Genomic DNA, 56,092 nt, shown 5'->3' on the forward strand with positions numbered 1-56,092 from the left:
ACCGCGGCCGCTGACGCACCTATATTCCGAACACGCATAAAAACGCTCCTCTCCACAACCGGCCAAACCCCACCACAACCAGCTACCCCACCCCAGCGAAATGCCACGGGAGGGCGGTGAAGGCTCTCCTCTTGCGCGCGGTCGGGGAAGCGGGCGCAAGAGCTGAGGCCGAGGCCGAGGCCGGAGACCTTCTTGAGGGCGGCGTCCCAGCTGACCGTCAGTTGGCAGTCGTCCCTACCGGCGATCACAAAGAAGCTGCGCTTGTCGATGGATTCGCTCAAGCCGACTTCCCAACGGTGTCGTCAGGGGGCCCTGATCCAGATCGAGTTGAAGTCCCGAACGCCAAGGGCGGGCCGGACACCACCCGTCGTAGGTGGTGCCCTTGAACCGGACCGCGCCTCGCTGAACCGGTAGTCCGGCCGGAAAAGATCCCCGTGGTAGCCGGCTATGAGGACAGGGACTTTGGCATGGACGTCGAAGCGGGCTGTGGTACCGCCATGCCAACAATCGGAGGCGCCGAAGGGGCGGTATGCCCCTTCGACTACACCGACGGTGTGGGGTTCCACATCAACGCGGTCCACCGTGGACGGTGCCAGTTTGGCCGCCATGGCCGTGCCGTGCGGATGGCCGGCGCTGACGCGCACGGAAGCACTCAGGCCGCATTCTTCGGACAGGTCTTGGATAAGCGAGACGGCTTCGCTCTCCCAGCGGTCGCGGCCGGTTCCGCTTTCGTCGAGGATGAACTCTTGCAGGGCGAGGATGTCAGGAGCTGTCAGCGACGCCTGAATTGTGGAGCATCGACGAGGGTCAGGCGCTGGGAAGTTGCGGGGCTCCGCCGGGGGTGGCGCCGTTGCCTGATCCCGGTGGCAGTGCGGGCAGCTGGTCGGGCGGCGGGAGTTGCGCGGGCGGCAGCGGATCGAGACCCTTCTCTGCCCGCAGGTACTCGGCTTCGGCCCGCTTCATCTCGGCCTGGGCCCGGAGGACTGCGGCCTCTCCTTCCTTTTGGGCGCGGATGACGTCAGCCTCCCCGGAGGAGGCTGCTCCCTTGCCCTGCCCCGTGTCTCTTGCCCTGGCTCCCCATGCCCGGAGGATCCGCGGGACTGCTGCGAGTCCCAGGGCGATCAGTGTCGGTGCGCTGACCGCTACGGCCGCGATCGCAGGGGCGTCCCCGGGGCCAAGGCCAACGCCGCTGTCGTAGGTCCAGAGCAGATGGTAGAGCCCGAAGCTCAGGAACCCGAAGAGGGTGAGAACCAGATAGGCCTCGCGATCGCGATGCCTCGGCGCGGGCGGCCGGTACGGAGGCTCTTCGTCGGGCTCCTCTTCTCCGGTCCTGCCTGTGTGCCTGGCAGGGAGAACGAGGTGCACGAACTCGCGCTCCAGGACGAAGCTGGCACCGACGGCGAGCCATGTGATGATCAACGATTTCCACGTGCTTACCCCGGAGAAATAGAAGGTAGCCAGACCCTGAACCGTCAGGAAAGAGATCGCGAACATCCGGATGACACTGAGCGTCCGGATGATGCGGGACGCCCGGTACTCGTACTCGATATCGCGCAGCGCGTGCATGGCACCCAGGGTGGCGGAGAAAGATTGTGTCCGGCAGGCATGTGGCAGAACTGGCCCCGCCCGTTCGCCGGGTAGGGCCATGAAAGACAGCGGGCTCCAGGCCGTGCACCCCTGCGCCGCACTCCCTGCGGGCGCAACAGCGGACTTGCGCGACCGACGCGGCATGTGCGGTTGGTTCTCTGGCAGGCCCACAGGGCAGCCCGAACCACGGCTCCAGCCGACCTCAGGACGCCGCTGCCGCGGTCCCAACCATCTCCTGCTCTTCCTTGCAGGGCTTGCTGACCATGTCCCATGCCCCGGGATTCTCGTGAAAGCCCGCTACCAGACGTCGGAACAGCTTCGCATCGAACCACGCGGTGCTCTGCGGGAACCACCTGGCCTCCTTACTCCTGCTGGTCATACTCCCGGCCACGCTGGTCGTCCTGCTTGCCCGCGGGATGAAACTCGAGGAAGCCCTCGCCGACCTGCGCCAGCGTCTGCTCTGACCCCACTCCCTGCCGGGGCCCGTCTCAGCGACGGGTCCCGGCCCCGTTCCAGGCTCGACAAGGAAAGGGACGCCAGCGCGGCAAGGGAGATCCGATGGCGCGAGCGGCCATGCATCCGGACGAGGGGTGTGCGGCCACGGGGCGCCCAGGTTCGCGAGCGGTGCGGCGTCATCGAGATGGCGGCTTCGTCTTCGAAGACGATCCATGCCCCGAGCGCCGCCGCGGTGGCTTTGCCGCGGGCCACGTGTCCTTCACCCATCCGGCCACGGCCGCCTGGTCCTGCTCGGCTGCCCGCCGGGCCGGCTGCTGACACGATCAGCCATGACGACGCAGCAATTCCCACACTCCGCGCACTGACAGGGTTCTCTCCAGCCGGTCCTCGATCAGCAGCCCCACCCTGGACAGCGTCCACCGCTCATCCGGCCAGCCATGGTGCACCGTGCCCTTCAGCAACTCCACCTCGAGCACCGCGAATTCCTCCGCCGAAGCCTTGGGACGCTTGGCCCGACCGGAAGTGCAACGCATCCAAGCCCTGCTTGCGCCAGGCTCGCCGCCAGCGCTCCACCGAACGGAGACTGACACGCAACTCCCTGGCGATATCCGCGTTCTTCTCACCCCGGGCAAACCCCGCTCCCGCGAGCATTCCTATCCGCTCCCGGGCTGCCTGCTGGCTTGGCCCAAGCCCACCACCCTGCGCATACCGCATCACTACGACATACCGCAGGGATCAAACACCGTCACCCTCCACGACAACCCACCGGAAAGTTCAGTAGTCCCCTGCACAGCCCTGCCCCACAGCCGGCGCTCACGGACCAAAGCCTGGTACCTCACCCAAGAAGGCGCCCGCATCACCCAGGGTCTGCCCGTACTGCGCGGACGTCCGCCCTACCCCATCACCTCCACCACCGCCGCGTCACGGAAAGTCCCCCCACACCCTGTCTGCCGTCCGCGCCCACCTGGCCTTCGCGGCAGATGCCCGCCAACGCGGCGACGAACACGGCCCGCACGACGGGACCCCCGAGGTCGCCCATCACCTCGGCGAGGGCGAACTCCTCATCGCCGCCGCCCTCATGCACTACGCCCCGACCCGCCCCGACGGCGGCTGCACCAAGCTGCGGGCCTTCATCGAAATCGACCACACGACCATGAGCAGCGAACGGATGGCCAGCAAACTCATCGCCTACGTCAGCGTGCACTCAACCCTGCCGGGGCGGGCCGAAGCGTGGCTCGGGGCGGTCGTCCGGCGTCATGGGCAGGTCGCGCAGCACCACTGGGCCGGGATAGTACACGCCACCATGCGGCCCCGTTACGTTCTCACCAACCAGCCAGCGGTAGAGCCACTCGGCGACTCCCATCTCGTACTCGAAGAACTCCCCCTCTCCGGGCTCGACGAAAAGCGAGCCCCTTCCCCCTGCCGCCTTGGGCCCGTAAAAGACCATTTCCGAGCGGTCTGTGCCAAAGAGCGGAATGAGACCGTCTGACGTGCCGAATACGAGCTCGCTCACCCCCAGAGAGGCGCACGGGTCCCCCTCGGGCTCATCCTCATCGAACTCAATCTGCGACCAGGCCTCAGCGGTGTCCCGCATCCACTTGCCCAGGTTCCACGGTTCTGTCGCGGGGTGGTGCAGATACAGATGTCCGTTGATGTGGAGCGGGCCGTAGCCGTCGACGATCTCCTTGTAGTCCACCGGGAGGCTGGTGCCGATGTCCTCCTCAATGGCCTGCCAGGCTCCCTTGCGCTGGTGTGTACGCGGCGGTTCGCCGAGCATTGCCATGACCTTCCGCAGGTACATGTCCTGTGTCACGCCTGTCACCTCGTTGGGCACGTCGCGCTGCCTGTGGTGACGCCACCGGACGGTGTCTGTCGGATCACGCAGTGCTTCCTGGTTCGATCTTCGAGGACAGAGTAGTCGTACTCGATTTTCGTCGGGATTCCGCTTCCGCTGTTCCCATAATGCGGAACGATGGACACAGCCACGTGTTTGCCCGATGTGACGGCCTTTCTGATGTCCTTCTCCACGCCATAGCTGAGGTAGGGGTGGTTCGTCTTCTGGTACTGCGCCACCAGGTTCCTCAGGTCGATGCCCGACCCCGAGGTCGCCGCGGGAATCAGATGGCCATTGGCCGCGGTTTCCCTCTGACTGTCGATCTCCCGCATGCCCGGGGGCTGAGTCGACACGTTGGTGTTCGTCCCTGCCCCGGCGCGGCCCTTGTTGTAGTCGCTCCCGTCAAGCAGCCCGTACGCACCGGTGGCCCGGCACTCGGAGCGATTCTCGAACGTGTCGAAGTAGCGTTCGCGCGGCAGATAGACGGCATGACCCGTCGCGCTCACACCCGGGCCGACGTCGCACTTCTTATCGTTGCGGGTGCGCCCGTTGTTCTTGCCGCCCGGATTGTCGGCGGGGGCAGGGTGCACCTGGTCGCCCGGCACGACGGACGGCGTGAAAAGCGCTACAGCCGCGAGATTGACCATGGCCTGCGCCGTGACGGTGGCACTTACGCCCTGCCCCGTCGTCCACGTTGCCGCCGTCCAGACGGCCTTGGCCGGCGGGCGGGTGGGCGCGGGCCTAGCGTGCGGGCCGTTGTTGGGGTTCTGGTCGATCGGGGGCTTCGGGGGCTTTGTTGGACGAATGTATGTGCCGTTGCCGGCATAACGTGCCCCGCCGCCCGTGAAGTAGTAGCCACCGCCATAGCTATAGCCGTAGCCACCGCCAGGGCCGGTGTACTGGAGGGACGACCTGCCGCCGGCGTAGTGGAGCTGATTTTGCATCCACTGCCGGGTGCCGGATATCGAATCTCGCAGACCGCTGTTGAGCTGGAACCATTGGCTGCAGTCCACGCCATATCTGCTGGTGCAGTCGCTGGATCCTATGCTGTCGTGCCCCATGGTCCATGTGTTCCAGAAGACCCCGCCCGCGCTCCTACTGGCGACCGAGATTCCCCATCCGACTACGTCCCAGGCATCGTGCCCTGTGGGGTCGATCCCGTTGAGCGGGCTGGCGTGGCCGTAGGTGTACCGGTTGCCCCTGACCGATGGCTGCGCTTCGAGTAGCCAGGTGTCCCGTGCTTCGAAGGAGCCGGTGCCCGGCTGGTACCAGCGTGAAGCCATGTTGACGTCGCCGGTGTCCGGATCGGTCCAGCCGGACTGGTAGCCGACGGCTGGGGTGGTGCCGTCTGTCACGGTTTCCGTGCCGAAGGGGTCGTAGGCAGTGGAGCTGCTGACCTGCTTTCCGTCGGGGGTAAGACCCGCGACCAGGTCGGTGTGCTGGTCGGTCAGCGCCCACTGCTTGGTCGTACCCGTTGAGGAGGACAGCAAGGTCCCGTCGGGAGTGCGGCTGTAGGCGCTGGTGCCGTCGGTGGCCAGGTTGTTGGAGCCTCCGTCGTAGGTGAAGGCAGTCTGACCGCGCGTCTGGACGCGGTCGAGGGCGTCGTAGGTGTATGTCGCGCCACCATCTGTGATCTTGCGCTCGAAGGCATCGAAGTCGAGCTTGCGCGGAGTTCCGCTGCCGTCGTTCACGGAGGCGAGGGTGCCGCGTGGGGTGTAGGTGAAGGCAGAGGTGTCCTCCGTCAGTTGACGGTTGCGGGCGTCGAAGTCCGCAGAGATCGCTCCGGCCTTGGTCCGGTTGCCGGCTGCGTCCCATACGTAGTCCGTGGTGCTGCCGTCGTGAGTCCACGAGGTCATGCGTCCGGCGTCGTCATAGGCGTAGCTGTTGTCTCCGGCACCTGCGGTGCCGGTGGTGTTCTTGAGTGTCAGACGGTTGTTGACGTCGTAGTCGTAGGTGTTCGACGTGATCGTGCCGGTGCCGTCCGGCAGGGTGACCTTGTCGCTCTTCAAGCGGCCGAGGCCGTCGTACTTGTAGGTGCGACGGGCCGATTCGGCCCGGGATGCCGAGCCCTCGGGCTTGGTGGTGTACCGCTCCAGCTCGGGTCGTCCGGCAGCGTCGAAGTCGTACCAGATGTCGTTGCCGGTGAGCTCGTCCCAGGCCCAGTCGAGCCGGCCTGCGCTGTCGTAGCCGTAGTCGGAGTCGCCGGCCGCGGTGGTGCGGTGCGTCATGTTTCCGTCGGCGTCATAGGTGTAGCTCGCGGCTCCGCTCGGACCCTTCGCGGTCAGGAGCTGGCCCCGGTCGTTGTAGGTGTAGGTGTTCTGGTCGAGCACGCCGCCGGTACCGGTGAGGCGCCCGGCCAGGTCGTACGTCAGGATGCGGTCCGCCGTCGCGACCTCGGCTCCTGAGCCGGTCTCGTGGGTCAATCGGTCCAAGCCGTCATAGGCGCGCTCCCGCTTGGCCCCGCCGGGAAGCGTCTGGGTGACATCCAGTCCCACCTTGTTGTACGACGTCGTCCAGGTGCGGTCGGCCGCGTCCGGGTGAGCGTCGGTGGCAGGCTCGACGGTCGACTCGGGCAGTCCCCAGGCGTTGAACGTGTATGTCGTGGAGTTGTGTCGGCCGTCCGTCAGACGGGTGCGGTTGCCCGCGGCGTCGTAGCCGAACGCCGTGGTGATCGTCTTGGTGGCGGAGACGGGCTCGACCTGTTCGGTCATGCGGCCCAAGGCGTCGTAGGCGTAAGTGGTGCGGGCCTTCGTCGCTGTCGTGGCCGACGTCTGGTTGCCGTCGGCGTCGAACTCGGCCGACGTGGAACGCAGCGCGGTTGTCGTGGTGCCGTAGTCGGCAGTGCCGGTGACATTGCCCAGGGCGTCATACGACACCGTGCTCCTGCGTTGGGTCGCGTCGGTGGTCTCGGTCCGGCGGCCCAGGCCGTCGTAGCCGAACTTCGTGGTGCCTGCCGGGTCCGCGACGGATATGACGTCTCCGGCCGGGTTGTGGTCAGTCGTGGTGGTGCGTCCCACCGGTGTGGTCGAGGACGTCTGTCGGCTCGCGTCGTCCCAGCCGAGGCGGGTGGTCAGGTTCTGCACGGTCGGGTGACGCTCGACGGTGGTGGCCGTCAGCTGGCGGCCGAGTTCGTCGTAGGTGGCCTCGGTCCTGGCTCCGGTCGGGTCGGTGGTCGAGAGCTGGAGGCCGGTGGGCGTCCAGCCGTAACGCGTCACGCCGCCACCGTCGACGCCGGAGGCCGGCCCCAGCAACAGCTGCGGGGTGGCGTCCTTTTGGGCGGCGGCCGTGGCTGCGTCCGGCACGGGGTCGGTCTTGCTGGTCTGTTGCCCGAGCTGGTCGTAGCCATAGCGGGTGGTGCGACCGAGCGGATCGACGGTTGTCTGCGGAAGGCCGAGCGGGGTGTACGTGGTCCGGGTGGTCGCGGTGATCTTCGCGCCACCACTGGGCGGGGTGTAGTCGGGCAGTGTCACCGCGGCCGTGCGGCCAAGCCGGTCGACCTCGGTGCGGGTGACGTGCCCGCGCGGGTCCTTGGTCTCGGTGGCCTCACCAAAGGCGTTGTAGCCGGTGCGGGCGACCGGGCGCGCCGCGGTGGCAGCCGCGCCCTTCTCCTCGGTCCGCACCTCGGGCGAGGTGTGCTGGACCAGGCGTCCCAGTGCGTCGTACCGGTAGCTGGTGGTGTGGGCCTGGGGGACTGCGCCGGTGTCGTTGCCGCGCGGGCTCACGGAGGTCAGCAGCAGGCCACGCTTGTCGTAGGTGTGGGTGGTGGTGTGCGTGCTCGAGCCGTCGGTAATGGTCTGCTTCTTGGGGTTGCCTGCGGGGTCGTACTCCGAGGTCGAGGTCAGCTTCCGGTCGCCGCTGATGCTCTGAGTCTGCTTGTTGACGCGGTCATCGCCGTCATACTCGACGGTGGTGGCACGGTCGAGGCCGCCCGGGTCGAGAACGCTGTGCGTGGTGCGGCCCAGGGGGTCCACGGCGAAGGTCTGTGTGGTCGCGCCGCCTCCGGTGACCTGGCGGGTCAGATTGCCCGCAGCATCGTAGGTGTTGCTCTCCAGCTCGATGTCGTGCTTGGCACCGGCGCTCTGTGTGACTTGCTTGGCCGTGGTGGTGGCCGCCAGGCCGTCGTCGAAGTAGGTGTACGCGGTGGTCGCGCCCATCGCATCCGTGGTGGATGCCAGCCGTCCGGCCGGATCGTAGGCATTGGACACCATGACCAGGTCCCGCGGGGAGCCGGAGGGATGGCCCGTCCAGTCGTTCAGGATGGTCGAGGAGTGCTGGCCGCGTGCCGTGTAGGTGTACGTGAAGTGCGCTCCGGCCGCGTCGGTCTTGCCGCTGACACGGCCCAGCTCGTCGTGTTCGAGGCGCGTGGTGTTCTGCTCGGCGTCGGTGATGCTGTCGTTCAAGCCGTCTTGGTTGTAGTGGTAGACGGTGCTGCGTTCGGTGTCGCCGCCGGTGGTGTCCTTGGTCGACTCGGTCAGCAGTCTGCCGTCCTCGTCAAAGGTGCGTGTGATCTTGGCGGTGTGGGTGGTCTTGGTGATCTCGTTCTCCACCCCCGCGCCCGTTTCGGTGACGACGTGGGAGGCGGTGTCGTAGCCGTAGGTGGTGCTCACCCCGGCCGGGAAGGTGTCGGAGACCTGGGTCTCGGAGGCTTTGCGGCCCAGACCGTCGTAGGAGTACTTCGTGAGAAGTCCGGAGGGGGATGTCACCTCAGCCAGGTCGCCGTTGGCGAAGTAGCGATTCTTGGTGACGGCGCCGCCGGGTGTGGTCTGTGAGGCAACCAGGCCGGCGGGTGTAAGGCCCGAGCCCACCGCGCTCTCCTCGCCCGTGGTGTAGGTGGTTGCTGCGGTGCTGTTGTCGGGGCGAACTGTGCTGGTGAGCAGGCCCTGCGCGTTGTAGGAGTGCTCGGTGCGGTAGCGGGCGTCCTTGTAGTCCGACGAGCGCTGGTCGCGGTAGGTCAGCGGCTTGTCGTTGCGCGGATCGAGAGGGTCGTTCGGATTGAGGTAGTAGGAGCGGAAGTCCGTCCAGCAGGAGTTGGCGTCCCGACAGGTCGTTGTCGATACGACGTTGCCCCGCGCATCGTGTCCGGTGACAGTGGCGTGCCCGTTGGGGTCCGTGACGGTGTGCAGGTTGCCGCCGTTGTCGTAGGCATATCCGGTGACCGCGCCGGTCGCATCGGTACGTGAGACCGTGCGTTGCCCGTGCAGGGCGTCGTAGCTGGTGCTGCTGGTCTTCTGCTTCGGGTCGGTGACCCGCACTGTCGCCGTCAGACCGGAGTCGACGCCTTCGGCCCCTGCGCGGTAGTGCGCGGAGACCTGCTCGGCGCTCAGCGCCCCGCGATACAGGGCCACCTCGTCGACGTCTCCGCGCAGGTAGTAGGTGTCGGCCGGCTGATCCATCCAGCCGGCGTTGGCGTATCCGCCACCCACGTAGGCGTAGGGGCGGGATTGGTCGGAGATCGGTCCGGTGATCGAACCGATGCGGGCTCCGTCCAGGTACAGGGCCTGGCCCTTGGAGTCGCCGCTGAGCACGACATGGTGCCAGGCACCGTCGGTCACTGCCTGACTTGAGGTGATCGGGCCCTGCGCACCGGTGGCTCCCTGCTGGCGGAACTCTCCGCGCAACTTGCCTGCGCCGTCGATGTTCAGGACCGGGCGGTATGAGGTCGGTGTTTCTCCGATCTTCGCGTCCTGCAGACCCATCAGAACAGCGGAGTGACTGGAGGTGCGGAACCACATTTCCACGGAGACATCGCTCGCGCCGGCAAGAGTGGAGCCGGGCAGCGTGATGTGACCGCTACTGCCCAGGTGGGCCGCTCGGTTGTCGCCGGGGCCAAATACCCCGGTCGCGTCCAGCGTTGACTGGAAGACAGTGCCTTGGTCGCGTTGGAAGGTCGCGTTCGTGCCCGGCCCACCGACCTCGCTGCGGAGAGCCGTGCCCTCGCTCTCGCCCAAACGCCAGTACGCGGCGGGGGCATCGGCGACGGCCACTCCCTGGTACTGCTCGCCCGTTCCCTTGACGAGGGACGTGCGGGCCTGGACGTGCCGATTGGGTGTGTCCGTGTAGCCGGGCAGAGAGGTCCTCCCCGGCACGTAGGTCCAGGAGTCCCCGATCTTGGTGAACTGGACCAGTGGCTTGTCGTAGAAGGCGACTTCGTCGATCTGGCCCGTGAAGTTGCGGTAGCCGGATTCCTGGCTGTCCCAGCCGGTGGAGGTGTAGCCGCCGCCGATGAACACGTGGGGGTGGCGCAGCGTCTCGACGCCGCTGTTCGACCTGCCCTGATAGGCGCCGTCCAGGAACAGGGCCTGGACACCCTCGTTGCCCGTCAGCACGACGTGATGCCACTTGTTGTCGGTGACGGATTCGTTGGACAAGATGCTGGTCGCGCCCGAGGTGAACTTGCCTCGCAGCTTGCCGTCGGAATCGATCAGCAGCATGGGCCGCCAACCGGTCGGCGTATCACCGAATTCCGCGTTCTGGTTGGTGACCAGCACACCCGGATCGGTGGTCTTGAACCACAGCTCCACGGACATCGCGGTGCCGGTGCCCAGTGTCTCCGAGGGCACCTCCGCTGCACCGTCGCCGGTGAAGCTTGCGGCGGTGTCGTCTCCGTCACTGAAGATTCCTGCGCTGCCCAGTCGGACGCCGTCCAGGTAGCTGCCGTCCAGGCCCTCGCCGAGTGGACTGGACGCCTGAGCTCCGCTGCGTTCACCCAGCCGCCAGTAGCCGGTGGGGCCGCTGCGCTGGATCGTGTTCGCGTAGGAGGACGAGGAAGTCGAGTATGAGGGTGCCGAGACCTTCCACGAGCCGCCGTTGTCGTCGGTGTGCTGAGTCAGCCGCCCGCTGGCCGGATCGTACGTGGCTGTGGCGTGCACCCGGCCGGACGGCAGGGTCACCTTCTTGACCTGGCCGGTCGCGACGCGCGCCGCGTAGTGCTCGGCAACGGTGGCGGCGTCGACCGAGTGGCCGTAGACGGCGACCTCGTCCATCTGGCCCGTGAACCGGTACTCCCCCGTGGCTGCGCCCATCCAGCTCGCACTGGCGTAGCCGGCGCCCAGGTAGGCGTAGTCGCGGGACTGATCGGACACCGCGCCATCGATCGAGCCGACCTTCTTGCCGTCCAGGTAGAGCGTCTGCCCGGCTGCCGAGGCGCTCAGCACCGCGTGGTGCCAGGCGTTGTCGGTGACAGCGCTTGCAGAGGTGATGGGTCCGCTCGCGCCGGTGCCTCCGATCCGGCGGAACTCGCCGCGCAGTTTGCCGCTGGGGTCGATGTTCAGGACCGGACGATATGAGGTGGGCTTGTCGCCCAGTTCGGCGTCCTGGAAGCCGACGAGCACTCCGGAGGGAGTGTTCGTCTTGAACCAGAGCTCGATCGTCGGGTAGGCGGCGGCTTTGAGGGTCCCTGCGGGCAGTTCGACGGTCGAGTCGGTGCCGTTGAATCCGGCTGACGCATCCGTCGTCCCGGCGATCGCCGACCCGCCGCCGAGCTGGACGTCCCGGTAGAGCGCCTCATTCAGGCCTGTGTGCGACGCTGCCTCGCTGGCCGCAGCGGCGCCCTCGCTCTCGCCGAGCCGCCAGTACGACGAGGGGGCGGCGTCCAGAACTCCGCTGCGATAGACGGAGCCGTCCCCATACTCGTACACCGTGCACTCGGTGTCCGAGGAGGGCGGGCACACCTTCGTCAGCCGATCGCCGTCGTAGGTGTATCTCCAGGTCAGACCAGGCGTGTTGGCGTCGACGGGACTCGTGGTGACCGAGTCGACATGGCCGCCGGACCAGGTGAAGCTCAGCGAGCGGCCGGATGTTCGGTCCGTCACCTTCTTGACCGGGCCACCGTCCTCGGCCTGCCGGGTCACCGACTGGATGCGTCCCGCCGCGTCCTTGACCTGCGCCAGGACACCACTGGGCATGAAGTGGTAGGTGGCGCCGGAACGTTCCCGAAGCACCCAGCCCTCCACCTCGCGGCCGAGGGAGAACGCTCCGGCCGACGGGCCGGTATAGGTACCGCCGGCATTGCGCCCAAACCGAACCTGGGACCCGTCGGCCAGGGTCACCAGCACGGTTGAGGTGTCCGGCTCCTCACGCACCTTCATGTCCCAACGGGTCGACCATCCGGTGCCGAACGCGCCGCCGGAGCGAGGATCGAGCGAGTTGTAAGTGCGGGCGACGGACAGCTCCGGGCCCACCGTGGTGAGAGCCGCGTCGGTGGCCGCGGTGACGTAGTTGCCCGCCCGCGTGCCGATCTCCTTGCCGCCGTCCGCACCACCGAGATGACCGGTCACCGTCGGCTGCGGCACCTGCGTGGTCAGCAGCGCCGCCCCGGGGCGTGCCGAGGTGGCATCCCCGTCATACACGTACGCGTACCAGGCGTATGTCTTGCCCCACAACAACCAGCCGTCGGGGACTGCCCACTGCTGCTCCGCACTGCGGGCGCCCTTGCGGCAGTTCTTGCGGAGGCTGCTTCCCTCTACCTCGCACACCTCGAACGTGTACTGCAGTTCCGTCTTGGGGTAGCTGTCCTCGTCCGTGCCCTTGGCCCACAAGGTGGGGGTGAGCGAGTCGGCCGTGATGCCACTGCCCGGAGATTCGGCGGTCAGTTGGGGCGGGATGTTCACCGAAGCGATCTTCACCGCGGGGCCGGGAACGCCTGCGCTGGTGAACCGGCTCACCCCGTACTCCGTCATCGTCCACTGCACGGTGTACGTGGCGGGCACCAGCGGGGCGATCTTCGCGTCCAGTGTCACGCTTTCCCCGGGCGAGACCGTCTCCGGCATCTCCGTGTACGCGATCTTCGAACTGTCGGTGATCTCCTTGCCCGCGGAGCTGAACAGGTTGTACCGCAGCTTATAGTCGCCGCCCTTGGGCCAGGTCTCCTGGCCTCTGTTCGTGACGGTGACCTTCTCCACGCCGTGGCTCGTGGCGGTAACCGGCGCCGTGAAGTCCCCGAGCTTGTAGGAGGCACCGTACTTCGTCCAGGTCACGTCCAAGCTGGGCTTGCCGTTGGGGTAGTCGTCCGACCCGAACTGCTTCCAGCCCTTGGAGTCACTGGTGGACGCCTTCACGGCCAGGCCGTAGTTCTTCTTGCGGCCGTGCGTCCAGTCGTCGACCAGCTTGCGGCCGGCTGAACCGAGCTTGATGCTCTCCCATGCCGCGCCGCACGCCCAGGTCTCCGTGCCCGCCGGCCGCCAGCCGTGCGCGAAGCTCTTCGACGCCAGCGACGAACCGGTCGAAGGGCCGGGGTACTTGTCGGTCGTGGACTCCGACCAGTTCGACGTGACCGGGTGAACGGTCACCGGGCGCGCGGTGCACGACTGGGACCAGGTGTTGTACAGGGCCAGGTTGGCGTTGAGCACCCAGGCGTTCTTGAGCGTGCTTTCCATCCCGGTGAAGCGAAGGAACGCCGCGGCCTTGTGGCTGCCTCCGTCGTACGTGCCCGCCTTCAACACGGTGTCCGAGGCGAAGTTCTGGTTGTACGGGTACTCGACATACGTGCCCGATGTGGCACCGAAGGACTTGACCGAAGGATCGACGCGCACGGGGAACACCCGTTCCGGGGCGGTCAGCCAGTCCTCGTCCAGTTTCATCACCACGACCTGGCGACCGTTCTCCTCGGTCAGGCTGTAGGTGACCCCCGACGAGACGGTCCCCTCCCTCGAACCGTTCGCAAAAGCGGAGTCCTGCATCCAGCCGGGCGGCATCCACGCGTGCTGGGTGCCGTCCGAATCGGTGAATGCGATGCCGCCGTCCCCGTCGTCCTTGGCCGTTAGGCCTTGAAGCTCCAGCGGAAAGCGCCATTCCGTGGGCGCGTCCTTGTCCTTGAGGACGACCGTCTCCTTCACCGAGGAGCCACCCGCGACCAGTTCAAGATCCGAGCCGTCCCGCACCTCGGGGTAGGTGACAATGCTGCCCGCGACGCGACCCGCGACAGCGCTCGCGTCGTCCACGGCGTAGCCGACCGACAGCCCGTTGCCGAGCCCCATCCGCACCAGCGGATCTGCGTCGGCGGTGCCGGCGAAGGAAACCGGCGACTCGGTCGACTCGGTCTCCCAGCCCGGCTCGCTGTCGCTCATCGTCTGCGGTCCTGAGTCATCCTGATGCACCAGCGTGGTGTCAATCGTCTTCCAGCTGCCGTCCTTGGCGCGGAAGTTGACCGGTTCGGTGTAGTAGCGAGTCGTGTATGTGCCATCCGGGTTTTGGAACGTGCGCTGCCGTTCCTTGCGCTTGGCCTTGAGCTCCTTGCTGTGCTTGGCCGTAAAGCCCTGGGCCACAGGGACAGCGGGCGCGTGTGTCTTGTTCACCGGGCCGGGCTTGGGCAACTTCGGAGCACCGCCCAGCCGGACCACTCCTGATCCCGAGTCAGCGGGCAGCTCACCGCGCCCTCTCTGGGGGCCGTCGTGTCCGCCCTTGGCCACGGCGTCCGTCGACTTGGCAGGCGCGGAGTGACTGCGGCCGACCGCAGAGCCCCACCGCTGCTCGGGGGCAGCCCTGTTGGGGCCAGCCGCCAACCGGTCGACCGCCAGCGCAGCCTGCTCCGTCCCAGTCAGCACAGCCATCAGGAAGGCAACAGCAAAAACAAACGGACGTGCCGGACGCACGGAATCTCCCAAGCTCAAAGATCAAAAGCGGAGGTAGTTATAGGCATCTTCAAATAACCCGCACAAGTCATACACATGGTTCCACATGCATGAAGTGACAATGAACACGTCAATAAGCGCAACAAACTGCACCAGATCGGGCGTTGTTCATCCGGCCATGCTCAACCTCGCGGACACGCCCCCAACCAGTCCTCGAGCTCGGGTTCATAAGCGGTCTGATAGCGCCGCCCCTGAGCTCCTTGTGTGCGAGTGCGAGGAGCTCCTCGACTTCGCCCGCCAGCCCGGCGGCTTGCCGTCACCGCGGCCGTCGCTTTCCCACCCGGCCAGCTATTTGCTCGGCGGCGACCGGTCCCACCGGGCGTGAGGTTACGGAGACGGAGGCGAGCTTCCCTCGATCGATACGGTCCTGCCAGGTGTCGAGCGCGAACTCCGGCACCATCACCGTGCTGTTCAGCGCCAGCCGAGCATGGCCCGTCAGTGCCGGACGTGGTGCAGCGCGCCCGTGACCGAGTCCAAGCGGATTGCATAGCTCGGCCAGACCCTGCACTGTCGTTCGGGTCCATGCCTGCGCGCGGCGGACGAATCAGCACCAGCACCAGCACCAGCGGAGAGAATCGGGCCCATCCCCACATGCGCGGGGAGCAGCAATTGACGCCGGATCTGGCTACCGCTCTGACGGCCCCTACGTACCTACGGCCGCTTGAGCGCGGTGCGTCCGCAGTCGATCGCTTCGGCGGCCTCGTTCTCGTCGTAGCTCATGGTGCCTTCGCCGTGGCAGTCCTCGCAGGTGTCCCACACGAGGGAGTAGCCATCGGGTGCTTCGTCGTCTTCCTGGCCGACCTGGATGGATCCTTCACCGAGTGCGCCGACGACGCGGCCCAAGCGCCCACCGGTCCGCCCCTTGCGCCGCAGAGTTGGGCGCGCCGGATGCATCGCCGTCCTCGCTCGCGCCCGCTCAAGCGCGCCCGACACCGATGTCGACGACTTCGCGCCACCGGCCCCCCGGGTTCGAGCGGCATCATCCGTGACCGCCCCGACTCATGATCGTTGACCGGGATGGCGGCGCCTGAGGGCGGCGGCATCCCGGCTTTCTCAAGGAGCGGGGCAGATCAGGTCAGGGCGTGGCGGGGAGGATGGCGGATGGGCGGCTGGATCGGTATCGGTCTGGGAGCTGCCGCGGCGCTGTGCCCGCTGCCGCACCACGGGGGCGCGGCCGTGGCCATGGACCACACCGCGGCCGGGGAGCGCCTGGTGGTGTGCGTGCCAGACGCGTGGGTCGAGATCAGTCACCACCATCCCCAGCCACCGCCGCGGTCCACACCCCCGGCCCCGCCGCCGTCCGCACCCCCGCCCCCGCCACCACCGCGGCCGTCGGCGTCGCCCGAGCCCGCTGCGGTGCCACGCGTCGCGCCTACGCCCCGGCCGCCGGTGCCCCCGCTCGTGCAGCGGACGGACATCGCAGCCGCCGCGCCCCAGCCCCCGGCACCATCCGCGCCGCCGGCCGGCCCGCCGCCTGCCCCTGCCCCTGCCCCTGCCCCTGCCCCCGCCTCGGCGCCCGTCGCAGAGCGGCCCAAGACGGCAGCAGCCAAGGCCTTTGGGTGGGTACCCCGCCCGCACTACACCGGCGGTCCCTCGCGCCCCCTACCGGCCGGCATGCCGACCACCATGACCACGCTCGTCATCACCCTGCCGGGCATCCTGGCCGCCGCCGCCCTGCGACCCCGCTCCCGCCGCGGCTGACCGCCACCAGGCTGCCCGCGCCCGGGCACACCCGCACACCCCCACACCTCACTCTCCCCTCGCCCGCTCCCCTCGCCCGCTCATCCGTCCTGGAGTTGTGCTGTGCCGGAATGGCTCGTCTACACCCTGGCCTCGATCCTGGTCTGCGTCCTTGTCATCACCGCCACCCTCATGCGCCACCGCCGCGTGGACGCCGACGAAGACACCTCCCAAACCCCCGACGTCCTCGAATACATGGTCATGATGGTCGGCGTCGTCTACGCCATCGTCCTCGGCCTGGCCATCGCCGGCGTCTGGGAAGCCCGCGGCGCCGCCGAAGACACCGTCCAACGCGAAGCCCAGGCCCTCTACGAAGTCGACCAACGCCTTGACGTCTACCCGGCCGCCTTCCGCAGCCAGATCAAAGACCACATCAACGCCTACGCCCACCACGCCGTCACCACCGAATGGCCCGCCCTCAAAAACGACACCCCCCTGGACACCACCGGCGCCGACCTGCTGGCCCGCATCCGCCACGACATCGCCCACCACACCCCGGCCAACGAGCTCCAGGCCCAGGCCTACCAGCCCCTGCTGGACCAGGTAGCAGCCGCCGACGACGCCCGCCACCAACGCCTGGACAACGCCGGCACCACCCTGCCCGGCGCCCTATGGTTCGGCCTCATCGCCGGCGCCGTCATCACCCTCGCACTCCTCTACACCCTGCAAATCCGCCGCTCCGCCCGCGAACTCATCCTCGCCACCACCTTCAGCGCCCTCATCGTCTTCCTCCTCTTCCTCGTCTGGAGCTTCGACGCACCCCTGGGCCACACCGGCACCGACACCGCCCAACCCCTCACCGACCTGATCACCACCACCTGACCCCCAACACCACCCGCCGGCGACAACCACCCGCAACAAGACGGCCCACACACAGGCCCGCCCGTACCCGGCCCCACCACAGCTACCGACACAACCCCCACAGCCATCTACGCCGTAAAAATGGCGTGCGCACCACCCGAACTGGCTTCGTTCACCTCCAGTAACAGCGTTAGTCGACCAGTTTGAGCAGCGGTTAGCGATCACTGGGGCGATAAATGTTCACGAGTATTGACGGCGCTTGGCGTCAGTGATCCCTGCCTGTCGTCCGTGCGGAGCAGTCGTGTCCGTCGCCGGGCAGGCCCATGAACTACAGCACCGGTTCCTCGCCTTCGGGGATCTCGAAGGTGAAGTTCGCTCCTGACGGAATCGCCGTGAGCGAGCACTGGTCGCCGAAGGTCAGCGGAGGGTAGGGCTCCCAGGAACAGCCGGCCTTGTCCAAGTTCCAGGTGGCGAAGTTCAGCCCCGCCAGGTCATCGGGGTGAGCCTCCGCCGGAGCCGTCACCCCCATCGTTATCAGCAGGACCGACAGAAGGGCGGTAGTTATCCGCCCGAGGTATCTCATTTTCAACGACCTCGCACTTAGGCAGCGGAAAGGTGAACTGAGTGGGGCAGCCGGGACAGCCCGGATGCGTGATCGCGCTCGGTCCGGGTTGGCACGGAGGATGTGTCGGCGGGGCATACCCGCCGACTCGGGCGGTCCGAGCAGTGCGCGGGAATTGCCGCGTGCCTCGGCCGCAAGACGCCAGCGCACCGGGTCGTCGGACATCACATGGCTGTTCGCCGCCAGCAGGGCCTGTGCGTCGGACTCACTCGGACCACCGGCGAACTGACCAGGCTGATCGCTCAAATTACTCAGTTCGCCGGTTTTTCCTGCGACCTGCTGGGGCCGGGCATCGAAGACCATTGCGCCCGGTTCACACCCGACGCGCCGGGCGAGGAATGTCAGTGGTTTCAGTGCTGCCTCATCCAGCCACTGGCCGTTATCGAAGAGGCATCGCAGCTTGCGTGGGCGGGCTGCGCAGGACAGCGGCTCCAAGGCCGCGAGGCCAGTGCTGGGCAGGGCCCGCGCTTCAGCGGCGGGGCTGAACGCGGTCCGCACAACCGCACAGTGCGGGCCGGACAGTTCGTCGAGGGGCGATGCCGTGGCCAAAACGGAGCTGGTGACGGCCGACGAACGGCAACTCCGCTTCACAGGACGCGCCGTATGCCCGTACCGTCCGGTAGCCGGCGGTGGCCCGTTCGGCATGGTCCAGCAGGATGCTCTTGCCGATACCCAACTCACCGCGCAGGACGAAGGCTCCGCCCCGGCCGACGTGCGCGGCTCCGGTCAGTTCATCGAGGCGCACCATTTCGGCTCGCCTGCCGACGGGTCGGCCAGGTAAGTGCGTTGCTGACATGCCGCTCTCTGTTGCGTCGTGCCCGTTGCCCATTTGACCTGCCACCACGGTCCGGATGGGGTCAGGCGGGGTGGCTCGTGCGATGCGTGCGGCTGCTCGTTCGGCAATCATGATGGTGGAGGGCCTGGGTGTTCCCCTAGTGATGGTCGGCAATGACCGAGGCGCCGGCGACGAGCAGTGCGTGTATCCCAAGTACGGCCATGATGGTGGGGTCGGTCACCACGGTGGTGTCGGTGCCCATACGACATGTGGCGACCGGGTGCATTTTGCCCACGTTGCCGTCGATTCAGGCGTCGAGACCGTCGTCGGCCCAGCTGTGCGGGGTGAGAGCTGCACCGCCGGTCGCCTCGGCCAGAGGTGAGGTTCGCAACAGTTCGCGCCCGCCGCAGACCGGAGCGCAGCCGGTCCCGGTCGCGTCCGTCAGTGAGACAGCCGGGGCCGACGAGTGGCTGCTGCGTCGGATCGGTGTCGGCCAGTTGCACGGTGCCGCGGCTGTCGGCTACTCCGACTGTCTCACCCTTACCGAGGACAACGGCTGGCCGCTGCCGAAAGCGGAACAGTGGCTGCTGACCCACGTGCGGGCATGCCCTCCTGCGCTGACACCGAATCGCTCCACGCCGGACTTGCAGCCCTCGGCTTGCACCGTGAGCTTCTCTTCAGCGCCCCAGGGCGGGGTTCTGGGGAGCGAGGCGGGCGCCGGGCTCCGTCACGTGGTCGCCTGTGCGTCCATGGTCATGGCGGACTCCAGCGCGACCTGGCGCGCGTTCAGCAACGTCGCGATCTCCCAGCGGTCGTGCCGGCGGGCCATCGTGAACAGCTGCAGGAAGTACCGGGTCGGCAGGGGTTCCGTTTCGCCGGCCATCGTCATGCCGAAGCGGTGGTGGATGACGGCGGCATCCGGCGCGACGAGCCGGACGAACTCCACCTCGCTCCGCACGAGCCGGGAACCCTTCAGCACCGTGTCGAAGGCCGACTGCTGAGCTGCGATCACCGCGTCACGTCCCTGATGGACCGTGCCGTCGAAGTCGATGAGCTCGGCGTCCTGCGCGAAGTCTGCGGCGAACGCGGCCGCGTCGCCACGGTTCCACCCCCCGATCATGCGGGCCGGGACAGTCTGCAGAGTGTCGAGCGACGCATCCATTTCAGAGCCCTTTCCTCATTCATTCTCTCCGCAGCCATGCTTGCCCGGCTCGGGGAGAGAGTCATTGACGATCAGCGCACCGTTGTTGGACACGCGTGCCCCCGGGCTGTGTCCGTAGGTGGCCTTGAACAGGCGGCTGAAGTGCGCCGGGTCCGCGAAACCCCATGAGGCGGCCACCGCGGCGACCGTGGTGTTCCTGCGCGCCAGGTCCGCGCGGCACCGCTCCAGGCGCCGCCTGCGGATGAGGGCGGCCACGGTCAGCGGCTGGTCCTGGAAGAGCTTGTGCAGCCGGCGCACTGACACATGGTGCGCGGCGGCCACCTTGGCCGGGGTGAGATCCCGGTCGGACAATCTCGCCTCGATGAAACCGACGACTCTCGTGCGCAGTACGTCGTCATCGACCGGACGGATGTCCCCCAGGCGGGACGCCAGCGCCACTGCCGTCAGTTCGATCACCGCGGCCGCCGACCGTTGCGCCTCGTGGGCGCGGAACCCGTCCAGGGACCGCGTCATGTCCCGTACGAGCGAGGAGACCAGAGCTCCGGGTCCCCGGTCCCCACGAATCCGTACGCCGACCAGCCGCGCCGCGTCGTCCGCGCCGAGCCGCAGCAGATGTCGCGGCATCAGCATGGTGACGTGCCTGGTGGCGGAACTGGCGAACCGCACCGGCCGTACCGGGTCGATGAGAACCAGGTCCGTGGGTCCCAGCACAGCGGTGCTGCCGCCCTGCTCGGCGCGTACCTGCCCACGTGTCACCACCTCGACCTGCCACAGCTCGCTGTCGCGCGCACGTGCGGAGCGGGCGTCGCGGAAGCACTCGCCCTCCGGGGTCACCAGCTCGGTCAGGCGCAAGGGGCCCAGCTCGCGGCTGACCATGCCGGCACGAAAGTCCTCGCCCGCGTGCCGGTCGCCGCGCAGCGGCGGCAGCCCGCTGTGCTCGAACATCCGCAGAAAATCGTCGGCACTCTTCGGCCGGGCCTCGGCTTGCGCACCATCACTGCGTCGCAACCCCTCAGCATCCATTAGGGCAGTGTTCCATCTTCGCCACCGCACAAGTGCCGACGGGGCCCGGGACCCTCTCCCAGGGCGAGGAACTACAGGGAACAAGCCGGATGCGGCTGTGGCCCCGAAGCCTTCGGCTTCGGGGCCACAGCGAACCGCCTTAAGATGTCGTTTCATCCTGTTGTTTCATCCCTGGATGCGGCTTTGGTGTGCTGGAGTCGGGTCGCGCCAGGAGATCGTGCTTTCGCCGGTGAGGCGGCGGGCCATGAGGTCAGTCATGGCGAGGTGGATCATGGCTTCGGAGCGATGCGGATGGGTCTCGTAGTCGCGCGCCAGGCGGCGGTGCAGCATCAGCCAGCCGTAGGTCCGCTCCACCGCCCACCGCTTCGGGATCGGGGTGAACCCTTTGGTCCCGGGGGTGCGTTGGACGATTTCGAGGTCGATGCCGAGGGTGGCGGCGTGCTCGATGAAGTGTTTGCGGTAGCCGCCGTCGACCCACACCTTGCGCAGGCCGGGGTGGTCGGCGGCGGCTTGTTCCAACAGGGTGCGGCCTGCGGCGGAATCCTGGACGCCGGCCGCGGTGACCAGCACCGCCAGGAGCAGGCCGAGGGTGCCGGTGATGATGCTGCGATTGCGGCCCACGATCTTCTTGCTGGCGTCGATGCCCTGGCTGGTGGCGGGAACGCTGGTGGAGGTCTTCACGCTCTGCGCGTCGATCACGCAGGCCGACGGGTGTTTGTCGCGCCCTTCCTGCTGGCGTACCAACTCCCGCAGTAGCCCGTTGAGCTGGGCGAAGATGCCGTCCTTCTGCCAGTGGGCGAAGTAGCCGTAGACCGACTGCCAGGGCGGGAAATCGTGCGGGAGATAGGCCCACTGACAGCCGGTGCGGCCCACATACAGGATCGCATTCATGATCTCGCGCAGGTCATGCCGAGGCGGGCGTCCGAAGTCCAGGGCCCACCCGCGGCGCTCGAAACGCCAGGCGGACAGCACCGGCTCAATCAACTCCCAGCGGGCATCGGACAGATCACTCGGATACGCACGGCGATCCCTCATGACCTCGGCATACCGCCGCCCGGGGGCGTGCGCCCAGGCGTGCGTCCTGGGGAAGCGCAGCACGGAACAGACCGGGGCGTCCTGGAATGAGACAGACGTAAGCAGCTCTGCACCTCATTCGTCACACCACCCGCCTCGCCAGAAGAAGCATCCCCTCCAGCCTCATCAGCAGCACATCGAACGGCAGACCAAACCAACTCAGAACACCGCACTCAGGAGGAAAACGACCTCTTAGAGGGCAGGGCGGGCGCCAGATATCAGGGGGGTGGTCATTCCCTGCGCGGCGAGGCGCCAGAAGGCGAACATGCAGCGGGCGGCGAAGTCGTCGTGGACGTCGTTGATGCGCTCGCCGTTCCACTCCCCCATCTCTGCCACGGGTTCGGCCCGCCACTGGGCGGCGCTGTTGAGCCACGACTCCGGAAGAGATGTTCACCGGACAGCGGCAAGACCGCCCGACCAGGCTCGACGCCTACAAGCCCTACCTCGATCAGCGCTGGCAAGAAGGCTGCACCAACGCCTGGAAACAATGGGAGGAAATCAAGGAGCAAGGCTGTCCCCGTGGCTACATCGGCGTCCGCGCCTACGTCAGCAGGAATCTTCGCGGCAAGCCCCAACCGGTCGGCCCCCGACCGTCATCGGCCCACACCATCACGCGCTGGCTCCTCACCCACCCCGACGCCCTGCCCGAAGGCGACGAGACCCGCTTTAAGGTCGTCCTGGCCAACTGCCCCGAACTGACGGCACTCTGCGAGCATGTGCGCTTCTTCGGCCACATGGTGGCCCACCTCCAGGGCGACCAGTTGCCCACCTGGATCGAAGCCGCCACGTCCGCTGTCGACCTGCCCAGCCTCCGGCATGTCGCCCAGCACCTCGAACGCGACCTCGACGCCGTCACCGTCGGCCTCACACTGCCCTGGAACTCCGGCGTCGCCGAAGGCCACATCAACAGGATCAAGATGCTCAAGCGCCAGATGTTCGGCCGCGCAGGATTCGAACTCCTCCGCAAACGCGTCCTACTGGCTTGACCTAAAAACCATCATCTGCATGAACTCGCTCGCCCGCGTCCAAGGCGCGCTGAGCACCCGCGCGCATCCGACGGGCATCCGCGACCATGCGACGCGCCGTTTCACGCTGCTGCAGGGCCCGCGCTCTGACCACGCAGTTCCACTCGTGCATCTCCCGCCTCCAGGCCACGCTGCCCACCTCAAGCGTTCCCATCACAGCCCCCTCGGGGCCGAGCTCGCCGAGCCGGAGCATGGCGACAAGAGCCTGAGCGCAGGTTTCTCCGCACACCGAGGCCAGCGCCTACCAGAGATCAACAGTCACGCTGCGTACGCGACCACACAAAATGGACCAGAGCCCGAGAACGAGCAGCAGATGTCCACCACTTCGGAAGGCACTTTCGCTGCTCGCGGAATAGAACAAGGCCATGGCGTTCTCTGATCATTTCGGGGCGTTGGACAGGGCATGAAGATCATTTCTGTGCTGGTGGCTATTACGGCCGTGCTGCCCTTGGCTCTCCCGGATCAGAGCACCGCCGCTCCCGAACCCCTCGCGCGCGATCCGGGTGAAGACCCGCCAAAATCACGGGCCTCGGGGAACGCTGACACAGCCGTTGCACTGAGAACGATCAAGGCCGGGTTGGTGGCGCGCGCCGCCTGACCGCGCTCCGGTGATCACGCGATAAAGGCGGTGCGGAAAATGTCGGGTGACCAGGGCCGGTGTCGCCACACGATGGCGGCATGGATGACACGACCTTGGTATCAAGTTTCCTCCGCGACGGCTTCGTGAAACTGGAGGGCGCTGTCGCGCCGCGCGTGGCCGCGGACTGCGCGCGGCTGCTGTGGCGAGAGACGGGCTGCGACCCGGACGACCCGTCGACGTGGACGCAGCCCGTGCACTGGGTGCCCGGCATGGGGCAGGGACCGTTCGCCGCCGCACCCAACTCACCGTCCCTGCACCGCGCGTACGACCTGCTCGTCGGCGCGGGACGCTGGGAGCCGCGCTACTCGCTGGGCACGTTCCCGCTGCGCTTCCCGCACGAAAAGGAGCCGGACGACGCGGGCTGGCACATCGAGGGGAGCTATCTGCCGGAGGGCGAGAGCTGGTACTTCACGAATCTGCGCTCCCAGGGCCGGGCGCTGCTGATGCTGTTCTTGTTCAGCGAGGTCGGTGAACAAGACGCTCCGACCCGGATCCGGGTCGGCTCGCACCTCGACGTGCCGAAGGTGCTGGAGAAGTACGGACAGGACGGGGCGAGCGGGCTGACCCTCGCCCCCGATCTGGTGGCGGCGTCCGACCACCGGCCACTCGCCCTTGCCACCGGGTCCCCTGGCGACGTCTTCCTGTGCCATCCGTTCCTGGTGCACGCGGCGCAACCGCACCATGGGGTGCGGCCGCGCTTTATGGCCCAGCCGCCGCTGATGCCGGCCGCACCGTACGAACTGGAACGGGCCGACGGCGCTTACTCACCCGTGGAGATCGCGATCCGCCGGGGCCTGGGACAGAACACCACCGGTCCGGACGCAGACGGCACCGACCGCAGCGCCGGATAGGCGTGCTTCACGACCATCGCCGGCCAGGCGGTGGTGAAAAAAGGGGGAGGAGAACGGGCGTGTTGGAGCGGCTGAACCAGGCCATGGAGCACATCGAGCGCCAATTGGACCAGACCATCGACGTAGCCGAGCTGGCGCGCATCGCGGCGACCTCGGAGCACCACCTGCGCCGGATGTTCTCCGCGCTCGCGGGCATGCCGCTGCCGGAGTACATCCGACGCCGCCGGCTCACCCTCGCAGGCGCCGAAGTACTCGCGGGGCACGACACGCTGCTGGAGATCGCCGTGCGTTATGGCTACAGCTCCGGTGAGGCGTTCGCGCGGGCGTTCCGTGCCATGCACGGCATCGGACCGGGCCAGGCCCGGCGTACCGGCGCCGCACTCATCTCCCAGTCCCCGATGGCCTTCCGCCTCACCATCGAAGGGAGCAGCAGTATGCAATACCGCGTCGTAGACAAGGCGGACTTCACTGTCGTCGGGCTCAAGACCCGGGTACCGCTGGTACATGCGGGACCGAACCAGACAATCATGGACTTTGTCCGCGGGATCGATCCGCAGACCCTGGAGCGCCTGGAGAAGCTGTCGGACCAGGAGCCGCACGGCATCGTCGCGGTCTGCGACGGCATGGACCCCAGCCGCGCCGAGGGCACCGAACTCAACTACCACCACGGCGTGATCACCTCCGCGGCCGCTCCTGACGGCACGACCACGTTGGCCGTCCCGGCCGGCACCTGGGCGGTCTTCACCACCTGCGGACCGGCACCGCAGGCCATCCAGGAACTGTGGCGTGACGTGTTCACCGAGTGGTTCCCGTCGAACCCGTAACGCACCCGCACGAGCCCCGAGATCCTGCGCACCCGCCTGCCGCCGGAGAAGACCGAGGCCGACGCCGAACTGTGGCTCCCGGTAGAGCCCGGCTGAACGCAGCACCCTCGCACCGATCGGACCATGATTGTTCTCAGCGCCAACAGCTGTACCGGTGCCCCTACCGACGCCAATTGCATCGGATGCGAATACGCGACACCGCAACATGCGAGCCCACCAGTCCGAGGCCGAGCACCCGGCGGACCGCTGTACGTTCAGATGCCAGCCCCGACACCGGAGGACATCCGCGCTGGCGAGACGTCAGAACCCGCCTTCGGATGACCTTGCCTCAGCAGCCCGACCCGCCGCGCTAGCACTCCACGCCTATCGAACACTCGCCGTCCGCGATGCCTTCCGAAGTGGTGAACATCTGCTGCTCGTTCTCGGGCTCTGGTCCACTTCGTGTGGTGCTGGTCTGGTGTGCTGACGCATCGTCCCGGCGAGGAAGCCTGACCTGCGAGTACCGGGGCGGCCGTAGCCGGGACGATCACGGTTTCGGTCAAGTCCACAAGAAGTGGGCCAGAACCCGTTCTCGTGAACAAAGCCAGTGCCGTCCGCCGACCAGCGGCGATGCCTTTCATAGACGGTCTGCCAGGGCCCGTACCGCTCCGGCAGGTCCGGCCACGGCACCCCGGTACGGGCCCGGAGCAGCACCCCGTTCACCACTGTCCGGTGATCGGACCACTGCCCACCGGGCCGGTCGTTGGCTGGCAGCAAGGGCTCGATCACCTGCCACTGTGCATCGGTCAATTCATGTCGCCGCACCATGCCCGACGCCTGCCCGCCCCAGAACCTGAACCACCCCACCGCACACGAGCCATCAGAAACGGCCTAGCGGAAAGATCAAAGCAGGAGGCGTGGACACCGGCGACGACGCCGACTACTAAGACAGCAGCGCGGTCGGCGGGCGTGCCGGGGACGTCATCCAGGCCGCCCTCGCCCAGCAAGGCCGCCCCTACGTTTGGGGTGGCGGCAGCACCAGCGGCCCCACCCGAGGGGGCTTCGACTGCTCAGGCCTGTTGGTGTACGCCTTCTACAAAGGCGCCCACATCGCCCTCCCACGCACCTCACAAGCCATGCGCGGCCTCGAAAGCAAACGCCCCGTCTCCCGCAGCACCCTGAAGCCCGGCGACATCATCGTCATCAACAACGACGGCAACTGGGGCCACGTCGGGCTCGCCATCGGAGGCGGAAAGATGGTCCACGCCCCCAGGCCAGGCAAGAGCGTCGAGACCGTGCCCCTCAGCGACTGGACCCAATACGACTGGGCCATCCGCCGCGTCCTGTAGTTCGCTGCCCCCGGCATCTTGAGTGGTGCTCCCAACTCCACTACCGGTTGCCTCCTCGAAGTGGGACAGAGCAGGGGCGCTGGGTTGCCAGATTCCGTAGGCTCTCGACTGAACACACATGGGGCCGAGGGAAGTTGGGAGCGTCACCTTGCAATCACAGGCTGGCACCGGCCCGATCATCGGGGGGCGCTACCAAATCGTCACACGATTGGGAAGCGGCGGCTTCGGGACCACCTGGAAGGCGCAGGATGTACTGCTGAACGTGGAGGTCGTGCTGAGGGAGGTTCCGCTCTCCGGCTCGGCCACAGCGGACAGCGGGGTTGTCGCCCAGGTCAAGCAAAACGCACGCCAGTTCGCACAGCTTCGTTACCGCCCCGACGTGGTCTCGGTGTTCGACGTGCTGGTCGACAGCGGCAGGCTCTGGATCGTGACGGAATGGGTGGAAGGCACGTATCTGGAGCAACTGCTCCAAGAGGGACCGGTGCCGAACCGGCAAGTGGAGCGGCTGGCCCGGGACTTGTTGGTCGCGTTGCAAGCCGCTCACGTGGCAGGCGTCGTGCACGGCGACATCAGACCGGCCAACATCCTGCAAACGGAAACCCGGAAGTTCGTGCTCTCCGGCTTCGTGGATGTCCCGCTCTCCCTCTCCCCGGGAGCACCAGTACCCCCAGGTGGCGGGCCTGAGTACGTGGCGCCGGAACTGCTGGAGCGCGAGGAACCAGCCAGCGCGGCAGGCGATCTGTTCTCACTGGGCGCGACCCTCTACCAGGCGGTGGAGGGCTACTCTCCGTTCCGGCGCAGCTCGACGGTCGAGACTGCAGCGGCCGTGATGTTCGAAGAGCCTCGCCCGGCACAGCGAGCAGACCGGCCGTTGGCCCTGCTGATTCACGCCCTGCTGGCCAAAGACCCCCGCGAGCGACCGAGCATTGCCCAGGCCCTGGAGGCGTTGGACGGCATCTTCCCGGAGCCCACGCGGGCCGAGGCCGATCCCACACTTACTGAGGCGATGGCGCATCCAACGTCTGCGGCAGCCTCCCACAGCGTCCATCATCTTCTTGGGCTGTCCCTGGCCAAGGTCGCGGTGCTGGTGTCGGGAATTAGCCTGCTACTGGCAGCAGGAGTACCGCTGGGGCGCACCGTCAGCGAAATACCTCACGAGTGGGTCGTGGTCGGCTTGTTGATCGTGCTCTGGGCCGTATTGATCGTCCGTGGCGTCAGCGCCGCCCTGCACAGCCAGCCCCAAGTCCGGCAGCGGCAAGCACCAGCCGTGATCGCGGCCACGCCTGTCAGGACTCGGCGCGCCAGATCCTTCTGGGAAGGCTTCACCGACGTGGGTTCCTTCAGCGACGTGCGCTCCCTGGTGCCCCCACACCCGACACGGCACGAACGTCTTCGCCTCGCCTACAACGAGTTGGGGCCCCCGCCCGGCCTGCCTCCTACAAGCCCTCTGCGAGAACCGGACCAGCCCCGTTCCCCAGCTCCGGATCACGACCGCGGGACGGGGGGACGATGAGCGACGCCACACCGCCACCCGAACGTCAGGCCCCGACAGGGCCATCGGGAACCTGGCAGGACCTCCCGCTGCAGGAACAGATCGAAGCATGGAACGCCGCCGTCCCCAACAGCGCCGAGCGAATGTTTCGGCAGGTCGAAGCCGACTACGAACACCGACGGCACATGGATCGGATCGACGTGCGCTTCCGCGTGTTCGGCGCCGTATTCGCCTCCACCCTTGCCGTCGCTATCGTCGGCACCGCCTACTACGTCATCGCTGAAGGCTCAGCCGCGGCCGGAGCCGGCCTGCTCGGAACAGGCGTCGCAGGCCTCGTGGGCATCGTGCTCCAGCGCCACCGCAACCAGCCGTAGCCTCACGGCCAGCTCACCCCGGGCCAACACCGCCAGGGGAGATGCTCCCTACGTGCAGCGCCCCCCTGGCGCAGAGGGCGATCCAGTCATCTTGCCCCGCACCCCCATGGGCCCGCCGCCAGGTAGGCCCATGCACCCGTTGACGCCCCCCGTCGACAGGGCCGTGCACGCTGGCTTTCGCCGGCTGACGCCCTTGGGCCAGACGACGTGGACGGGGATGCCTGGCCGTCGGGCCCTGCGGCACTCGACTCACACGACGGATCAATCACCGTGAGGATCGGAGAGGCCACTGGCTCTGCCCGATGTCCGTGCAGCCCCACGATCGGTCCAGCGCCTTGCCGTCACCGACCTCCTGGTCGCCCATGACCGACGCCCGTCAAATCGTGGCGCGGGACCGGGCTCCCAGGCCGCGCCGGAGTACGGCAAAGCAAGGCCTGCGGCGTCCAGCTCGGCGCCAGTTCCCAGCCCGGAAGCCACTACCGATATACGCCACCGTATCCCGGTGGCTACTCTGGTGGCATGAGTGTAATGACATTGCGCATCCCTGATGATCTGGACCCCTCGATCCGGGCGAGCGCCGCGGCGGCCGGAATGTCGCTGAACGCCTACATCGTGCGCGCCGCGCGCCGTCAGTCCGTCCTCGACGCCGCACAGCAGCTTGCTGCGCTCGGTCTCGGTGACAATCTGGCCGGCGAGGGCGACACTCTGTGAGGCGTGGAGACGTCTGGACGCTCACCGACGGCCGCAACGTCCTCCTCGTGTCCCTCGACGGTCTGGAGGCCACGTTCGGCGCGGTGCTCGCGATCGTGCTGCACCCTTCCGGCCGCTTCCCCGACACCGCCATGTCCGTCGTGATCGGTGACCCGCTGCCGTGCACCGCAGTGGCGGTCAATCTGCAGCAACTGCGCACGACCCGCTTCGAGGGCGCGCAGCACGTCGGCACGGTAGCCGCGGAGACGATGGCACGCGTCGACCAGGCATTGCGCGCAGTCCTCGATCTGTGAACGTTACGCCGCGCAACGACACCGCCATGCTCTGGAGCGGCTCTCCGCGGGGGGACAGCAGTTCAGGACGATGATCACCAGGATGGGGGAGCCAGTGGGCATGCTAAGAGGCAGTGTCATAACCCCTGGCCCGTGACGTTACGTGATGGTTGCCGGTCATCGGAGGCGATGACGTGGAGGCGGCGACGGCCTGGCCGTAGCCGCAGGCAGCCTTCCCGCCAGCCGGACGGCGGCCAGGGTGTAGCCAGCGATGATGATGGCGAGCAGAAGCCAGCCGACGTCCGGTGCCCACAGGCGGATCAGATCCTGGTCGGCGCAGGTGGCCAGCGGGACGAGGCCCTTGGCCAGCCAGGCCAAGCCGATGCCGTCGAGGGTCCAGCCCGCAGTGCCGGTCAGGAGCCGCAGACGGCTGCGCGGCTTGGACGCCGGGCGGAATAGCCGGTAGGCGCCAGGCGATCTCAGCCGCGGCAGGGGCCAGGACACTCACCAGGACGGCCAGAATCACGTGGTACGAGGTGTCGGGCGTGGGCACGTTGGGCTGGCCGCCGGCGAGGACGCGGGCGGCGCCCAGCCCGGTGGCGGTGAGGTCGGCGCCCTGAAAGTAGCCGTGGATGTTGTGCATCACGACGAAGGCGCGGTCGGCGCCGGGCAGCAGCACCACTGTGGCCTGGTAGCCGGGGGGAGGCACCGCTGTGGCAGATGGTGTGAGTGCCCAAGGCGGCGTTGCGGGCATCGTTGCGCCAGCCCAGGCCGTACTTCTGGGTGCCGCTCACGAGGGCGGCGCCCCGGTGCATCTCGGTCACCGAGCGCCGCGTTAGCAGTTGGTTCGGTCCGTAGGCGCCGTTGTTCAGGTGGGCCACAGCGAAGTGCGCGAGGTCTTCGACGGTGCCGCCGAGGTAGCCGTAGCTGGGGCCGGTCTGATCGAAGCGGGTCTTAGAGGCCCTAACAAAGGCGTTGGACGTGGCGGTGGGTGTCTCAGCCGTGCGTAACGGCTGTTGGCCTCGGGCACCTCGCTGTAGAGGACGGCGCGGCTGACACCGAGAGCCTTCGCTACGCCGGTGATCGTCTGCTTGGGGTCGGCGAGGAGTTCTCGCGCCTGTGCGACCTGTTCATCCGTCATCCTTCGTGGCGGGACGAGCGCGATGGGGTTTTCTTCCTCGGCTGCGTTCACGTCGTCCAGGGCACCACCGCCCACCCGACGCAGGCCCTGTTCCTGACCGACACTGAAGCCGCTGACTGGGCCGCCGCCGCGGCGGCCGGGAAGATCTGACCGGCCGGACACACCGCGGGCCCCGGGGGATCAGCCACGTCTCGGAACCTCCGAATCAAAGCTTTCGAGGCGGGCTCTGCACGGTTGGGGAAGCGGCGGCCGGCCCCAGTGTCCGCAGCGGCCGGGCGATGGTTTCCGGGTTGATGCCGCTGCGCAGGGCGAGGATCAGCCCGGCCGCCTCGGCGTAGTTGGCGACTTCGGTCACGCCTGGCAGGCCAAGGGCACCTGCGGTGACGTCGAGGATCGTGCTATTCCCGCGTACGGCGATCACGGGGATCCGCTGACGGAGTGCTTCGAGTACTGGGATGCCGCCGAGCGCATCGGCCGGGGCAACCATGGCGACCACATCGTGGAAGTTCACCTCGTCGGTCAGCCGGGAACCGCGGGAGGCGGACGAGATCTGAGGGGCGTTGGCCAGGCCGATGAGTACGCAGGCGAGCCCACTGGTGGACGCCATCTCTCCTGCGGAACGGGCATCGACGACGGGATGGTCGAGGTGCAGGTCCTTGAAGTTCATCATCGGAGCGTGGGCGGCAGGGACCCCAAAAGTGCGGACGATCAGGTGGGAGAGGACGGCCTCGGCGCCGCCGACCGGGTTGGCGTGGCTGCCACTGAAGTGCGCGGAATAGTCCTGGCTGGTGAGGCCCTGCACATTGGTGGTGACGGCGATGGCGTTGGCGCCCCGGTCGATCAGGGCCCGGGCGGCATTCAGCAGCACCTCGGGGGCGTCGATCTGTCCCGCATAGGCGCCGGACTCATTGCGGACACAGCGTGTACCGATAGGCCGCTCAGTGACGACACACTCGGCGATGTCGATACCGTGCACGGCGCGCACCGCGTTCGTCACATTCAAGACGTGCTCCACGGCTTCCGGCGCGGCGGCTTCGATGATCAGTCCGATCCGGTTGCTCTGGGACCGATGCAGACTGATGGCCCCGCGGGCGAAGGAATCGATGCATGAGCCCTCGGTGTACAGGATCCGCTTGCTGGTATTGATGAAGTTGGAGGCGTTGAGTGCGTTCGGGTTCGTTACCACCAGGTCGCAGGCCTGGGCCAGGAGCGCGGTGGCCGGGGCCGCATCCCCGGCGTAGCCCCCGACTGAGCATCCGATCCCGGTGGGAATGAGGCTGACGACGGTATCGAGCCCAGATCGGGAGAGGGCAGGCGGCGTGGGTGGTCCGGGGAGGGGCCCTGTGTACTCGGTGCTCTCCACGACGATGCGGGCCCGGTCGGCCGCGCTGATGAACCAGCGCAATGTGGGTTCCTTGAAGGAGTTCTCCACGAGCAACAGGAGCGCGTCGGCGTCACGGATGTTGGAGCGATCGAGTTCATACCTGCGGTTCGAGATCACGGCGCGCCACGTCCTCTTCGTCATCATCGAGCTCACTTACAGTCGCGGGGCCGCGTCCAGCCTCACGGCACCTGCCTAGAATCGGCGCGGCCTCGCATCCTGCCAGGGGGCACCCGGAGCCCGTAGTGCTGCCTCATCCTCCGTGCGACGACCGTCACGGCGTTTCCACTCCTTCCTACGCCGCCCCCTGCGGGGAGACGTAGGAGCCCTCCCCGGTCGCGCGAGGCAAGCACCAACTGGCGCCCGAATGTCACTCGAACACGCCCAGGGCTCGTCCTGGAACCTAGAGGTCGGGGTCGCCCGGGGGTGAGACTCCCCGGGCGACCCGACCTCTAGGTTCGGAGGTTTCGAGACGGGCTCCGACGACCTGGCGGACCATGTGTTCACCGTGTCCTGGTCCCGCCCAGCACGTTGAGGACCACATGGATATGCGTGTCGCCGGAGGCAGAAACGGACCGACAGCCGACGGCGGTCACCACCATGAAAGCGCGCCGCACATCGAGACCCTGAGCCACGACCAGTGGCCCCTGCTGCGCGCCCTGCGTCTGCGTGCGTTGGCCCAATCAGGCCACTTGCTCGACGGTGCTCCCCAGGTCGAGGCCGAGGAGCCCCCGGCGTACTGGCAGCAGCTTTTGCGAGAGGCCACGTTCTGGCATGCCGCTGTCGACGGCCGTCCAGCCGGTCTGGTCCGCTACAGCCGCCAGGGCCGGGTGGGGCAGCTGGGCAGCCTGTGGGTCGAACAGGACGACCGCCACCAGGATTTGGCCCGCTGCCTCACGTTGACGGCCATCGAACACTCCCGTCACAACGGCGACCAGGAGATCCGCTTCTGCGTGGTCCCCGGCAATCGCCCGCCGCTGCACTTGCTGCGCAGCCTGGGAGCCGTCCCTACCGGATGGCTGATCCCGCGCAGCACGCCGCCGCACATCCTGCGCCTGGAACTTCGGCTTGAGCACTCGCTGTGAATCTATGGTCGCAGGACGATGCCATACCCGAGCCAGACGTAACGGAGTCGGCTGCGCGATGCCGAAATCGGCAGCCTCTCGGATGCCGTCGTCACCCCCGCTTCCCCGTCACGACGCCGCCGGGTCCACGTCGCGGACGTCGTCGAAACCGAGTTTCCGGTTGAGCCCGCCCGTGACGCGCGTGACCGCGCCTCGCGGCAGCAGGCGCGGCACCCAGGTCGTGGGGCGGCTGCCGAAGCCACGTCCGGGGTAGGAGACGGATCGCCCGCGCGCGAAGTCGTTCAGCGTCCGTGCCGCCACACCCTCCGGGGAGTCCGCGGCCTTCGGGTGCATGGTCGCGGTCGTCCCGTCGAAGAACCCGGTGTCGGTGGCGCCCGGGTGTGCCGCCATCACCCGTACACCGGTTCCCCGCAGCTCCTCCGCCAACGCCTCACTGAACGAGAGCACGAATGCCTTGGTGGCGGCGTAACTCGCCTGGTACGGCATGGGCTGGAAGGCAGCCGTGGAGGCGACGTTGACGATGCCTCCGTGTCCGCGTGCCAGCATCTCTGCGCCCAGAACGTGCGTCAGGCCGATCAGCGCGGTGACGTTCACGTCAACCGACCGCATGTTCGGTTCCAGGGGGCGGCCGAGGAACGGTCCGACCGATCCCATCCCGGCGTTGTTGACCAGCAGGTCCACGCTCAGCCCGCGCGTCGCCAGCTCGTCGGCCACCGTCCGCGGGGCGTCCCGTTCGGAGAGGTCCGCGGCGATCACCTCGACGCGTACGGGGTGTTCCTCCCGTATCCGTCCGGCGAGCTCGTGCAGTGCGTCGGCGGAACGGGCGAGGAGGACGAGGTGTGCGCCTCTGCGGGCCAGTTCACACGCGTAGGCCGCGCCCAGTCCCTTCGAGGCGCCTGTGACGAGGGCTGTGCTGCCGGTGTAGTCGTGCATGGGGCACTGCTTTCTGTCCGACGGGAGATGAGCAGCCGAAAGCGCAGATGCTTCGAGGCTCGAATGAATCCGCGCCGAACGTAACACTTCGAGACTCGAAGCAGAAGGCCACTACGATGAGGCCATGACCCGAAGCGCCCGCGCGGCACTCGAAGCGCTCGAAGCGGCCGTGGTCGCGAACCACGAGGTCTTCATGCGGACCAGCGACCGGCTCGCGCCCGTACTGGCCGAGCTCGGCCTGACCCACGCGACGGCCCAGGCACTCTGGACGATCGACCCGGACGAGCCGCCGCCGTCGATGAAGGAGATGAGCAAACGGCTGTTCTGCAACGCGCCCAACCTCAGCTTCGTCGTCAACCAGCTCTCCGACCGCGGCCTCGTCGAACGGTCCGTCGACCCCGCCGACCGCCGGTCCCGCGTCGTGGTCCTAACAAAGAAGGGGCGGCGCGTACGGGCCGAGGTGGTCGGCCACACGCTCGCCGCCACCCCCTTCGCCGGGCTCAGCCCCCAGGAGGCGCGCCAGCTGACGAAGCTCCTGGGGAAAGCCCTCGATGCCGCCACGGACGCGGGCTGAGGGGCGCGCGGCCAGGCCACGTAGCCGAGCCGGGTTCCCCCGGCAGGACCCGTCCGCCCGGGCAACCCCAGTCAACTGGGCTTGGCGCTTCAGGACCCAAGGCCGGTACGCCATGTACCCCGGCGGCCGCGTGCAACGGGCACCCGTCCATCTACGCGGATTGACGCACATGACCGTTACCGTCGGCCGACGCCCTGGCTGGCATCGCTGAAACGCCCCTTCCCCCGAGACCCCGGAGTGCCAGCAAGCGACCAGACGACCGCACCGTGCTCCCCCCTGGCCGAGCCCGCCGAGCGGGACCGTCATCCCACTGCGACTACCGACCGGCGAAGGGAAGCTTCTGCCGTGCGCGTCGCCGCCAAGCGGCCTAGGAATCACGAGGACACGCTGCGGAGTACTGGATGCCGACCTGGCCGTCCTGCACGCCGCGGAGAACGGAACCCACCCCCCGGCACTGACGCCGCCCCCCGACGAGACGGACCGAGTACCGGTCGCCTCCAGGAATCGCTGACAGAGCGGTGCCTGGCCGCTCACCCCAGGCGCCGCCGCGCTGCTCGCCCGCCCTGCCCCCCTCTACGCATCAAGTCTGCGAGGCATCTCTTCCAGACTTCAGGAACATGCGGTCAGCCATGCGTGCCGGCCTCCGCCCGCTGGTCGTCTGCCAGCTCGATCAGGGCGAGCACTGCGGCGTGGCGGCCCTCCTCGGCCACCAGCCGCTGGGCCTCGCCTGGCTCGGCGCCGATCTGGTAGAGGTCGTGCTGACGCTCCGTCCAGTCGCGCAGGACGGCGCGGGCCTCGTCCGGTGTGGTGTCGATCGCGGCTGCGACCTCGGACCAGGTGGCCCCTAGCAAGATGGCCTCGCGGATGTCGCCCGCGCGGCGGGCAGCGAGGCCGCGGCGGATCGACTCCGACAAGGCGAGCACGGCCAACACGTCGCCGGCACCTCCACGTTCGACCGGGCCTGGGAAGTCCGCGGGCAACGTCCTGTTCATCAGTCGGTCGACGTGCCCGACGCGCTTCGCCATCTGCCACGAAAGCGGGACCCGTCCACCAGAAATCATGCGGACGTCGTCCGGGCGGCGGACAGCACGTTCGTTCCAAAGCTCGTACTCGGGTGTACTCATGCGCCCCCTCAGGCAGCCGAGCCCGACGGCGTCGGTGTCCGACCACCCTACGTAGTCTCGTCGTTCAGTTACCTGCCGGGAGCCATCAGAGCACCACAGCAGGAACATCGTCCTGAAGGTGTAGTCATCCCAAGTGTCACGCACGAGAAACGCACCCGGAGCATCCGGCTGCGGCTGCGGCTGCGGCTGCGCGAAGCACCCCTCCAAGACCGTGAACTGCATCAAGCCCCCGAGCCGCATCTCTTCACCTCTGCTGATCCTGTATGCCGTCACGGTAGGACTCCGTACGCACAGGGCCCTCCGCTGGCCGTGGGTATGGCGGCGGGCTACTCAGGAGAACTAGGTGCTCGTGCCCAAGCGGAGCGCGGTGCCTGCCGTCTAGCATCCCGATCATGACCGTTGAGCAGATGCAGATGACCGGAGCGAGTGACCAGGTGGCGGGGCGTCAGCAGACGCTGGGGACGGCGTCGCTGGTACTGGGTGCTGTCGCCGCCGCGATGATGGTCTGCCCCTTGCTACTGGTCCCGATCCCGACGTGGATCCGCCTGCTCCCCCTGTATCTCCTCCTGCCCGTGGGGCTTTCGGCGATAGTTACAGGCACCGTCGCGCTGCGCAGAATGCGGGACCATGAGGGAGCCGATCGCTACCGGGCACGGGCGGGCGTCACACTCGGCACCGCAGCCATCCTGATTCCACTAACAGTGATCACCTGGGCAATCTGGGCACTGAGCCAGGTCCGAACCTACTAGACGGCGATCCGCGTCGAGGCTCCGAGACGAGCTCTGACTGAGTGCTTGGCCCAACGTTAGGTTCCGCGCCAGTTCCTGAAGTGGAAGCCCCTTTCACGGGAGTTGTGGCCAGTGGCTGCTGTCGGGCGAGGCTCCTTGTTGGGCCGGGGCCTGGCGCCGGCGAGGGAGCGCTGACGTCCTGTGCCGCAGCGGGTCGACTTCCTCGATCGCACTGGAAAAGTACCGCCTGGGCGCACTGGCCCTGGAGACCCTGCAGAACCGTGGCCGTCTTTCCCCCTAGGGAAATTTGTGAGCGTCCACAGGAATCCTTCCGCGATTGGCTCAGGTGTCGATCTCGCCCGCCCAGGCGAGGTCCAGCAGAGCCTTCGGCAGGTACTGCGAGTCCACCTCGATCGGGAAGCCCCGGTCTCGTGCGAGACGGGCGCTGGCCAGCGAGCCGGGGGCCACATAGCCCTCGCTGCTCATGGCGCGGTCGTCCTCCCCCCGCGAGCAAAACTTGCCGAGAGAGACCGCGTCCTGGCGCAGATGGCCAAAGGATGGGCGATCGGCTGCCAGTACTACGAGAACAACGTCTACCTCCTGTCCGTAGCCTCCATCCTCGCGGAGGAGCAGCGGTCGGTGTTGCATCGCGAATTCGCGGAGCTCGGTGCCGCCTGGCACGCGGAGTGCGGCACGGGGGCAAGCACGGCATAGGTGCGGCGGGCGGGGAGGCTGCGCAGGGTGGGCAGCCAGCGGCGATCTGCCCGGATCGGGAAGGAAGGGCCAGGCGGCAGGTCTTTGCTGCGGGGTCGTGCCGGTCTGGGCGGCAGCGCCGGTCTACGCTCGCGGCATGGGCATTTGCATGGAACTCCTGATCGTCGACTGCGCGTATATAGAAACCGAGCCGACCGAGTTGCGAGCCGACCTGGTGGAGACCGCCGCGTTCGGCAGCGACGACGCCTGGGGGCTCGAGTACCCGGAGGGATGGACATGGCCGGATGACCAGAACCGGCCCTGGTACGCGCGCTATGAGTTCCGCAATACCCTCACCTCGTACAAGCCGCACTTCTGGGCTGGTGAACGCTGGGACAAGATGCGAGAGTTCGTCCGGCCCGGACTGCGTACGGCTCTCGATGAGTTCAGTGCTCCGTTGTTCTGGGGCGAATACAACTGGGAGTTCGCGGACCCTCCCTTCACCCCTTCCGTCCCGGTCCGGGAAAACCACTGGTGCCCGGAGACCATGAAGTGGCTCCTCCCTGAAGATGTGACAGTGCTCCAGCAATTCTGGACCCTGGTCGAGCCTGGCCTGCCGTCCCTCCGCGAACCCTTCGAACAGCACCTCGCCGAGGCCACAGGGCGGGTCAGCACCTTCTCGTCGTTTGCCGCCCTCGTCATCGAATGGGGAGAGGTCGTCACCGAAGCGGCAGGCCGCGGGTGGGGCATCATCGGCCTGAAGTGCTGACACAGACTCGCCGGCTGGCGTTATTCACGAGTTGTGGTTCTGGCTCGCTTTCCGTGACGCGTGCACGGTGGGTAATCTTGGCTGAGAGACCAGTGGGACCGAAGGTGGGCCTCAGGTGCAGACAATGGGGCAGCCGCGTCGCATCGAGTGTTGTGCAGCGCGCAGGAACAGTGCGACGTAGAAGGCTGTGTCCAGGTCCTTGGTCCACGGCCCTGTTCGACCAGCGGCAAGTTGCTTTGCTTCGTGCCTGAACCACGTGCTCAGGTCGAGGTTGTCGCATGTCGCCGGGGTATCAGCTGGCAGATCGATGGCTGCCGCCAGCTTCTCGGCGAGCGGTAGTACCTGAGGAGCGCCGGCCACCATGGACTCGTGGTCGTCGGACTCGATGGGCAACCAGATTTCCTCATCGAGCGAGAAGGGCACGAGCACGGTCCAGCCGCAGAGGGTCTCAGATTCCTCTCGTGACAGGTGCGTCTGACACAAGGTGAGTAACCCGGTCATGTCAGGGGTCAGCTTTTCCTCGAAAGCTTGCCCTGAGCCAGGTGCGAAGTCCGTCTCTGCGGGGACGTCCTCGTAGGGCGGCAGGCCGCGCCGCCTGAGTTCAGCATCGAGTGCCGAAGCGACTTCACCCCATCCGTCCTCTTCGTCACCGAACCATTCCTCCGCGCTGACGCTCACCAGGTAGACACCCATGTGGGGAAGCTATCGAGGGCATCTGACATCGATCAGTGAGCCAACAGGACTCGCTTGCGGAGCAGTGCGAAGCCGGCCCGGCCGAACATCTGGCGCTTGAGCATCTTGATCCGGTTGACGTGTCCCTCAACGATGCCGGAACTCCAGGGCAGGGTGAGTCCGGCGATGGCCGCGGCGCGGTCCAGGTCGATGCCGACCGCGAGAGTGTGAAGGCTGGGCAAGACGTCCTTACGGACGGCGTCGAGCCACTGCGGCAGCCATTCGCCCTGGCGCTCGGTGGGCATCTGGGCGAACGACCGCACGTGACCGGTCAGGGCATCGAGTTCGGGGCAGTTGGCCAGGACGGCCTTGAGCCGGAGCTGCTCGATCTGAGTCAGGGTCTCGGGTCGGCTGAGAGTCCATCTCGTCACCACGCGGGGTGCCGGCGGTTGCGCGGTGACCGGCCGTGGCGAGGTGCGCTTCTGTCGCAGGTAGGCGCTGACCCGGCCGTAGCTGCCGCGATAGCCCAAGGGAACAATCTCCTCTCAGAGCCGCCACGCGTTAATGCAGCCCTCGTCCCAGCGTTCGTCCAGGTAAGGCTTGTACTCATCGAGGACTGAGGTCCTGGTGTGCTGCCACTGGCCGCGGAAGAGGTCCTCTGGCTTCGCAGAGTCTGTCACGGTGACGTTGCGGCCGTCGTCCGTGCGCAGCGTCATGCCTGGCTTGAGGTCTCCGGCCTCGACCCAGTCCTTCTGGTCGACCGACCAGAAGGAGGCTAGGTGCCGTAACCGCAGCTGCCAGCCCCACTGCCTGACCGGCATAACCGAGGGTGTCGCCAAGCGAGAGCAATCCGTTGGGATCGATGCGGTTGGCGGGTCGCCTTCGGCGTACAGGTAGGGGTTCTTCTCTTGCCCGGAGGGGTCGGGGCTGTTGAAGCGGCCGATGTTGGGGTCGTAGTAGGGGGCGGCGAAGGCGGGCCTGCTCGGAGGCGGGCCGCGCGACGGCCTCGGTGATGTCGGCCTCCTGCTTGGCACGGGCGGCCTCGGGCCGGCCGAGGTCCTCGAGGTAGACGCAGAAAAGACATCGAGGCGTTGCCCCCTCAATTCCACGCCCTCCTACGCCACTTCCAAGACCGCTGGCTGGGCTGGTGGAATTGCGCAGAGCCCTCCCGTTGGCAGCCAGTCAGGTAGCAAGGAGCCTGCTCGTGAACCCGTCGTTGATGAGAGACGCGTAGGCGGCATGTACGCCCTCCGGAACGTTTTGCTCGATGGCGAAGCCGAGCGCTGGATACTCGATGATCCGCTGGAGGTCGCCAACGAGCATGTCGACGACGAGCTTTTCGTCGCCGACATGCTCTTGAGGTAGTGGTCGAACTCCTGTGGCTCCGAAGCACAGATCACGTTGACCTCGGGCCACATCTTGCGGGCGGTGGCGAAGGAGCGTCGCTCCATGTACGGCTTCGATACGAGCAACACCGACTTCGGCGTGATACCGGCAGCGGCGAGGACGTCGCGGGAGAACGTGATGTTCTGGCCAGTGTTGCCTGCCTTGGGCTCCAGCAGGATGGCGCTGTCGGGGACACCGAGTTCGAGGGCGTGCTCGCGGAAGTGGACGGCTTCGCCACGCGGGAATCGGGCGGCGGTAGTGGGGCTGTTCCCGCCACTGACCGGTCTTGGCCTGAAAGAGCTTGTTCGTCAAGCGCCAGAGAGCGAGCACATCTGCCGCCCGTGTCGGCCCTGCCGCAGAAGCGTCTCGTGCGCTTCATGACCAAGGAGTCCTGGAAGGGCACCGAGACGGGATGCGGGCTCTTGCCCGCGCGGATCCGCAGTCGACGACGGAACTGGTCGCGGATCGCGGCGATCCGGTGGCGTCCGACTGGCCGTTCAAGAGTAGCCGGTCGAGGGGTACGCGGCCCCACGCAGTCTGGACAGAAGGGATCGAATGCTATGCACTGATTGGGACGCGGGAGGAGGCATCCAGGGTGTTGACGGAATCGTTGACTGTGCTGGCTGCGGCCGGTGGTTCAGCAGTGGCGACAGCGGCGGGGACCGACGCCTGGGCGGGATTGCGGGGTCGGGTCGCCTCACTCTTTGGCCGAGGCGATCAGCGCGCCATGGAGACGGCCATGGAACGGCTGGACCGGGCCGCGACCGAACTGGAGAGCACGCCGGACTCTCAGGGGGCGGAGGTTCGCACCCGGATGGACACTGTGTGGCGTACGCGGTTCGAGGACTTGCTGGAGAGCATGGACGAACCCGAACGGGCCGAAAGCGCCGAGCAACTGCGTGAGTTGATCGAGATGGTGCCCAAAGTTGCCGGGCAGGAAAGCGACGTGCGGAATGCTGTGGTCACCGGTGCCGGTGCCATGGTCGGCGAGCACGTGGACATCCACGCCGAGCAGGGCTCCTTCGCCGCTGGTGCAGCCAACATCAGTGGGTCGGTGACCTTGGGCGCCACCCCTCCACGGCCGGGTACGTCACGCTCCTGAACGTACCCGGCATGACACAGGCCCGACCGAGGCCCCACAGGGAGGTGCCACCGCCGACCGGTCATTGACCGTCCGGTCGAGCCACGGTGGCGTAGCCATCGGCACGCTGTTGCAGGGCGGAGAGCCCGAGTCGACCGTGCTCACCTTGGCGCCGCCGCTGGGTCTGCTGGATCCGGATCTGCCGCTGCGGGGCCGTGACGCTGCCTTGCGGGAGCTGACGGGGCTCCTCGACATGGAGTCGGACGGATCTCTGCACGTCGTACACGGAATGGGCGGTTGCGGAAAGACCTCGCTGGCGCTGGAACTGGCCCGCTCCGCGGTGGAGAGAGCGGTGCAGGTCTGGTGGGTGGACGCCCGGCAGGCGGCTTCGCTGGAGGCCGGGTTGCGCGCGGTCGCACGGCAGGCGGGCGCCACCGAGGTCGACCTGCGTTCGGGGATAGCGGCCGACGCACTGTGGCACTGCCTGCCGACCCTGGACCAGCCGTGGCTCCTTGTGGTGGACAACGCCGACGACCCCGCTGAACTGAACGGCGCCGGGCTCCTGTCCGCTGGAACCGGCTGGATCCGGCGGCACACCGCGCCGCACGGCCATGTCGTGGTCACCACTCGCGACGGCACGCGTGCCACGTGGGGGCCCACCGCTGTTCTCCATCCCTTGGACACCTTGAGTGACACGGACGGGGCTCACGTACTGCTCGATCACACCGGGGGTCGGGCGGGCGGCACCACGGAGGCGGAGAATTTGGCGCACCGTCTTGGCGGCCTTCCGCTGGCCCTGACGATGGCCGGCTCTTACCTCTCCCGCACCACGGAGATCCCGGCGGCCTTTCGCGAGGCGCAGACGTTCACCACGTTCACGGCGTACCGAGACGCCCTGGAGGGCGGGTTGGGCCTCGTCAACGCCGAGCAGGCCATCGCTCAGACCTGGCGCTTGTCCCTGGACCTGCTGAGAAAGCAGGGGCAGCCGCTGGCCCAGCCCCTGCTGGACCTGCTGGCCACCTTCGCTGATGCGCCCCTTCCCTATACGTTGCTCCTGCATCCCCCATCCCTGGCCGCGACAAGAGCGTTTCCCGGCCTCGACGGTCCCGGCTTGTGGGAGCTGCTGCAGGCGCTGTCGGGCGTCGGGCTGATCCGACTGCTCACGGCGCCGGAGCCCGGTTCCGGTCCTCCACTGGCCCGGCTTCATCCGTTGATCCGCGACACGAGCCGTGCACGCGTCGATCTCCCCACGGCCGTCGCGCTGATGCACCGCGTGGCACTCCACGACACCACCGGAGTGCCCGAGGACGTCGCATACTGGCCCACGTGGCAGGTCCTGCTCCCGCATGCGCTGCATCTGTCACACCGCATCGCCTCCGCACACCTGCCGATCGGCGTTGTCGAGGACTCGTTGCGGTGTGCGCAGCTCGCGGTCCGCTACCTCAGCGCCCGCACGTTGTACGAGCCGGCCCACGAGGAGACCATCCGCATCCTCGCCGTATTTCGGAACGCACTGGGCGACAGGCACCCCGGCGCACTGCACACCCGGCATCACCTCGCTCACTTGCTGCACAGCCAGGGCAGACTGGACGAGGCGCGCGCAGAATTCGAAGCGGTCCTGGCCGACAAGCGCGCCTTGATGGGCGAGGACGATCCTTCCACTTTGGCCACACGGCACGAGTTGGGGCGGCTGCTGCACGACTGCGGTGAGCTGGACATCGCACGCACGGAGCTCCAAGAGGTGCTGGCAGCCGAGGAGCGGGTGCTCGGCCCCAACAACCGGTACACCCTGAACACCCGTCATGTGCTTGCCCGCGTGCTGTACGACCTGGGCGACGCTCTTGTGGCCAGACGCGAGTTCGAGGCCATCCTCGACGTCCGGCGGCAGACGCTGGGGGACGAGCACCGCTCCACGCTGACGACTCGCTACAACCTCGCGCACATCATGTACGACCTGGGCGAACTGGGCGCGGCGCGGGCCGAACTGGAGGACGTGTTCGCCGCTCAGCGGCGGCTCCTTGGCGACGAGCACCGAGCCACCTTGAACACCCGGTATGCCCTGGCCTGCGTACGGCGTGAACAAGGTGAACCGGCATGGGCGCGCCGGGAGTACGAGGAGATCATCGGCGTACAGCAACGCGTGCTGGGGAAGAAACATCCCGACACCCTGGCCACTGCCCACAGTCTGGGCCGGCGGACTGAAGGGGCGGGCATGGTGCCCATGACCGGCTGGCGACGAGGCATGCGCTGGGCTTGACCCGGCCGGCCTCGGCAGGAGCAAGCCGACCCAAGTCCGCACCCAGGACAGGAAGGGAGTCAGGGCAGCCATGACAGAGCCGATGACCGCCATCAAGTCTGACGTGGTCGACCTTGAAGGGGTGTCTCTCGAGGTGCTGTTGTCCCTCGACGGCGACATGCTGGCCGAGCCGATGGCCCGCCTGCTGAGGCAGATCGACGCCCCCCGGTACTACTTCGCCGACTACAACCCGAGTGCGACTGGTGCATCAGCGGAAGCAGTGGTGTAGAGCGCGACGTCGACGGCCCCGGCCCTGCTTTGCCGCAGCAGACCTAGATCGACTGCGGGGAGCGGACCCAGCCGAGCCGGACCAGGTGGTCGAAGTCGGCTTTACCGAGTCTCGGAGTGTCCGGATCGGTGATGACCTGGGCTGATGCGTGGCGTAGGTGTCCGTGACGTGAGGGTGTCCCGTGTCGGCTGGCCCTCGAGGCTGCTTCGAGAATGTCAGTCACTGACGATGTCGGAGATCTTGGCGATGTGGATCTCAGTGGGAGTGGCTGGCAGGTGGATCCCGCCTTCCCTTGCAGAGGCATTTTTACTGCCGGCCTCGGCGAGTGCAGGACCACGCCCCCTGTAACGGGTTCGCGAAACGCCAGAGCTGTGCCCTGTGGTGCTGAAAGCGGTGGGTGGTGCATTCGTCGGCTCTTAACCGAGGCGTGTGCCTTGCGGTGTCAGTTCGAGTGATAGGCAGGGGAAACCTCCTTAGAGGGACTACAGGGGCGCGAATTTGCCTGGTAGAGGGTCAATCCGCGCTTGCTACGGGCTCTCACGCAGAGCGGAAGCCGCGCAGGGTCGAGCCTGTGTAGTGATGGGCAGGGTGAAGAAGCAGTACGTTGCACGCGTGCCTAGCCCCCGCACGTCAGGAGTTGACTTATGTTCGGCAGCGCTGGCAGTCCCAAACTCACTGTGGAGCAGTACGCACGGGAGGGCGTCTGGGTCGTGATGGCACGGGGAGAGTTGGACGCGGAGTCCATCGCCCCGTTGCATCGGGTGACACAAGCGGCAGCTGCGGCAGTTCCCACGCTCGTACTGGACCTATGGAGCTTCGTTTAGATCATCCGACGTTGTTCCGCATGTGTCGTTGACTGATGCGCAGTGGGGGCGGATTGAGCCGTTACTCCCGGACCGGACGCCGAAGCGGGGTGGCCGGTGGCGAGATCACCGTGAGGTGATCGACGCGATCGCCTTCAAGTTCCAGACCGGCACGCAGGGGGTTCACCTTCCGGAGCGGTAGGGCAACTGGCGTGGCGTCTACAACCGGCTTCGGATGTGGGCGATCGACGGCACGTGGGAGAGGGTCTTCACCGCGCTGATGGCCCAGGCCGATGCCGAGGAGGACCTCAACTGGGCCGTCTCGGTGGACTCCACGATCGTGCGCGCCCACCAGCACGCGGCTGGGGCCCGCAAAAAGGGGCCCCGCCCGACGAACCGGCCGACCACGTCATCGGCCGGTCCCGCGGCGGACTGACCACAAAGATCCACCTGGCGGCCGACGGCCGCTGCAGGCCCCTGGCCTTCGTCCTGACCGCCGGGCAAGCCGGCGATGCACCTGCGTTCACCGATGTCATGACTCGTCTGCGGGTTCCCCGACGCCGCGGACGGCCCCGCACCTGACCGGACATGGTCCTGGCCGACAATGCCTATTCCTCACTCGCGATCCGTGACCACCTGCGCAAACATGGCATCCAAACAGTGATCCCGATCCCGGCGGACCAACTCCGTCACCTACAGCGGCGCGGCAGCGACGGCGGCAGGCCACCTGCCTTCGACGGCGAGGCATACAAGCAGCGCAACACCGTCGAACAGTGCATCAACAGGCTCAAACAGTGGCGAGGCATCGCCGCCCGCTACGAAAAGACCGCCACGATCTACCTGGCCGGACTCCACATCGCAGGCATCTTCCTCTGGTCCGCGCAGTGATCCAAACGAAAGCCCTTAGCTGGTCGAGGTCGTCGCAGGGCTGGCCGAGGCGGCGCCGGACACGGTGGCGGCTGACGATGAGCATCTCGATGCCGTACCCGTCCGCCTCGTCGCGAACAGCATCGACGGACAAAGGGGCGGCGGGGCCCAGAAGATGGGTCACTCCGGCGGTGAACCAGGCCGCGGCATCGTGGAGGTGGTCCGCGGCCTCGAACATCTCCGCGATGATCTCCCAGGGGCCGGCATCGGCGGGGTGCTGGCGGCGCAGAGTTTCGGCCGCTTCGCGGGCCTCGTCGGTGCGTCGTGCGTTCCAGAGCGTGGCGATGCGGAAAGCCGGGATGAGGTGGGGTTCGTGGCACTCGGCGTCCAGGACCTGCTGGTACAGAGTGAGGGCCTTCTCGTGCTGGCCTGCGCGGCCGTAGAATTCCGCGGCCTCGGCGAGGAGTTCCTCCTGGTCCAGGGGGTACTCCCGGGCCAGGGCTTGCAATTCCTCCGCCTGTTGGGCGTCCGTTCGCTCGACGGGGCGGGACTGACGACGCGTGTGACGGCGCTTACGGGACACAAAACCACGCTATCGGCAAAGCGGCGTCCGTATGGCGCTCCTGCTGCGGCTCAGGACGGACGGCTGGTTTGATAACCGCCGTCGGCGCAGACCTTGTTGACGCCGGGATGTGCCGCGGCCAGGTGTCCCTACGGGTGAGCGGGGCGGTTACTTCGTGTAGTTGTAGACAGTCGCCCGGGAGACGCCGAGCTGGTCGGCGATCAGCTGCGCGGAACTACGAGTCTCGAAGAACCCCTCGCGATGCAGCTGCCGGACCAGTTCGCGCTTCTGATTTCGGTTGAGGCCGCGGGGGGTGCTGGAACGCTCGGCGGCGAAGGAGTCGATGAGCGACCGGAGTTCACGTCCGGTCCGGTCACGCAGCGTTTCCAGGGCCTCGCCCCGGTGCTCGGCATCTGTGGCGACGAGGTTGGCCAGGGTGAGCGCCAGCGGGGAGAGCGTGCTGACGTCCAGGTTCAGGCAGAGGGCCGCGACGTAACGCCCGTCGGCGTTCTTGATGCCGATCGAGGTGCTCTTGGCCGGGCGTCCGTCGGGGAACTGGTTGCTGTAGTTCTGGATGACGCTGGGATACTCGGGGTCCGCGATGCGCTGCAGCCCCAGCTCGGTGGCGGGGTCCCCGACCTGCCTCCCGGAAAGGTTGTTCTCGATGGCGCGGATGGCGCTGTCGGGCCGGCGAAGATCGTGCAGGACGACTTCGCACAGGCCCGGGAACATGCGCCCGATGGCAACGGCGATGCGCTCGGCTTCTCGCAGGAGGTGCTCGTCCTCCCGTACGAGGTGCTCGTCCTCCCGTACGGTGTGCTCGTCTTCGGAGGGGTGTGCCACGTGCTCTCTTTTCCTCGTACGGGCTCAGTGGGTTGGCCCGGCGAACACCGAGGCCATTTTCTCGGCGGACTTCAGCCCCGCACCGGTGAGCACGACCACGGTCGTCTCACCCGGAGCGATCGCTCCCGTCGCGATGAAGTGATCTAGGGTCGCCGCGGCGACGCTGCTGGTCGGCTCGGCATACAAGCCTCGCGCGCTCAGTGCGCGGACCGCGGCGTGGATCTTCGCTTCGGGGACAGCGCAGGCGGCGCCGCCAGAGCGGCGGATGGCTTCTACTGCCTCGGGCAGCCGGACCGGGTGGGCGATGGAAGCACCCTCGGCGATCGTCGGCAGCCGCTCGCCGCGGCGGGCCGGGTCGATGCCGTGAAGGGTGTCGACGATGGTCGCCCAATGTTCGGGCTGCCCGACGAACAGGCGCGGGCGCCTGTCGATCTGGCCGGCATCGAGCAGCTCGCCGAAGGCGAGGTCGCACCCGATGATGTTGCTGCCTGCCCCGGCCACCAGGACGACGTTGTCGGGCGCGGTGAAGCCGAGCGACTCCCACATCTCGTAGGCGATGGTCTTGGTGCCCTGGATGAACATGGGGTGCCAGTTGTGGCTGGCGTAATGGATTTGCTCCGACTGACGGATCGCTTCGTCAGAGACCTCCTCCCGGGCGCCATCCACGAGCTGGATCTCGGCTCCGTAGGCGCGGGCCTGGAGAATCTTGGCCGCCGAAGTGGCGGCGGGAACGATGATCTTGGCGCGGATGCCCGCGGCAGCGGCGTAGGCGGCCACCGCGGAACCGCCGTTGCCTGAACTGTCCTCGAGTACCCGGTCCACGCCGTGTGCCACGAGGTGGGACATCATCATCGATACGCCCCGGTCCTTGAAGCTGGACGTCGGGTTGAACCACTCCAGCTTGAAGTGGACGCGCCGATCGGCCCAGTTGACGGGGACCATCGGCGTGCATCCTTCACCAAGGCTCACCCGGTGGGCGGTCGGGACGGGCAGGGCCGCGTGGTAGCGCCACAAGGACCGTTCGGCGGTGTCGATCTGGTCGGGACGCAGACCCGACAGGGCACTGACGGCGAGGGGACTGCCGTCCTCGCCCCGCCAGCGGAGGTCGTCCAGGGAGTAGCGCTTTCCCGACCGTTCGTACAGGTCCAGGGCAGTGGCGGCTGAGTGCTGTTCGGCATTCATGGACGGTCTCGGCTTCTCCTCGCTCGATGTGCTACCCCTGGGGGGGCGGGGTGCGGTGAACATCCCGCCCCCCCCACATTAGATCAATTCTCTAGACCTAGACTGAAAATCTACCGTGTAGATCTGACTTCTCGTTGATGCGCCGACCGGGAGCGGGCCGAAGCCAGCGATGTCAGGCGGAGTGATCCACCCTCGGAGCAGCTCCGACCGCGTGCGCTGTGCGGCTTTCCGTGCGCAACCTCTGGACCAGGTGGGAGAAGTGGCGGGATCAGGCGCCGGTGCACTGGGCGGCGTACTCCTGGCTGGGCGGGACGACGGTGATGACATGGATCAGCACGCCGTCGGGGGCGTCCTGCGCGCCCGCGCCGTACTTACCCGCCTACATCTCCAGCGTCACGGCCTGCGAATGACAGCACGTGAACGTCAAGGAGTCGGTGCACATCCGCGGGAAACCGGCCAATCATGGTAACTACCGTCATAGTGGCGTTATTTGCCTTCCGAGGGGACAGTGCGCACAGCTACGTTCACCTCGCTCGGCCGCCCGGCCGGGCCGTCTCGCGATCGGCAGAAGAGGAGACCGGCGCATGTCCAAAGTCGACACGTCAGGCACCTGGACCGCCATCACCATCAACCCGCCCAACCTTGAGGGGCTGAGCACCGACAACATCAAGTGGGGTATCCCGGCAGGCGGGGGCAAGAGCGGATATCTCTTCGCAGGCGGCAGCGTCGAGGTGCTGCTGGACGGCACGGAGTTCACGCTGGGGACGTTCACCCACCAGAACTTCCCCATCCAAGGCATGCCGCAGAACCAGTTCGAGGTCGACCTTGCCGCACAGGTCCTGTTCGAAGACCAGGTACCGCACAACTTCAGCTTCCGCTTCCAGCACAACGAGACGCCCAACGTCGGCCCCAACCCGGAAGACCTCGTCGACCTGCCCACCAGGGTGTCCCCCGAGACGGTGATCATTGACAACACCGAATACGCCGTGGTGATCACGGGGTTCAAACAGGGCGGCCAGATCGTCAACCGGTTCATCAGCCCGGAGAACGGTTCCAACAGCGCCGACCTCGTCGCCGTACTCGCTCGCACCGGACAGCCGGACGTCCACATCACCACCGTGGTCTTCAAAGGACAGGTCAAGCGCACCCAGGCCGACGAGTACGTGGAGGTCGTTAACCGGGGCACCGCGCCCGCCGACGTCTCCGGCTGGATCCTCGGCGCCGACGACGCGGGACAGAACTTCACCTTCCCGCCCGGCACCGTCCTCCTGCCCGGTCAACGCGTCCGCATCTACACCAACGAAATCCACGCCCAGTGGGGCGGCTACACCTACGGAAGCGGGCGGCCCATCTGGAACGACCGGGGTGACGCCGCCAAGCTGCGCGACACGGACGGCAACCTCGTGTCCGAGCACGCATACGGCTCCGCCGCCACCCCGTAATCCGCCGACTCAGCCGACCGTCGGCAGCAGGAGGCCGACGGTCACTGCGGGGCCTGGCACATAGGGGGACCGCCTCTCGTGATCATCAACAGCCAGACGTAACCCCTATCGCCTGGCCAGCACCTGGGCCCGTGCCGTGCAGGCAGCCAAGGCCGGCTGATCCCTGCCACCACTGGCCTCGACGGCCCGCCATGCTTCGAGCGGCGGGCCGTCCCCGCCAACCTCACTCGCTCCGCCGGCAGGCTCACCCGATCCACCGTCCGTGAAGCGGCCGCTTCGATGCCCGATGCCCTCGGCATCAAGACGGCTCCCCCCACACACAGGGTCAGGGTGCTGAAGACAGCAGGTGGGAGTCGGTGTGGCTGTCGGCACCCGGCCGTTGATGCTCCTATCAATGTCAGTGCCTGCTGGCAGGATCACCGGCATGACACCGTTGCTTCTCACCGACATCGAACGAGCCGTCCGCAGCAGTTGGAGTGACGAGACGTGCACCCCTGAATTCCGGTCACGCTGGACCAAGGACAATCCGGCCCGAGACCAGTGCGGAGTCACCGCCATGGTGCTCAATGACCTGCTGGGAGGCGAGTTGATCCGGGGCGAGGTTCACATCGACGGAGTACGCGTGGACTACCACTGGTGGAACCGACTGGGCATGCGCATCGACATCGACCTCACCCGCGAGCAGTTCAGGCCGGAGGAGATCGTCACCGAAGGCATCGTGATCGCCCGCCCGCCCGTGACCGAGTGGCGCAGGCTCCGCGAGGAATACGAGCTTCTCCGCGACCGTGTCCTGGAAAAGCTCCACCGCCAACAGGCGACGGCCACTGCGTCCGCATCACGGCAACAGGCGTGAACCTGTCCGACTCGTGCGCCTGAGCGCTTGAGGGCGGCCCTCCGGCTCCCCCACCGTCATCATGTCCACACTGCATGAGCAGCTGGCCAGATGGTGGGGTGAAGTGGCTGTGGCCGGACCCCCCACCAGCACCGCGTGTGATGCGGTCAGTCGAAAGTGCCGTTGCCGATGTACGGGTAGAACTGGCCGGGGCACTTGGTGTCGGCGAAGAGGTCCCGGTGCCCCTTGACGTGGCGCTCCGTGATGTGTGGGCCCGCCTGGTCGAAGGCCCGTACCCAGTCGGCGACGGCCTTGATCTCGTCGAGCATCGCCTTCGGCGGCGCGGGGTCGTCGGATCCGAAGGCCGCAAATGGCTTAAGCCGCTAGGTAAGACGCCGCTTCGGTACCACCCGGAGGGGGAAACCCACCACCGAGCAGCAGACCCGAACCACCGGTGCACCAAGACCGCATACACGCCAGGGGCAGTGCAGCTCACCCTCCTCGCCGAAGTGGACCTGACCAACGACGCCAGGCCTACGGCCACCGAGCGCAAGACCGGCCTGCCCGCCGCCTCACGACCACGACCGAAACTGCAACCACCCGACGAAAACAGTTACAGCACCATGACCGCTGCATGCCCCGGGCAGAGGTGAGATCACACCCGACGCCCCCAACCCCGCATCGACGGACAGAGCACGCGACCATCTTGCCCTTCACACCCGAGAGCATCGGAACACCCCCACGCCGGGCGAGAGCACGCCATTGGCGACCTTCGTGAAGCTCCTCACCACCTTCGGACAGCTCGAGACTGCCCACGACGGGCCGAGCATCACTGAAGCGGCAGCTGACGACCGGCGTTGGGATCTCAAGAAGGGCGGGGAGCGACGGGCAGCCCGCAATCGCACTGCGTCGTGACTTACCGGAGCAGCAGAGGCCAAAGCCAGGCAAGAAGCACAACCAGCACTCCGAGGACGACGAGCAGCCCTCTCCCGAAATCGCGCATGCCTCCCCCCAGGAATGATCAGCGGCGACTCGCTCAAATGATTCTGCACGCGGAAGGCGCCAGCCAGAGCCGCACCGACGCCAGTCCCGCGACGGCACCCGGGCGGCCAGGTTCGTCAGCAGGCGGTCCGCGGCCTCCCGATCCGGCCGGCCACCGTCCGGGACCGGCGCCAGCACGTCGAGCAGGTCATGCGCCTCGGCCAGCGACAACAGCGGCAGGAGCGGGGCCGCGGCAAGCCCACGGCGGTCGGGAGATCGGCGCAGAGGTCGTTTATCGCATGCTCTGGCGATCCAGGGCCCTGGTCGCACGAGCGTCGAACCACGGGCTGACCTCCTGGCTAAAGCCTGTCGGCCCGCATGCTGTCCGGCCGCACTGCGGAGCCTCCACACCGAACAGCACGTCGGTGTCCGGGACATCACCTCCCACCGACGACCCCGCCGTCCCACCAGGTCGCGCACCGCCGCTGCCCCCTGCCCGTTCCCTGCCGCCGGCAGATGAAGCGCGAACCGTGCAGCCCGCGCCTGTCCGAACGTCAGCAGCGGGGCGAGATCCCCCGCCACGGTCCAACCCGGCCGACAAGCCCGCAACGAGTGGTTGCACCAGATTCACGGGACACCCCACCCGCATAGCGCTGCTTGAAACTGCCCGAGCACCAGGCCGCCCGCGACACGAACATGGGCCGTCACGCCGGCCATCAGTAGCGTCTGTCGAGAGCTTCGACGAGGCAGCGGAGTTCACGTGCCCGCCGTCGGGACATCGCCAGCATCAACGCTTCGAGGTACTCGCGGGCCCGCCATGGGTCTCCGCAACATGCCCGCTCCGTGCAGCCGCCGCCCTCGTCGACCCACAGGCGCCGGTTCGGCTGGTGGACGAAGCTTCTCCAGCGCGCCATGGCCGACCCGATCGAGCCCGGCCACAGGTACTTCTTTTGATGTTCTACCCGTCGAACTTCACCGAGAGCTGCCGAGGACAGACCATGGATGATCGTGATGTCGTCCTGCATCCGGGGCCGACGCGGAAGCTCGGCACGGACACGGCCAGGCCGTCTACGCGGCATCGGCCTTTCTCATGATCGTCATGCCGGTCATATCCCACCAACTGGCACCGTCCGACCAGACCAGAGACCGATCTCACGGTCCTGCGGACACGCCCTGACATCGCATCAGCGGCGCACAAGATGCACCACGCGCCCTCGCTGCAATCTTTCGCGCGGCCGGCTGGAGGAGATCCGCGACAACCTCATCGCCCCCCGATCGCCGAAGCCGAACGTTGAAGGCTGGCTTGACGAGGTGGAGGGACTCCGGGTCAGCCTCGCCGGAGCCGACGAAAAAGCTCATGCGACTCGACCCGGCTGCACCGAAGGTCATCGAAGGTACTTTTCGGCGTCCCGTCGGTCGGGCAGACCGGTGCTCGTGATCTCGACACTTCCCGTCATGTCGGTCGCCATAGATGATGGCGCGATGAGCGACATCAGCGACGCCCACGTGAAGGTCCACTTCCGAATGGAGGTGGACGAGGATGGCTGGCCTCCGGCGACCGTCGAAAGCCTCTGGGCCGTGGATCTGGGCGACGGGACCGCGCGCCTGGACAACACCCCGTGGTTCGTCCGGGGAGTCGCGAGCGATGACATCGTCAAGGTTGAGGTCGACGACGAAGGCTTGTGGTGGGCCGGTGACACCATTCGCGCCTCGGACAACTGCACCATCCGGCTCATCGTGCTCAAGGGCGGAGGTTCGGCGGCAGCCCGCCAGACCGTGCTGGAGACCTTCCATCGGCTTGGCACAACAGGCGAGGGCATCGAGCAGTTCAGGATGGTCGCACTGGACATCCCGCCGACGGCGGACCTGCCTCAGATCCGCAAGTTGCTGGAGCACGGCGAAGCCCAAGGATGGTGGCATTGGGAGGAAGGATGCGTCACCACGGCCTGGACAGTCTCGAACTCGAAATAGGGTCAAGTCTGCCGCGGTCTGATCAAGCCCCTGATCGGCTTGCGGGGCAGCCCATCGGGGACAGGAAGGGCGATGAACACGGCCCCGGGTCCACCGGACAGTCCTGCGGAGACATCACCCGCTCACACCACCGGCAGACCAAGTCAGCTCGCGCCCCGGCAGCGTTGAGGCGCCTCGACGCGTCCGCTGCGGCCGCGAACCATGTCCGGTCCACAACCGTCGTCGGGGCGGCTTCAAGCAGCTGCTTGCTTCGCCACGCGCTCAGCCCCGTCACCGACCGAACCGCCAGCACAAGGTTGCGTCCCTTGCTCCCGCTTGAGGTCAACCGCACGTCGAACTCTGGATCTTCCACAATCCCCCCATCGGATGCAGAAGTGGACCCTATTCGTCTGGAAACGCATCTCGTGATCCCTCGAGTTTCACCTTCGCCACTCCCGCCGCTTCTCGCAGAGTCTGCCACGTACACGCGGTCTCGAGAGCAGCCTCGTCCCAGATGGAAGCTGGTCCCGCATCGATTGATTTAGCCCGCTCCCCGACGTTCGACAGCAGAAGAAATTCTTCTTCCGTAAGTGAACCGCCAGACACTCTGGCGCTGGCCACATGCAGAACATCATGGAACTGGAGAACGAGTTCATCGACTCCCACCCTTGGCTCCCGCATGTATGCGACTTGCCGGGCCGGCGCAGCACTGAGCAGTTCCAGCACTGACAGAACCCACCGGTAGGATCTGGCGGTACTTTGACTATCGATCACCGAATGATCCCTCCCGGGTCCCCCTCGTAACCCACAGCCCTCCAGTAGGCACCGTCGCCATGATGGCCACGGCCAGGATGCAACCTGAGCATCCATCCGGTCGCGCCTCCGCTTTCGGTGTACTCGCGGGCAACCCAACCCTGCCCCTTGCTGCGAGATGTCCCGCCCAAATCCTCTTCTCTCCGCCCCGCCCGCTGACCTGGCAGACCTCACCGGGCCAGCGGGGCCGACGACCCCATCCACGGCCCGAAGCCTGCGGGACTCACCTGCGTTGAGCTGCCCGCATCCCCTCGTGGTCAACGCCGGGCCGTGCGTATGCGGGGCTGACGAGGACGCTCAGACCCGTCCCCCCTCTACGCTGCTGATCGACGCGGCGGCCGCTGCGAACGGGATTGACGGGGGAAGCACATGATGGGCACGGGCTGGCGGCGGCTGTGGCTGACGACGGCCGTGGGCGGGATCGGGCTAAGCCTGTACGCGGGCTTTCTGACCGTCGACGACCTGCGAGACCGGGCCTCCAGCGAACGCGACATCGCCGCGGCCTGCGACCACCTGGTGTCGGGGGCACAGGTGATGGACCTGCAGGGCGGCGTCGCCCGAGCGCGGGCCGGCGACCACGCCGACTACCGGCTCGATACACGGCATCTGCCCAGCGCCTGCACCATCTACAGGGTGAGCGGCTCTGGCACCACCGACCTGTTTCGGCTGATCGTCGAGGGCAGCGACGACTCCGAGCCGGTGAACATGATCGGCCAGGACTCGCCGTTCTTCACGCGCAGCACATCCGCCCCCGGAAACAATGTCATCGCGGCCGCCGACCGCGATCCTGAAGCGTGGCCACTGGGCGAGGGCACACTGGGCTCATACACGAACTTCCGCACCACCATCCGTGCCCAGTGCGGCCCCGGCAGCGGTAAAGCGGCGCCGCGGCTGCTGCACGTCACCGCCGTGGGCCGCTTCCGGGAGGTCCCCGCTGCGGACCGCCAACGGCTGGCCCGCCTCGCCCACTCGGCCACACAGCAGCTCACTGAACGGATCGGCTGCCGGACCCAACTACCGGATCTGCCCGACCAGATGCCCGCGGCCCCCACTCAGCTGCGCCCGGCCGCCTCGGCCACCGGCTCCTGCCGCTGGGCTGGCCAACTGGCCGAGGAACACGGGCCAGGCCGATGGCCCGACCGTGCCCTGAGCATTCCCGCCCGGGATGCCAACCCTGCCGAAGGCTGCCTGCTGGCGGTCGGCCCCGGCCGGACCCGAGCCATCGCCGCCGGCCTGGACGCCGATCAGCGCGACTACGCCCGGGGAGCGCTCACCTACGCGCCCTGGTGGCTGCGCACGGTGTCCTACTTCGGTGCCGACGCCACATCCGTGGGCTACGACGCGACCGGCGACGACGTGAGGCTCAAGCCGGGAACGGCGGGAGGCAAGGACGGCCTGTGGTGGGCATCCTCGATCTGCAACGGCCAACCCGCCCTGCACACCCTCACCATCGACCACCTCTACGACGACGTCCTCGGCCCCAAGGCACTCAACTCCCTGTTCCGCGCCTACATCGACGACATCACCATCCGCCGCGGCTGCACCCGCCCCACCTACCCCGCCGCCACAACCTTCCACGACCTGTGAACACCCCAACTCCCGGAGCACCGGCGACCCCCAGCGCCAAAAAATCCCCAGCGTCCTGCCACTCCCGAAGTGGCGCATACCTGCTCACGAACTGCTTCGCAACGAACTCGCAGTGACCCAGGGCCAGCTCAGCGGCCTCCGCCCAGGCATCCCCGCCCCGCGCGGCTGGGCGCAGTCCGGCTGTCATGGCGGCCCGACCGGCGGACGGCCCGACGGGCGGGGGATCATGGTCGCGGACCAGCCGACGCAGACACGGGGGTAGGGAAATCATGGTCTCGTTCCACGCATCCGCGCTGGACGGAGTCGCCCGCAACCCGGGGCTGGCGACACCGTTGCTGCTGCGCTTGCTCGCCTTCGACGGTGGCGGTGACGGGCCGCCCCGTCACGCCCTGCAGCGGGCTGGGCTTCCCCAGCCGGCCATCGCGGTGATCTTGGCTCACCCGAACCCTGGCGCTCGGATCGACTTCGCGATGAGCTCCAGGGCAGAGCCCGCGCAGCGGGCCCGGCTCGTGGACGACCCTTCCCCCAAGGTGCGGGCCGCTCTCGCCTACGGACCCGAGTGGTCCGACCCGCGCACGAGCGTCGCGCCGTTGACGCACGAGGTGTGTGCCCGCCTGCTCGACGATCCCGTCCCGTCCGTACGCACGGCCCTGCTGGACTCGCCGTATCTGGTGCCGTCGTTCGTGGCCTCGCTGGCCACGCACCGTGATCCGGCAGCGCGCCTCAGCGCGGCGCGCGCCTGGGAGAAGCTGCCGCCGGGTGAGCGGTCGGCGCTGCTTGGCGACCCCGACCCCCAGGTGCGGCGGGCCGCCGCACTGGAAACGTGCCCGGGCGATGCACGCGTCACCGCCGAACTTCTACGCGATCCGACGTCCGCCGCCCAGGCGCTGCGACGTGGGCTCCTTGATCGCGCCGACGC

General features: G+C 67.4%; 53 protein-coding genes and 6 pseudogenes (1 of these 59 cut by a window edge). 30 read left to right on the top strand and 29 right to left on the bottom strand.

Going from position 1 to position 56,092, the window contains the following annotated elements; translation table 11 throughout:
* Both ACWD02_RS38195 and ACWD02_RS38200 read right to left on the bottom strand, forming a co-directional pair.
* Positions 1–281, bottom strand: a 281-nt coding sequence (locus ACWD02_RS38195; RefSeq protein WP_451220042.1) for a hypothetical protein, incomplete at its 3' end; no start/stop codon positions are given.
* A gap of 526 nt (positions 282–807) precedes the next feature.
* A complete protein-coding gene (locus ACWD02_RS38200; protein WP_451220045.1) occupies positions 808–1,566 on the bottom strand; it encodes a hypothetical protein in 759 nt (252 codons plus the stop codon).
* A 356-nt stretch (positions 1,567–1,922) separates the two neighbouring features.
* Between ACWD02_RS38200 and ACWD02_RS38205 the strand changes: the two genes are divergently transcribed.
* On the top strand, positions 1,923–2,051 hold the full coding sequence (locus ACWD02_RS38205) for a hypothetical protein (RefSeq protein ID WP_451220047.1): 129 nt from the start codon (positions 1,923–1,925) through the stop codon (positions 2,049–2,051).
* A 315-nt stretch (positions 2,052–2,366) separates the two neighbouring features.
* Here the strand turns inward: ACWD02_RS38205 and ACWD02_RS38210 are convergent, their stop codons facing one another.
* Positions 2,367–2,519 (bottom strand): helix-turn-helix domain-containing protein, encoded by a 153-nt coding sequence (locus ACWD02_RS38210; protein ID WP_451220050.1) that lies wholly within the window; start codon positions 2,517–2,519, stop codon positions 2,367–2,369.
* Complete coding sequence (locus ACWD02_RS38215; RefSeq protein ID WP_451220053.1) at positions 2,467–2,757, bottom strand: helix-turn-helix domain-containing protein; 291 nt, start codon at positions 2,755–2,757, stop codon at positions 2,467–2,469. Before ACWD02_RS38215 ends, ACWD02_RS38210 begins: the two co-directional genes overlap by 53 nt.
* A 250-nt stretch (positions 2,758–3,007) precedes the next feature.
* Between ACWD02_RS38215 and ACWD02_RS38220 the strand changes: the two are divergent.
* Positions 3,008–3,184 (top strand): annotated as a pseudogene (locus ACWD02_RS38220) (replication-relaxation family protein); the annotation flags it as partial.
* A gap of 63 nt (positions 3,185–3,247) precedes the next feature.
* Here the strand turns inward: ACWD02_RS38220 and ACWD02_RS38225 are convergent.
* The 4 genes from ACWD02_RS38225 to ACWD02_RS38240 form a co-directional block, all read right to left on the bottom strand.
* Positions 3,248–3,856, bottom strand: coding sequence for an SMI1/KNR4 family protein (locus ACWD02_RS38225; protein ID WP_451220055.1), 609 nt, complete (start codon positions 3,854–3,856; stop codon positions 3,248–3,250).
* Positions 3,857–3,861: 5 nt separating this feature from the next.
* A complete protein-coding gene (locus ACWD02_RS38230; protein ID WP_451220058.1) occupies positions 3,862–14,424 on the bottom strand; it encodes a LamG-like jellyroll fold domain-containing protein in 10,563 nt (3,520 codons plus the stop codon).
* 337 nt (positions 14,425–14,761) lie between these two features.
* Positions 14,762–15,013, bottom strand: a complete 252-nt coding sequence (locus ACWD02_RS38235) for a hypothetical protein (protein WP_451220061.1) — start codon at positions 15,011–15,013, stop codon at positions 14,762–14,764.
* Between the two features lie 143 nt (positions 15,014–15,156).
* Positions 15,157–15,348 carry a hypothetical protein gene (locus ACWD02_RS38240; protein WP_451220064.1) on the bottom strand — a complete coding sequence of 64 codons (192 nt, stop codon included), beginning with the start codon at positions 15,346–15,348 and terminating at the stop codon, positions 15,157–15,159.
* A gap of 960 nt (positions 15,349–16,308) precedes the next feature.
* Between ACWD02_RS38240 and ACWD02_RS38245 the strand changes: the two genes are divergently transcribed.
* Complete coding sequence (locus ACWD02_RS38245; protein ID WP_451220066.1) at positions 16,309–17,067, top strand: bestrophin-like domain; 759 nt, start codon at positions 16,309–16,311, stop codon at positions 17,065–17,067.
* 307 nt (positions 17,068–17,374) lie between these two features.
* On the opposite strand, the gene ACWD02_RS38250 is transcribed toward ACWD02_RS38245, so the two are convergent.
* Positions 17,375–18,166, bottom strand: coding sequence for a hypothetical protein (locus tag ACWD02_RS38250; protein WP_451220069.1), 792 nt, complete (start codon positions 18,164–18,166; stop codon positions 17,375–17,377).
* A 43-nt stretch (positions 18,167–18,209) separates the two neighbouring features.
* Between ACWD02_RS38250 and ACWD02_RS38255 the strand changes: the two genes are divergently transcribed.
* A complete protein-coding gene (locus ACWD02_RS38255; RefSeq protein ID WP_451220072.1) occupies positions 18,210–18,449 on the top strand; it encodes a hypothetical protein in 240 nt (79 codons plus the stop codon).
* 151 nt (positions 18,450–18,600) lie between these two features.
* On the opposite strand, the gene ACWD02_RS38260 is transcribed toward ACWD02_RS38255, so the two are convergent.
* The 6 genes and pseudogenes from ACWD02_RS38260 to ACWD02_RS38285 form a co-directional block, all read right to left on the bottom strand.
* Positions 18,601–18,729, bottom strand: coding sequence for a GMC oxidoreductase (locus ACWD02_RS38260; RefSeq protein ID WP_451220074.1), 129 nt, complete (start codon positions 18,727–18,729; stop codon positions 18,601–18,603).
* Positions 18,730–18,817: 88 nt separating this feature from the next.
* Positions 18,818–19,039: pseudogene (locus ACWD02_RS38265) on the bottom strand (GMC oxidoreductase); the annotation flags it as partial.
* A 131-nt stretch (positions 19,040–19,170) separates the two neighbouring features.
* Positions 19,171–19,605, bottom strand: a complete 435-nt coding sequence (locus ACWD02_RS38270) for an SgcJ/EcaC family oxidoreductase (protein WP_451220077.1) — start codon at positions 19,603–19,605, stop codon at positions 19,171–19,173.
* Positions 19,606–19,620: 15 nt separating this feature from the next.
* Positions 19,621–20,550, bottom strand: coding sequence for a helix-turn-helix domain-containing protein (locus ACWD02_RS38275; protein WP_451220080.1), 930 nt, complete (start codon positions 20,548–20,550; stop codon positions 19,621–19,623).
* A gap of 243 nt (positions 20,551–20,793) precedes the next feature.
* Positions 20,794–21,663, bottom strand: coding sequence for an IS5 family transposase (locus tag ACWD02_RS38280; protein WP_451220083.1), 870 nt, complete (start codon positions 21,661–21,663; stop codon positions 20,794–20,796).
* A gap of 231 nt (positions 21,664–21,894) precedes the next feature.
* The gene (locus ACWD02_RS38285; protein WP_451220086.1) at positions 21,895–22,038 is read right to left on the bottom strand and encodes a hypothetical protein; all 144 of its coding nucleotides are present in this window, start codon (positions 22,036–22,038) and stop codon (positions 21,895–21,897) included.
* Positions 22,039–22,088: 50 nt separating this feature from the next.
* On the opposite strand from ACWD02_RS38285, the gene ACWD02_RS38290 reads away from it, so the two are divergent.
* The 5 genes and pseudogenes from ACWD02_RS38290 (at position 22,089) to ACWD02_RS38310 (ending at position 25,138) form a co-directional block, all read left to right on the top strand.
* Positions 22,089–22,688 (top strand): ISL3 family transposase, encoded by a 600-nt coding sequence (locus ACWD02_RS38290; RefSeq protein ID WP_451220089.1) that lies wholly within the window; start codon positions 22,089–22,091, stop codon positions 22,686–22,688.
* A 19-nt stretch (positions 22,689–22,707) separates the two neighbouring features.
* Entirely contained in the window at positions 22,708–23,106 is a 399-nt protein-coding gene (locus ACWD02_RS38295; protein ID WP_451220091.1) for a hypothetical protein, read from the top strand.
* Between the two features lie 24 nt (positions 23,107–23,130).
* Positions 23,131–23,325, top strand: a complete 195-nt coding sequence (locus tag ACWD02_RS38300) for a hypothetical protein (protein WP_451220094.1) — start codon at positions 23,131–23,133, stop codon at positions 23,323–23,325.
* 80 nt (positions 23,326–23,405) lie between these two features.
* A complete protein-coding gene (locus tag ACWD02_RS38305; RefSeq protein WP_451220096.1) occupies positions 23,406–24,218 on the top strand; it encodes a phytanoyl-CoA dioxygenase family protein in 813 nt (270 codons plus the stop codon).
* A gap of 59 nt (positions 24,219–24,277) precedes the next feature.
* A pseudogene (locus tag ACWD02_RS38310) lies at positions 24,278–25,138 on the top strand (AraC family transcriptional regulator).
* A gap of 489 nt (positions 25,139–25,627) precedes the next feature.
* Here ACWD02_RS38310 and ACWD02_RS38315 read toward each other — a convergent pair.
* Positions 25,628–25,849, bottom strand: a pseudogene (locus ACWD02_RS38315) (transposase); the annotation flags it as partial.
* A gap of 155 nt (positions 25,850–26,004) precedes the next feature.
* Between ACWD02_RS38315 and ACWD02_RS38320 the strand changes: the two are divergent.
* From ACWD02_RS38320 to ACWD02_RS38345, 6 genes are all read left to right on the top strand, one after another.
* Positions 26,005–26,370, top strand: coding sequence for a C40 family peptidase (locus ACWD02_RS38320; RefSeq protein WP_451220379.1), 366 nt, complete (start codon positions 26,005–26,007; stop codon positions 26,368–26,370).
* A gap of 148 nt (positions 26,371–26,518) precedes the next feature.
* Positions 26,519–27,883: a serine/threonine-protein kinase gene (locus ACWD02_RS38325; protein WP_451220099.1), complete on the top strand. Its 1,365-nt coding sequence runs from the start codon at positions 26,519–26,521 to the stop codon at positions 27,881–27,883.
* The gene (locus tag ACWD02_RS38330) at positions 27,880–28,236 is read left to right on the top strand and encodes a hypothetical protein (protein WP_451220102.1); all 357 of its coding nucleotides are present in this window, start codon (positions 27,880–27,882) and stop codon (positions 28,234–28,236) included. The genes ACWD02_RS38325 and ACWD02_RS38330 overlap by 4 nt, the downstream gene beginning before the upstream one ends.
* A 519-nt stretch (positions 28,237–28,755) precedes the next feature.
* Positions 28,756–28,947 carry a toxin-antitoxin system HicB family antitoxin gene (locus ACWD02_RS38335; RefSeq protein ID WP_451220105.1) on the top strand — a complete coding sequence of 64 codons (192 nt, stop codon included), beginning with the start codon at positions 28,756–28,758 and terminating at the stop codon, positions 28,945–28,947.
* Positions 28,944–29,240, top strand: a complete 297-nt coding sequence (locus ACWD02_RS38340) for a hypothetical protein (protein WP_451220108.1) — start codon at positions 28,944–28,946, stop codon at positions 29,238–29,240. The genes ACWD02_RS38335 and ACWD02_RS38340 overlap by 4 nt, the downstream gene beginning before the upstream one ends.
* 970 nt (positions 29,241–30,210) lie before the next feature.
* Entirely contained in the window at positions 30,211–30,510 is a 300-nt protein-coding gene (locus ACWD02_RS38345) for a hypothetical protein (RefSeq protein ID WP_451220111.1), read from the top strand.
* A gap of 55 nt (positions 30,511–30,565) precedes the next feature.
* On the opposite strand, the gene ACWD02_RS38350 is transcribed toward ACWD02_RS38345, so the two are convergent.
* A complete protein-coding gene (locus ACWD02_RS38350; protein WP_451220114.1) occupies positions 30,566–31,861 on the bottom strand; it encodes a DUF3326 domain-containing protein in 1,296 nt (431 codons plus the stop codon).
* Between the two features lie 422 nt (positions 31,862–32,283).
* On the opposite strand from ACWD02_RS38350, the gene ACWD02_RS38355 reads away from it, so the two are divergent.
* Positions 32,284–32,826 carry an N-acetyltransferase family protein gene (locus ACWD02_RS38355; RefSeq protein ID WP_451220117.1) on the top strand — a complete coding sequence of 181 codons (543 nt, stop codon included), beginning with the start codon at positions 32,284–32,286 and terminating at the stop codon, positions 32,824–32,826.
* Positions 32,827–32,934: 108 nt separating this feature from the next.
* Here ACWD02_RS38355 and ACWD02_RS38360 read toward each other — a convergent pair whose 3' ends face one another.
* Positions 32,935–33,759: an SDR family NAD(P)-dependent oxidoreductase gene (locus ACWD02_RS38360; RefSeq protein WP_451220120.1), complete on the bottom strand. Its 825-nt coding sequence runs from the start codon at positions 33,757–33,759 to the stop codon at positions 32,935–32,937.
* A gap of 124 nt (positions 33,760–33,883) precedes the next feature.
* Here ACWD02_RS38360 and ACWD02_RS38365 point away from each other — a divergent pair, with 124 nt between their 5' ends.
* Positions 33,884–34,333, top strand: coding sequence for a MarR family winged helix-turn-helix transcriptional regulator (locus tag ACWD02_RS38365; protein WP_451220122.1), 450 nt, complete (start codon positions 33,884–33,886; stop codon positions 34,331–34,333).
* Positions 34,334–34,956: 623 nt separating this feature from the next.
* On the opposite strand, the gene ACWD02_RS38370 is transcribed toward ACWD02_RS38365, so the two are convergent.
* Positions 34,957–35,730 (bottom strand): hypothetical protein, encoded by a 774-nt coding sequence (locus ACWD02_RS38370; protein ID WP_451220124.1) that lies wholly within the window; start codon positions 35,728–35,730, stop codon positions 34,957–34,959.
* A gap of 119 nt (positions 35,731–35,849) precedes the next feature.
* On the opposite strand from ACWD02_RS38370, the gene ACWD02_RS38375 reads away from it, so the two are divergent.
* Positions 35,850–36,206 carry a hypothetical protein gene (locus tag ACWD02_RS38375; RefSeq protein ID WP_451220126.1) on the top strand — a complete coding sequence of 119 codons (357 nt, stop codon included), beginning with the start codon at positions 35,850–35,852 and terminating at the stop codon, positions 36,204–36,206.
* A 321-nt stretch (positions 36,207–36,527) separates the two neighbouring features.
* Here ACWD02_RS38375 and ACWD02_RS38380 read toward each other — a convergent pair whose 3' ends face one another.
* A complete protein-coding gene (locus ACWD02_RS38380) occupies positions 36,528–36,761 on the bottom strand; it encodes an Imm49 family immunity protein (protein ID WP_451220382.1) in 234 nt (77 codons plus the stop codon).
* Between ACWD02_RS38380 and ACWD02_RS38385 the strand changes: the two genes are divergently transcribed.
* Together ACWD02_RS38385 and ACWD02_RS38390 are read left to right on the top strand one after the other, a co-directional pair.
* Positions 36,732–36,899 carry a hypothetical protein gene (locus tag ACWD02_RS38385; protein WP_451220414.1) on the top strand — a complete coding sequence of 56 codons (168 nt, stop codon included), beginning with the start codon at positions 36,732–36,734 and terminating at the stop codon, positions 36,897–36,899. The two genes, ACWD02_RS38380 and ACWD02_RS38385, sit on opposite strands and share 30 nt — an antisense overlap.
* Positions 36,900–37,035: 136 nt before the next feature.
* Entirely contained in the window at positions 37,036–37,647 is a 612-nt protein-coding gene (locus tag ACWD02_RS38390) for a hypothetical protein (RefSeq protein ID WP_451220129.1), read from the top strand.
* A gap of 111 nt (positions 37,648–37,758) precedes the next feature.
* Here the strand turns inward: ACWD02_RS38390 and ACWD02_RS38395 are convergent, their stop codons facing one another.
* The 4 genes and pseudogenes from ACWD02_RS38395 to ACWD02_RS38410 all read right to left on the bottom strand — a co-directional run.
* Positions 37,759–38,340, bottom strand: a complete 582-nt coding sequence (locus tag ACWD02_RS38395) for a hypothetical protein (RefSeq protein WP_451220131.1) — start codon at positions 38,338–38,340, stop codon at positions 37,759–37,761.
* Between the two features lie 32 nt (positions 38,341–38,372).
* A complete protein-coding gene (locus tag ACWD02_RS38400; protein WP_451220385.1) occupies positions 38,373–38,753 on the bottom strand; it encodes an ISL3 family transposase in 381 nt (126 codons plus the stop codon).
* A gap of 111 nt (positions 38,754–38,864) precedes the next feature.
* Positions 38,865–39,140, bottom strand: a complete 276-nt coding sequence (locus tag ACWD02_RS38405) for a hypothetical protein (protein ID WP_451220417.1) — start codon at positions 39,138–39,140, stop codon at positions 38,865–38,867.
* Between the two features lie 361 nt (positions 39,141–39,501).
* Positions 39,502–39,983, bottom strand: a pseudogene (locus tag ACWD02_RS38410) (YdcF family protein); the annotation flags it as partial.
* Between the two features lie 461 nt (positions 39,984–40,444).
* On the opposite strand from ACWD02_RS38410, the gene ACWD02_RS38415 reads away from it, so the two are divergent.
* From ACWD02_RS38415 to ACWD02_RS38435, 5 genes and pseudogenes are all read left to right on the top strand, one after another.
* Positions 40,445–40,807: a hypothetical protein gene (locus tag ACWD02_RS38415; protein ID WP_451220133.1), complete on the top strand. Its 363-nt coding sequence runs from the start codon at positions 40,445–40,447 to the stop codon at positions 40,805–40,807.
* A 64-nt stretch (positions 40,808–40,871) separates the two neighbouring features.
* Positions 40,872–43,043, top strand: coding sequence for a tetratricopeptide repeat protein (locus ACWD02_RS38420; RefSeq protein WP_451220136.1), 2,172 nt, complete (start codon positions 40,872–40,874; stop codon positions 43,041–43,043).
* A gap of 70 nt (positions 43,044–43,113) precedes the next feature.
* Complete coding sequence (locus ACWD02_RS38425) at positions 43,114–43,311, top strand: hypothetical protein (RefSeq protein WP_451220139.1); 198 nt, start codon at positions 43,114–43,116, stop codon at positions 43,309–43,311.
* A gap of 846 nt (positions 43,312–44,157) precedes the next feature.
* Positions 44,158–45,002: pseudogene (locus ACWD02_RS38430) on the top strand (IS5 family transposase).
* Positions 45,003–45,066: 64 nt separating this feature from the next.
* Positions 45,067–45,636, top strand: a complete 570-nt coding sequence (locus tag ACWD02_RS38435; RefSeq protein ID WP_451220141.1) for a hypothetical protein — start codon at positions 45,067–45,069, stop codon at positions 45,634–45,636.
* Positions 45,637–45,711: 75 nt separating this feature from the next.
* Here the strand turns inward: ACWD02_RS38435 and ACWD02_RS38440 are convergent, their stop codons facing one another.
* On the bottom strand, positions 45,712–46,386 hold the full coding sequence (locus ACWD02_RS38440; protein WP_451220144.1) for a helix-turn-helix transcriptional regulator: 675 nt from the start codon (positions 46,384–46,386) through the stop codon (positions 45,712–45,714).
* 24 nt (positions 46,387–46,410) lie between these two features.
* Positions 46,411–47,568, bottom strand: a complete 1,158-nt coding sequence (locus ACWD02_RS38445; protein WP_451220388.1) for a threonine synthase — start codon at positions 47,566–47,568, stop codon at positions 46,411–46,413.
* 584 nt (positions 47,569–48,152) lie between these two features.
* On the opposite strand from ACWD02_RS38445, the gene ACWD02_RS38450 reads away from it, so the two are divergent.
* On the top strand, positions 48,153–49,010 hold the full coding sequence (locus ACWD02_RS38450) for a choice-of-anchor K domain-containing protein (RefSeq protein ID WP_451220147.1): 858 nt from the start codon (positions 48,153–48,155) through the stop codon (positions 49,008–49,010).
* 424 nt (positions 49,011–49,434) lie between these two features.
* Positions 49,435–49,863 carry a YunG family protein gene (locus ACWD02_RS38455; protein ID WP_451220150.1) on the top strand — a complete coding sequence of 143 codons (429 nt, stop codon included), beginning with the start codon at positions 49,435–49,437 and terminating at the stop codon, positions 49,861–49,863.
* Positions 49,864–50,009: 146 nt separating this feature from the next.
* Here the strand turns inward: ACWD02_RS38455 and ACWD02_RS38460 are convergent, their stop codons facing one another.
* Both ACWD02_RS38460 and ACWD02_RS38465 read right to left on the bottom strand, forming a co-directional pair.
* On the bottom strand, positions 50,010–50,171 hold the full coding sequence (locus ACWD02_RS38460) for a hypothetical protein (RefSeq protein WP_451220152.1): 162 nt from the start codon (positions 50,169–50,171) through the stop codon (positions 50,010–50,012).
* A gap of 1,368 nt (positions 50,172–51,539) precedes the next feature.
* Positions 51,540–51,848, bottom strand: coding sequence for a hypothetical protein (locus ACWD02_RS38465; RefSeq protein WP_451220155.1), 309 nt, complete (start codon positions 51,846–51,848; stop codon positions 51,540–51,542).
* 457 nt (positions 51,849–52,305) lie between these two features.
* Between ACWD02_RS38465 and ACWD02_RS38470 the strand changes: the two genes are divergently transcribed.
* The gene (locus tag ACWD02_RS38470) at positions 52,306–52,794 is read left to right on the top strand and encodes a DUF4265 domain-containing protein (protein ID WP_451220391.1); all 489 of its coding nucleotides are present in this window, start codon (positions 52,306–52,308) and stop codon (positions 52,792–52,794) included.
* A 22-nt stretch (positions 52,795–52,816) separates the two neighbouring features.
* Here ACWD02_RS38470 and ACWD02_RS38475 read toward each other — a convergent pair whose 3' ends face one another.
* Positions 52,817–53,260, bottom strand: a complete 444-nt coding sequence (locus ACWD02_RS38475; protein ID WP_451220158.1) for a ribosomal protein L7/L12 — start codon at positions 53,258–53,260, stop codon at positions 52,817–52,819.
* A gap of 695 nt (positions 53,261–53,955) precedes the next feature.
* Between ACWD02_RS38475 and ACWD02_RS38480 the strand changes: the two genes are divergently transcribed.
* Together ACWD02_RS38480 and ACWD02_RS38485 are read left to right on the top strand one after the other, a co-directional pair.
* Positions 53,956–55,173: a hypothetical protein gene (locus ACWD02_RS38480; RefSeq protein WP_451220161.1), complete on the top strand. Its 1,218-nt coding sequence runs from the start codon at positions 53,956–53,958 to the stop codon at positions 55,171–55,173.
* A gap of 269 nt (positions 55,174–55,442) precedes the next feature.
* Positions 55,443–56,092: the 5' end (the start) of a Mucin-2 gene (locus ACWD02_RS38485; protein WP_451220163.1), read on the top strand. 742 nt of this gene lie beyond the right edge of the window; only the first 650 of its 1,392 coding nucleotides appear in the window; it begins with the start codon at positions 55,443–55,445; its stop codon lies off the right edge, out of view.

The organism is Streptomyces sp. NPDC002853, from assembly GCF_053591915.1.

What these genes read in the sequence shown, in the direction of transcription:
- ACWD02_RS38200 (WP_451220045.1), bottom strand. Translation starts at nt 1,566, where the DNA reads ATGCACGCGCTGCGCGATATCGAGTACGAGTACCGGGCGTCCCGCATC.
- ACWD02_RS38215 (WP_451220053.1), bottom strand. Translation starts at nt 2,757, where the DNA reads ATGCGGTATGCGCAGGGTGGTGGGCTTGGGCCAAGCCAGCAGGCAGCC.
- ACWD02_RS38230 (WP_451220058.1), bottom strand. Translation starts at nt 14,424, where the DNA reads ATGGCTGTGCTGACTGGGACGGAGCAGGCTGCGCTGGCGGTCGACCGG.
- ACWD02_RS38260 (WP_451220074.1), bottom strand. Translation starts at nt 18,729, where the DNA reads ATGCACCCGGTCGCCACATGTCGTATGGGCACCGACACCACCGTGGTG.
- ACWD02_RS38270 (WP_451220077.1), bottom strand. Translation starts at nt 19,605, where the DNA reads ATGGATGCGTCGCTCGACACTCTGCAGACTGTCCCGGCCCGCATGATC.
- ACWD02_RS38275 (WP_451220080.1), bottom strand. Translation starts at nt 20,550, where the DNA reads ATGTTCGAGCACAGCGGGCTGCCGCCGCTGCGCGGCGACCGGCACGCG.
- ACWD02_RS38280 (WP_451220083.1), bottom strand. Translation starts at nt 21,663, where the DNA reads ATGAGGGATCGCCGTGCGTATCCGAGTGATCTGTCCGATGCCCGCTGG.
- ACWD02_RS38290 (WP_451220089.1), top strand. Translation starts at nt 22,089, where the DNA reads ATGTTCACCGGACAGCGGCAAGACCGCCCGACCAGGCTCGACGCCTAC.
- ACWD02_RS38295 (WP_451220091.1), top strand. Translation starts at nt 22,708, where the DNA reads ATGAACTCGCTCGCCCGCGTCCAAGGCGCGCTGAGCACCCGCGCGCAT.
- ACWD02_RS38300 (WP_451220094.1), top strand. Translation starts at nt 23,131, where the DNA reads ATGAAGATCATTTCTGTGCTGGTGGCTATTACGGCCGTGCTGCCCTTG.
- ACWD02_RS38305 (WP_451220096.1), top strand. Translation starts at nt 23,406, where the DNA reads ATGGATGACACGACCTTGGTATCAAGTTTCCTCCGCGACGGCTTCGTG.
- ACWD02_RS38330 (WP_451220102.1), top strand. Translation starts at nt 27,880, where the DNA reads ATGAGCGACGCCACACCGCCACCCGAACGTCAGGCCCCGACAGGGCCA.
- ACWD02_RS38335 (WP_451220105.1), top strand. Translation starts at nt 28,756, where the DNA reads ATGAGTGTAATGACATTGCGCATCCCTGATGATCTGGACCCCTCGATC.
- ACWD02_RS38355 (WP_451220117.1), top strand. Translation starts at nt 32,284, where the DNA reads ATGGATATGCGTGTCGCCGGAGGCAGAAACGGACCGACAGCCGACGGC.
- ACWD02_RS38360 (WP_451220120.1), bottom strand. Translation starts at nt 33,759, where the DNA reads ATGCACGACTACACCGGCAGCACAGCCCTCGTCACAGGCGCCTCGAAG.
- ACWD02_RS38365 (WP_451220122.1), top strand. Translation starts at nt 33,884, where the DNA reads ATGACCCGAAGCGCCCGCGCGGCACTCGAAGCGCTCGAAGCGGCCGTG.
- ACWD02_RS38375 (WP_451220126.1), top strand. Translation starts at nt 35,850, where the DNA reads ATGACCGTTGAGCAGATGCAGATGACCGGAGCGAGTGACCAGGTGGCG.
- ACWD02_RS38385 (WP_451220414.1), top strand. Translation starts at nt 36,732, where the DNA reads ATGGCCAAAGGATGGGCGATCGGCTGCCAGTACTACGAGAACAACGTC.
- ACWD02_RS38390 (WP_451220129.1), top strand. Translation starts at nt 37,036, where the DNA reads ATGGGCATTTGCATGGAACTCCTGATCGTCGACTGCGCGTATATAGAA.
- ACWD02_RS38395 (WP_451220131.1), bottom strand. Translation starts at nt 38,340, where the DNA reads ATGGGTGTCTACCTGGTGAGCGTCAGCGCGGAGGAATGGTTCGGTGAC.
- ACWD02_RS38405 (WP_451220417.1), bottom strand. Translation starts at nt 39,140, where the DNA reads ATGCCGGTCAGGCAGTGGGGCTGGCAGCTGCGGTTACGGCACCTAGCC.
- ACWD02_RS38415 (WP_451220133.1), top strand. Translation starts at nt 40,445, where the DNA reads ATGGAACGGCTGGACCGGGCCGCGACCGAACTGGAGAGCACGCCGGAC.
- ACWD02_RS38425 (WP_451220139.1), top strand. Translation starts at nt 43,114, where the DNA reads ATGACAGAGCCGATGACCGCCATCAAGTCTGACGTGGTCGACCTTGAA.
- ACWD02_RS38445 (WP_451220388.1), bottom strand. Translation starts at nt 47,568, where the DNA reads ATGAATGCCGAACAGCACTCAGCCGCCACTGCCCTGGACCTGTACGAA.
- ACWD02_RS38450 (WP_451220147.1), top strand. Translation starts at nt 48,153, where the DNA reads ATGTCCAAAGTCGACACGTCAGGCACCTGGACCGCCATCACCATCAAC.
- ACWD02_RS38455 (WP_451220150.1), top strand. Translation starts at nt 49,435, where the DNA reads ATGACACCGTTGCTTCTCACCGACATCGAACGAGCCGTCCGCAGCAGT.
- ACWD02_RS38460 (WP_451220152.1), bottom strand. Translation starts at nt 50,171, where the DNA reads ATGCTCGACGAGATCAAGGCCGTCGCCGACTGGGTACGGGCCTTCGAC.
- ACWD02_RS38465 (WP_451220155.1), bottom strand. Translation starts at nt 51,848, where the DNA reads ATGCAGGACGACATCACGATCATCCATGGTCTGTCCTCGGCAGCTCTC.
- ACWD02_RS38470 (WP_451220391.1), top strand. Translation starts at nt 52,306, where the DNA reads ATGAGCGACATCAGCGACGCCCACGTGAAGGTCCACTTCCGAATGGAG.
- ACWD02_RS38480 (WP_451220161.1), top strand. Translation starts at nt 53,956, where the DNA reads ATGATGGGCACGGGCTGGCGGCGGCTGTGGCTGACGACGGCCGTGGGC.